Here is a 57671-nt window from a genome sequence, read left to right on the forward strand (position 1 = left end):
GGAGTCTCGCACTTCCGCTCCAATCAACCTTAAATAGTTTCGTTTTAAAAACAACAATCTTTACGAAAAGAGCCTATAACTAAAAATAAAAAGAGGCGAATCATCTACATACGGCAGATGATTTGCCTCCTTTTACTTAAATCGACTTTTTCAATCCCCTTTTTACCATTTGGGGATTATTGAGTTGGTTGCTTAGTTAATGATTCTAAAAGAATCAAACAATTTCATTTCCAAGCTTTAAAATTCGAACCACAATTAAAGCGATTCATGAATTTCCTTAATACCGGATAAACGAATGGTCAGAACCTTTTGCTGTTCAACTTTTAAAGACAGGGTTTGTTGATGTAAATCAAGGTTACAAATACGGCCCTTACATATTTGTAACGATTCATTCTGATAATAGGTAATGGTCATTAAGCAATTTTTTGATAATTCTTTTAAGAACATTTACTTCTCTCCTTTCTTACTAGTGGTTTATATGAAAAAATATACTAAAATGATTGACTAGGTATAAAAGACGACGAGAAGGGCATCCGCTTTAGGGTTTGGATTAAGTCTTTTTACTTTTTATATCAGAAATTAGGGAACGCTTACATCGATTTTTGAACAACTTCCATTTAAACAAATTTGGCTTGGATATACTAAGTCCACTCCTGTTTAATGGCATTCAATGTCCAATTGACTGTTTTTGTGAAACACCGGTTTCCATTGGACGTTTGCAACAGCTGCTGTAACATATGCTGCTACTCGGCGATTAAAAAGATCTGGAATCACATATTCCTCGTAAAGGTCCTGAAATTCAATCCAGCAATTGCATAAACTACAAGCTTCATATCCTCATTGATTGTTTTCCCATGAACGTCAAAGGTACCACCAAAATGCAAGGGAATGCGCGGACATTATTGATCTGATTTGGGAAACCCGAGTGTCCGGTTCCTGCTACAAGTGCTCCCGCTTTTGTTGCCTCTAAAGGCATTATTCCGGAACCGGATTGGCTATGGCAAAAATGAGTTATTTTAACAATATAGTATCGGCGCATTTGACTTAAAAAACTTAGTCTATCATCCGTTCACACTATTTTATTATAGTTTTTAACTTAATAATTTCATTAAGAGTGTTGCTAATATAACAGTGGCAGCACCGCCAAGTCTTGTTGAAACTTGTGCAAACGGCATTAATGACATACGGTTGGAAGCTGATAAAATGGCTACATCGCCTGTTCCTCCTAAACCGCTGTGACAGCCTGTTACAATCGCTGAATCAACTGGATACATATTCATAAATTTCCCAACAACATACCCAGTCCCTACCATCGTTATAACAACTACAGAACAAACTAAAACATAAGCTGGAGTTATAATTTTGACTACATCTTCTAATGGGATATAGAGCATACCTAACCCAACCATTAGAGGCCATGTTAAACTTGTGGAAATAAATTTGTATAAATGATAGGCGCCTTGTTCCATTTTTGCAGGCATCACTTTCAAACATTTGACAAGTGTTGCAGCTACAATCATGAGTACAGGACCTGGAATGCCAAGAAATTTATGCGCTAGGCTACCGAAGATGAAGAAACCGCAGGCAATCAATAATCCGGCACCCATTAGTGAAAAATCAACAGGTTTATTAATATTTGTTTCTTGGGTGATCCCGTCGCCACCTTTCGTTTTCACTAATACACCATTACCAGTAAGATCCGGTTTTTTCTCCCCTAAACGTTTCAGTAAACCGGCACAAATAATCGCTATGATATTTCCAATGACAGCTGCCGGAATCATTTGGGATACAAATGTTTCAGCAGATGCACCTAAAATTTGAGAATATGCCAGGGAAAGCGGTAAGATTCCTTCTCCAATTCCTCCGCCAATAATTGGTACGACAATAAAGAAGAATGTATGTTTTATATCGTATCCTAACAATGAACCTACTAAAACTCCCGCTGCAACAGAAGCAAGCGTTCCTACCACGAGTGGAACAAACATACGCGTAAATCCTTGTAATAATACTTGACGGTTCATACCAAGAATACTGCCTGCAACTAAACAAGAAATATAAAGGTAAAGGAAGTTAGATGTTTTCATCAAGGTTGTTACCGCTTCCATTGCAGCCGGATTAACCAAATTATAAAATACCATAATAGACGGGATTAAGAGCGCTAAAATCGCCGGACCACCAATATCTTTCACTATAGGAATTTTCAACCCTATATCCCCAAGTAAAATTCCCATAACCATGATAACGGCAAAACCACCAATCATGTCAGGCGGGAGCTGATTATATACTGATGCACCATAAATAATAAGCGCCAAGGCTATATAAAGAGGTAACGGAATAACGCCTACTTTCACCTCTTTAAGTTTGGATAAAAAGCTTTGGTTATCCCCTTTTTCTTCTATATAAGGAAGCGGTTTCATTTTCTTTGCTGATTTCATTTTTTAACCTCCTGTTATTTGACTCCTGTTATTTGACTCCTATTATTTGCTATACTTAATTTAAGTGATTTTCAAAAAACTTTATAGCTTATGTAACTTTTGTAAGCGTTTTTTAATTAAAAAAAGTAAGCAGAACCACTTACAATAGATGTTTACAAATTCAGCATTGTTGAGGAAACGGAAAAGAATTAGAAAAAAAAATTATGTTCCATTTAGCTTAACTTGAAAACGGGCAATTTATTGTAAATTGCCCATATTGGGTATAAATCAATCAATTTCAAGATGATGTATTAAGTTAAATGAGAATTCTTTAAATGAAAGTCTTACTAAAGTATTGACGTTTTCATCATCGTTAAGGGAACAAGTAAAGAAGACACGGGAGAAGTAACTCGACAAACTAACAGCATTCCTTCAAAATTCATTTAACCATAAGGATGAAATAGGGTTACCGGTTAATTGAATTTAAAGGGGGAGATAGCGAAGAATCCAGTCATTGGTCTGGATTTGGTAAAAGGTGAAAGTCAGGTTCAAGCATTCTTGGATAAAAAATAATAGAACGAAACTTTCCAAACATAGTTCAGTGGAAGGCATGCACTAATTTAGCATAGCATGAAATTTTTTAAGTTTTTCATCGAAAAACTATTAGCTGGTTTAGCTGTAAGAAAAACAACCTTCAAGAATTCTTCAAGCATGTTTTTGTAAGGAATGGAATAAATTCAGATGAAGACCAATTTGCCGAAGAGAGTGATATAAATGAAACCCATTACCTTTAAAGCATTTGCAATCACTAATGAAATTGATTTGAACAAAATCGCCATTCATTGCGGCATTCCTAAAAAATTCACCTGGGAAGAGCCTTTAATCCTCAAAGGTGATATTCTAAATTCCATCCTTAATAAAAAGATGAATGAATCGCAACAGGTGCTGGTTTTTTCCTTTGGCAGCATTGTCTTCATTAATTACTCACACGCTGATGAGATAAAAGAGTTTTCAACCTATATCCAATCGTTCGAGCCTGATATTGATCTCGTCCATGTAGATCGATATACGGACGATTACAGCCTTCACATTAGAGAAACTGAAAACATCAAGCTGACCGACGAATATGTAGCGGTGCCTAAATATGAATTTTTCTACCCTGAATTAATTTCCACTGTTCTCGCAAAATCGGTGGCACTCGAAAAAACTGAGGAACAGCTCGGAAAAATCCATGACAAGCTCGAAACCATGATAGACCGACTGGAAAAAGGCAAGCTAAGAATCGGCAACAAGGAACTAGCGAGGACGACGGCAAAAATCGTACGTCACGAGTATAATACCCTTGCGTATATCATGATTCTGGATAAACCTGATATTACATGGACAAGCAGCATTGCCGGCGAATTTTATGACAGGATGCTGAATTTTTTTGAATTGAATGATCGGTATAAAATCTTGAAAAGTAAAACAGAAATTTTATATAACATTATGGATGGGTTTTCTAACATCAGCCATTCGATAAGGGGGCTATTCGTTGAATGGATCATTGTAATTCTCATTGTCTTTGAGATTATCTTGACGATTTTAGAAATTGTAGGATGGATTCCATGAATCCTGATTTAAGTGGCATAGACACTTTGAAGAAGTAGGGAAACCAAATTTCCATAATAGATTTGGGGTATCCGAAAACAGGTATTATTTGTGACAAATAAGAACGAAATGAAAAACTACTTCAATAAGGGAGGTTGCTCCGTCAACCTGTTTCCTGCGGAACTAAAAAGCAGTAGACATTTTACATCCTCAATGTATTCATTACCGATACATCTTGACAGCTCATTTTTTTCATTTGTATATTCCTCAACCTTTAGCCCTTTTTAAGCCATTAAAAATCCCCTTAAGATACCATTGTATCTTAAAGGGAAACTATTAATAGAAAATCCAAGCAGTCTTAATTCTCTCGTTTTATCTTAGTCCATATTGTTTTGTACTTGCCCAAAACTTTCGAACTTCTGTTCAAAATAACTTGAAGTAAGATCAGAAATATGAACGCCAGTATTTTTTGTTGTATGTATAAAGAGACCATCCCCTAGATAAATACCTACGTGGGTTATCTCTTTACTTAAATCTGACTCTTTAAAAAATACTAAGTCCCCTGCCTTTGGATGTTTGAGTTTCCGCAGCAAGGAATAGTAGTCCGCTGCCGAACTTCGTTTAATGGAAATTCCCTGCTCCTTCATGACCCAATAGATAAATCCGCTGCAATCCATTCCAATAATAGGGTCATATTCTCCAAAAACATAAGGAAATCCACGTAGAGTATATGCATACTTTATGACATCAAGAGCTTTATCATAGGAAGCCTCTTGATTTGCATAAAATGGATACAAGGGACTGCTGTATATTTGAAGATACTGCCCCTGCATCAAACTATCAGTTGGTAAACCGTTACGCTTTTTGATTGTTTCCACAGATACACCGTAATTTTCCGAAATGCTTTTAAGGGTTTCATTATTTTTAACGACATGCTCTCCCTTAGGTGTAAACGTTTTAAACTCGGCTTGGAATTGTGCAAAATATTCTTCTGTGATAGATCTCACCTGAACTGTCTCTGCTCCATATCCAGAATTAACAAACTGATCCCCCCCCAGATAGATCCCAGCCGTCACGATTTTTGAGCTTTCCTTTTCCAGAAAAAATATAACATCTCCAGCCTTAGGAGTATCTGTAACCATACCTTGCTTATAATAGCCTTCAACTGACAAACGGTCGATGGGCACCTGTTGTCGGGAGAGTACCCAATAAATCAATCCGCTAGAATCGAACCCATTTATCGGTGTCTCTTCTTCAGCCGCTTTTTTAAATCCTATAAAAGTTTTTGCATAATTCCCAATTTGTTTCCCTCTCTCTGTCCATTGATAGATGGAAGGAGTATAAACCGTCTGAATGATTAACTTCTGGCCCACATATAACGTACCATCCGGTAAACCATTCGTCTTCATTAATTGCTCTGCCGATATATCATAATTCGCTGCAATCGATTCTACCGATTCCTGAGAGGATACAATGTGCACTTGCTCTGCCGCTTCAACTTTTAAGCCAGGTAAAATGGTAAAACTAACCATCCCCAGCAATAAAAGCAACATACTACCTAATAATTTTTTCCCCATTTTAATCCCTTCCTCATAACCAAAAATATCTTTTAAAAATAGAGTCATACACTCATGCAGATTTTCTTCCTTCTTAATGAAATTATAAAATTCTGCAATAATAAATATTCCCTGTACTACTTTAACACAAAAATACTATTAATTGGATTACTTTCCACTTTTTCTTATTGAGCAAATCCGCATTGATTTCCCCTCTAATTTGAATGCATGATTATTGCAGGAATTATACATTTCAAAAGGCCGCCAAATACTTTGTTAAATAATTTATCGTTCAATGAACTATATATGGCATCTAGGGCGGTGATATCGGGCGATTTCTAAAAGAAGTATTTCAGGGTCCCGCAATCCAAATACTTGCTATGATTAGAGTGAAAACTATTCTTATGATCATTGAAATCATTAAAAATTTCATTTAGTAACAATGAAATGAAAATAAACAATCAAATCTGAAAAAATGATTGTTCGACCTAACAAAAAATTATAGTATATACATAATTTATCTATCCGACCATATATTCTGTCTTGACATTCAAAAGGCCGCCAATTGGCGGCCTTCTTATGGGCGCTAACGTACCCATTACTTTAAATGCAATCCTTTACAAACTTTTTAAATTAGACTGTTTTTATTGTTTTGTCATCACTTATGAAACCTATGAAATTGGTAATTAGAATATACCAGGCATGCCTTCCATATGTAGCAGGGAATAGATGTGCGATTATATAAACAAAAATCCAAAATATGGAACCTATAGGATAACTGTCAAAAGGTTAGCGTTTCGACCATTTAACCACTTTTTTGTCAGGAGAAAGACTAGGATTGTACCCAAAATGAATTAAATTCAACAACAATAGCTACTTTACAGTACCAATATTTCATCCCGTCAGTCTACTAATCCTATATTCATACACATAAGTTCGAGTGGAACAAAATCATAAAAGCATACCTGTTACTTTAAGAACAAAATTTATTTATTAGGCACTAATAATACTGTTTTTTTAAAGTAAATAAACAAATTAAATATACTTAACCCTAAAATTATAAGAAACATATAAAAGGAAATAACGTCTCCTTCTAAATTTAATTCATCAGCTATGTATCCCATAATAATAAGATTAATACTTGAAACAATTATTGACATTATTGAAATGATACTAACAGTGAATCCATTAACAAGGTTACTTCGTTTCTTAGCCAATAAAATAATGGAAATTATAAATAAACTAATTATTAAAGTAATAAAAACTAATCTTAAAAAATCGTAAATTTCCAACCCTTCCATAGTTACCCTCCCTATTATTCTATTCCTGCTTATATTACCACGAAAAACCATTTTTCCAGAAATGGAAACGGCTTAATTGTTCTGTATAGTGGATAAGGTTTTACGACTGATTATAGTAATTTAAATCTTTCCAACCTTCAAAAGTAGTTCTGAATTTTCTTGATAAATCATTATCTTTACTAAGAAGGAGAATTGCTGAAGAGTCCCACAAAACCAATTCAACTTTTGCCTTAGGATGTTGGATATTTGGAGTTTCCCCACCAAAGGTTTGGATTGCCGTCTGCATATGGTTCTACTTTAATGTCATCTAAATCAATTTTCTCCTTTTTATCAAATGCCGAAAATACACCCCAAATAAAATAAAAATCTTTATTATTAGCAAGTTTCTTTAGATTTTCACCTGTAATCCAGAAGTTATTATGAAGGTCGTCAAAAATCCGATAATCTTCAAAGTAATCAAGGCAATTTTCTTGGTATGACCAATCTAAATCTGTAAGTAGCCAATTATAATCTTTTTCGAGTCCGTTGAACGAGTTTAATATTTCTTTTAACTCCAAGAACCCTTCTAAAATGGTATTCATTTCTTATACCTCACAACTAATTCCCCTTATTTTATCACTTCTTTTTAAACTTCCACTTTAGTTCCATAAAAAGAGGTGACCTTCACAGCACTTTAATGAACTATTTCACTCGTTCAATCAACAAGATACTCAAATTGTGTTGGGTTTAATCCTAAATCATTTAATCACCAATTGCTATTAACTTTTCAGTAACACTTCGTTGTTATTCATATTATATCAGCATACAACTAAACTGCCCCAAGAGCGGCCGTAGCACCCTCTGTTATATGAAATAAGTATTCAATTATAAAAAAACAGTTTGATTACTTTTGTGCTCCTTTCATTCAATAAAAGCGCTTGATTATGGAGGTTTTTTCCACACCACAGTGTTGCTTAATACCCTCCTATAAACTAAACCGCTTGCTTATATTTATTTAATTTGCTAATATAACTGACGAACGTTCGTTAAACTAGAGGTGATATTATTGAAAAGCGATGAAATTAAGGAAGCAGCTTTAAAATATTTTACGATCCATGGTTATGAAGGAGCATCCCTATCTCTAATAGCTGAAGAAGTCGGCATGAAAAAGCAATCCATTTACGCCCATTTTAAAGGCAAGGATGATCTTTTTCTGAAAGTTTTACGTGATGCGAAAGAGGCGGAGCTATCTTCAAAACTCCAATATTTCAGTAAAGTTGATTCAAAAAATCCAGAAAAAGATTTATACGGATTTCTACAATTGATCATCGATCTCTTTCAAAAAAATGAGCATTTAAAGTTTTGGCTGCGTATGTCCTTTTTTCCGCCAGCCCATCTTGAAAAAGCAATCGGACAGGAAGTCATGGATATCGAGGAAAAGGTGCAGGCGATATTGGAAAGAAAATTTCAGGATTGGATCAATGCTAAATTAATCGTCGAAGAAGCAGCAATTACGCCGACCTTTGCTTTCTTAGGAGTAGTGGATTCCATTATGCTGGAGCTTGTATACGGCAATGATGAGAAACGGCTGAACGATAAATTAGCATCCTCTTGGAAAGTATTTTGGAGAGGTATTTCACAAAAATGATTCACATAGAAAGAGGTGTTAATACATGAATAAACCAATTAATGAACAAAAGGCGATATTAATTATTCTTCTAAGCAATATATTCATTGCCTTTCTAGGAATTGGACTCATCATCCCCGTAATGCCATCGTTTATGAATATCATGCATTTATCAGGAAGTACGATGGGCTATCTTGTTGCCGTATTTGCAGTATCACAACTTGTTATGTCACCATTCGCAGGTCGTTGGGTCGACCGTTACGGCAGAAAGAAAATCATCATTATCGGCTTATTCCTTTTTGGTGTTTCAGAACTTATCTTTGGTATTGGCACGAACGTATCCGTGTTATATATATCAAGGATCCTAGGGGGAATTAGTGCCGCCTTTATTATGCCAGGTGTTACTGCATATGTTGCAGATATTACATCAGTTCAGGAACGGCCAAAAGCAATGGGGTATATTTCGGCCGCCATTAGCTTGGGCTTTATTATAGGACCTGGTATCGGTGGTTTTATTGCGGAATATGGTATACGTTTGCCATTCTTTCTTGCGGCAGCCATTGCTTTTTTAGCATGCCTTGCATCAATATTTATTTTAAAAGAACCGCTAACAAAGGAACAGCTTGCAGAAGTTTCTGCTAATACAAAAGAAACAAACTTTATAGACGATTTAAAAAGATCACTTAACCCGCTTTACTTTATTGCGTTTATCATCGTATTTGTACTCGCTTTTGGTTTATCAGCATATGAAACTGTTTTCAGCCTATTTTCTGATCATAAATTTGGCTTCACGCCGAAGGATATTGCAACTATCATTACAATTAGCTCAATCTTCGGAGTTGTTGTGCAAGTATTCATGTTTGGAAAACTGGTAGATATCCTTGGTGAAAAGAAGCTGATTCAATTATGTTTAGTCATCGGGGCAATATTCGCGGTGGCTTCCACATTGATATCTAGCTTTTTGGCAGTACTGGTGGTAACTAGCTTCATCTTTCTTGCATTTGACTTACTTCGTCCGGCATTGACGACATTTTTATCAAAAGCCGCCGGGAAAGAGCAAGGGTTTGTTGCTGGAATGAACTCAACCTATACGAGCTTAGGGAATATCTTCGGACCAGCAATGGGAGGAATACTATTTGACGTAAACATCCACTATCCTTATCTTTTTGCTGCTGTCATTATGGTCATTGGCCTAGGTATTACAGTCATTTGGAAAGAAAACCGATTAGCAGATAGTTTAGCTTAATAACGAGGCGCCATTTGAATAATAAAGGCCAAGATTGCCCTAATATGATTTTTCAAAGTACATTTCGAGCTGGAAACTCTTAAACTTGTATTATACTTTGCCTTTAAACAAAGATCCCCTGTCCATTTTGGGCAAGGGGTCTTTATGCGTCAAGGGGTTAGAAGCTTTTACTCGATGCGGACTTTTAGGCCCTTATATCATGATATTCATGAGCCAGTGCGCTAGGGATATCGGTTTTTTTATTGAAAGTGTCTTAGCCTGGGCTATATGTCAAAATGTTTACGGTAGCACAGTTCCAAACGCTTATCGCATTGATTAATAGGTTTAAAGAACTTGCCCGCAAAAGCTCGTCTATTATTTTTTCCCTGAGTGCTCATCGTTTCACGGGTGCAGCACTTGTACCTTATCGCCTATTTCAATGGACAGCAAATCCTCACCTACTACAACTGTTCCTTCATATGTTTCTTTTGTTCTTCCGGGCAAATTAGCTTTTCTTCTGTTAATCCACCTAATAATACAATATGTGAATACACAGCATGCTTTGGTTGTATTTGGCTAAAGACTTTACCTGCTTCCTCGGGTGTAGTGTGAAGGTCAAGAATATTGGATATTGATTCTGATTCATTATCAGGTCTTGCGGCTGCAACCTCATGAATGACTACGTCAGCACCTTTAGCAAATTGAATTAGATTTTCATTATAACGGGTGTCACCTGAGATAACTACTGAATGTCCTTTGTAATTAACCCGATAACCGAAAGCAGGTTCAATTGATTTATGGTCAACCTTGAAAGCTATTACCTCTATTCCCTTTTGTTGATACACAACGCCTTCCTTGATATCATGTGCTATAATACTTGCTCCTTTAACGTTTCCATTTCCAGAGTCTTCCCTTGCATCCAAATCGGCTTTATAAGCTTTATTCATATGTAACATCATTTTCTTTGTTCCCTTAGGTCCCCAAATGTTAAAGGCTAGCTCTCTTTTCCCACCTGTTGGCAAAGAACCTGTAAGCCATATGTCTGGGATGCCAACCGTATGATCCGAATGCAAGTGTGAAAGGAATAACTTGTCAATACTGCCTGGTAACATATTCGCTTTATATAATTGCAAAGCAGTTCCACGTCCTGCATCAAAGAGGAGTTTTTCATTATCAACTTCCACAAGGGTAGCGGGACCGGACCGGGATGTACTTAAAATAGGAGAACCTGTTCCTAATAGAGTTACTTTAAAATCCGATTGCATTCCAGCAGATTGGCCAAAAGAAGGAAGTAATAATGATAATGATAGTATGATTGAAACTACCAACAAAAAACAAATAGAGGTATTCCTTATTCTTTTCTTCATAGCAAAATCCTCCTTAAAATATTTGACTTTACTCTAGGGAATCTGTCCCAGCCTCCTTCCGAGTGTTTGTTTTGAATAGAAAACGATGTTTCGGTATTATTTTCCACAAATAAGTACTACAGTATTTTCAATATTCAATCAACTACACCTAAAGCAATTTAGGATTTACAATTTGAATGCTGTTTCAACCTTTCATCAAGAACAACAAGATAGCGGAAGATTATTAATTACAGGTCCCAGTTCGTGATTGAAATTTAAAATAATCCATAAAAAATATTGGATTTTATTTTGGATCAATTGTTCATACTAAAATAAAAAATACATGTTAAAGAAGGAGTTTATATGCCAAATCAAAAAAATAATGACCATAATCCAGTCCTACATAAAAGCCGGGACAGTCGATTAAATACAGAAGATGATCCTTTCGGCATACTTAAACAAGAAATGGAAGTGGATACAGATGTCAATGAAGATCCAAATCGGGAAAAATTATTAGATGAATCAGTTGTTTCTTTTCTAAAATCGAAAGAAGGACAGGAATATTAGAGAAGGAATTGTGCTCGCTAATGGGATGTTTTTATAGCCAACTAATCCACCATTTTCAACTATCCTCCGATTAAATGATTCAGAAAAAGCTAGAAGACAAAGACAGAGTCATTTCTTACCAAAGGAAGTCAGATCATTTCAATTTTCCAAGGTGCCACTCATGAACTTTTGGGTGGCCCTTTTTGTATTGTTATCTAAAATGTTGGTTAGATTAACTACTTTAATTTTTAATGTTTTCTTATTCGTAAGATTTCAAATATGTACAGAGTACAAGGTTTCTTGAACAAAAGAGCACTGTGACCCATCAGGTTAGCATAACTGGCCTCCACCCCTTGGATAGGCATGACGAAGGAATGAGAGGGCAATTGACCCACGGGGGGGAAAGCCTCCACGGACGGTGTGGAGATGTACATTGCATGGTAAAATGTGGAGTGGTGCTGACTCCTATGCCTTCATGAAGCCAAAATGATCTGACCTCATTTCAATTACCCGGAAATCCAATTACAAGGGTTATGAAATCCTGCGAATAAGTGAGCATTCGAGAGATATTCGTATCAAACTGATGGAGTTCAATAAGATAAATGGTATTTCCCATTCTTTCACCGCCCATTGATATTAATAAAAAGTCCTCCCCTTCACCTCAGTTAAACTTTTTGTAACCGACAATCGATGTATCTTCTAATAATTCTGGAACTGGATTAGCTGGCTATTGCAAGACAAATTATTATAGCTCATGGCGGAGATCTTCACATAGATAGTAAACCTCAACTAGGAACCCAGTGTAGTATTATATTTCATTCGAACTAGAAAAAAGAAATTAACGAATTATTGTATAAGTGATTTAACGAATAAAAGCTGATATTTCCTTAGTGTAGGGAAAATCGGCTTTCTTTATTTCGAAATTTGCTTAGCGTATGTTTTTCGTTTTTTTTGGTAGGACCCTTGGCGGTACCCATATAGAGTAGTTTTATATAACTCTTTGGTTATGGTGAAATACTTTAAAAAACACTTTTGAAAATAAGAGAATTTACCTCCTGATAAATTAACGATATAGTAAAATATATCCTTGCATGGAAATAATATACACTGTAGGCTAGAGGAGAATCATCCTTTGACACATTTCGTATAAACGGCTGGGGAGCGAAGCCGGAAGGAGGGAATATTAATAAAAGTGGAATTCAGCCATTCGTATACAAGCCGGTATCGGATATTCCGTCAAGATTTTACGCAGGGGCTGTCAACTTCCACTTTTTCCGGCCAAAGTATCTAAATTTCAATAATATGGGAGTGGAGAAATTGCGAATAAAACTTTGTCTTTCCGTAATAATATGTTGTCTTTTCGTTGCCATGGGATTTACACCAGTATCGAAGGCCGAGACGAATGCAGAAAAGGATTATACGATTAAATCGTTCCATTATTTAAATGTAGATGGAAAAGATGTGGATTCCCAGGCCAAAGTGAGTAACATATCTAACAAAGAAATAAAAGTAACAATGGTTCTTCCTAAACAGAATAACGAGGGCGATTGGTTGGCATATGGATTTACGAGCAGGGAAACTTTGCTGGCATTTATCGAAAAAGATAAACAGAGACTTCAAAACAAAGTCACTACCATGGGCAGCGGTTCTTGTTGTACCGATTTCTATGAGTATAAAAATAAAGGTGGGAATTATATTTATTGGAGAGACGGTTTTACAAACTTGTCTTCCAGCTGGAATGACAGAATTTCCTCCTTAAGTACGGCGTCACCTTCTTCAAGCTATTCGACGACGCTGTGGGAGCATACTTCATCTCAAGGGTATGGCAGAGGAGTTTCCTTTAGACACTCCGATTGGTATGGTAAAACTGCTAATATGGCTTCGGATTGGGACAATAAGGCTTCGGCGATCGAAATCAAATAACGGGAGATCGCCAATGACCAGGTGAAGGATTTTTAAAATCACTATTCTCTCATTGATTTCGAAGAAATGGGAAAATAGTGATATTTTTTAAAAGTTTCGTCGCAACTGCCGACCGAGCACAAGCCGTAGTAAAGAAAAATTTTAAGGGATTTTTGACTGTAATTTTGTTTATTGTAGTGAACGTATGATTATGTAAAGAATCGCACGTTCAAAAGGCCGCCAATTGGCGGTCTTCTTATGACGCTAGTCGAGTAGAAGGGAACCTCACAGAACCGTGCTTGAGCTATTCACGCACACGGCTCCTCCTAGTTACCATTCACAAAATGTAGCTAATCTCTCAGATTCAGATTTTGCTAATTCTGCTATCCTTAGTCGTTTTTCCATTTATCCCTGCCTCTAAGTGTAGTAAATATTTCCCTAGTAAGGGCGATAACTGGTAACTAGCCTTTCCTCCATCGGCATTACCCAACTTCATTGGTACTACGCTGCTACCCAACTCCCTACACGGATCGGTAGGGTCTCCTGAGTTGCCGTATCATATCGATGTGTATAACGTGCCAAGGTCTCTGACCCCAGAGAGGTTTTATCCATCTTGCCCTTAACGAAGGATAAAATATAGCTTTCTGCTGTGCGTAAAGCATCAGCCCTCTCGATTTACTAATATTATGGAGCTCAATCCCTTCAACCATTTGGCTTTCGGCCCGCCACCTAACTGTCTACGCTTAAAGACTAACGTTACCTTTAGCCCTCCAAGACTCGCTACGAACGAATGGCTAGTTCTTACTCGACGGGAATCCACCCGCTATATGATACGACCTAGGCTCGGCCGCACAGGCACCCGTTAGTAAAAGAAGAACTATTTATTTACCAATTAGGTACTGCCCGGAATAAGACTTAGAATCAAAAAGGTCTATACCTAAAAAATCTTCACAATTAGTATCCGAAAAATGAAACACTATTGATTCAACATTAGGATGAGGAATTGACTTTCTTATTATTTATCATTCAGTCTAAAAGAATAATAAGTCTTTCCATCAGTAGTAACTTCCTAATGTGTACTTTATTAGCAATCAGTTCAATTTTCCTTGCCGTTTCTCCTTCAAACTCTATTCCAACAATCGGGACTTCTTCTCCAAAGTCTAACATTATATCACCGTTAATAATTTCTGTGTTTGGAACCTGAGCCATTTTTTTCATCTATTTCTCCTCCTATTCATAGGTTCTTCCTTATTTATTGTAGAATATTAACATTTCGATTTTCATCGAAATATGGATTAAATTAGGGGGAATTAAAGTGAACGCAAATCCAAATGTAGTAATGATTGATACTCTTGTGAGTGAAGCTTCTCGTGCAGCAATATTAACAGTCTTATTAGACGGTAGATTCCATCCTGCAAGCGAATTAGCATATATGGCAGGAATCAAACCACAGACGGCTAGTTTCCATTTGACAAAAATGGTCGATGCGAATGTAGTTACAGTTGAAAAACAGGGGAGACATCGATATTATGGACTTCGAAATCAAGAAGTTGCTCAAGTTATAGAGTCATTTTTATCAATAGCTCCACCAATTGAAATTAAATCATTAAAACAGGCTTCGGAAGAAAAAGAGATGCGTTTTGCAAGAACATGTTATGATCATCTTGCAGGGAATTTAGGAGTAAAATTAACAGATTATTTAATTAAAATAGGTGTTATTTATGAAGAAAAGGACGGGTTTACTGTTACTGAAAAAGGAGAGTCATTCTTTACAACTTTTCAAATTGATCTTGAAAGGGTTAAGAAAAAGCGTCGTTCATTTACACACAAATGTTTAGATTGGAGTGAAAGACGTCACCACCTTGCGGGAGCATTAGGAAATGCCCTTCTAGAAAGACTATTAGAATTAAATTGGGTTCAACGTTTACCTAAAACAAGAGCAATAAAAATCACTTCTGACGGGAAAAAAGGACTTAAAGAAACATTTTCTTTTGATATTACAAACAACTAAGTTTTGAATATAAAACAGCCGATTTAGCCTTAAAGGGGGAGTTAAAGTCGGCTATTTTGTGTTGAAATATGCTTAACGTGGTTTTTTTCCGAAATGCTGGCGATACCCCATCCCCTTAAGCTAACGCCAATGAGTACTTAAAGTAGATCTATTTCTACAAGATAATCGTTCATGCAATTAACTAAAGACATACAAAATAAGCCTCCGATAGGTCATTTTTTTGCGCTATGCTGCACTCTTGTGACACACGGTATACTGATAGACAACACCCAATATATCAAAGACTGTCTTTTTCTCATAACGGTGGGATTTTCGCCCATTTTTCTGTAGGAGGACAAACAGGCGAAGTAGAATCTTTGATGGCTCTTGTGTGCTTGTTTGTATCGCTTGAAACAGCAGTAAAAAATAGTCTTTGATGATATAAATAGCTTTATATTCACTCAATTCCTTCTTTTTCTTTTCAAGAAGTAACTGTCGCCTTTGAAACATGGTAGAAGAACAGAGGAGAATGCCAATGAGTTGGCCATATAAATGGCACTCAAGGCGTTCTTTTTTGATTGGTTTGCATTCATCGATTTCAAAGAATGACTTCCATGTTTAAACAAAATTTCGATTTGCCAACGCAGGGAATAGAGGGAATGAACATAGTCAGTGGGAACTTCTTCTGGTGATGTATTCGTTATGTAGACATTCATACCCATCAAGTGCTTACTTTTCTCCTTCATGACAATGCCTTTCTTCTCTTCTCGAATCGCTTGGTTTTTTAGGCGTGTTTGCGTTTGATCATCGGTTAAACGCAATCCGGCTTTTAAGTTTCGAAAATTGTCTTAGCAAATCAGGTGTTGATTTAAAATAAAGTTTGATTAAAGATCCTCCTTTACCCCTTAAAAAAACAGCAAATAAAAACCCGTTATTTTGAAAAAGGATTCAAAATAACGGGTTTCTATTGATTAAATATCAATTTTTTATAATAAAGTTAGTTCGTTAAGAAAAGCGATTCTTATTTCCAGAATCGCGCCCTTTTGTTTACATCTGTGATATACCGTTTAAGAATAAAGCGAAAACAAAGCTAATAAAAGTAAAACCAGCAAGCGGAACGGCAAAGGCTTTGTTGTTCTTAAACTCAAATATTGTAAATAAGGCACCTAAAGCACAAACAATAAACCATATTGGGATAAAAATTAAGTCTGCAACATTAACAGGAAGCAATGTATATAAACCTGTAATGTATAATATCCAATTGATAATTAATAGACCAAATATACAATAAGACCACTTATACGGAGGTGAACCTTTCCCATATTTTCTAACCATTAGTAACGGAAAAACGAAGATAATAACTAATATAGCTCCAAAAAGTCCAATTAAAATCGAAGTTAACCCCAAAGAACATACTCCTTTCGCATTTTGATGTATTTTTATCGTTCAACTAATATCCCCTTTTTTTTTAATGAAATAAAAAAAAAACCGATCACTCGGTGTATTAAATTTTTCTTTATAAAAAAGTTTGATTATCCATATGATGACTTATTGCACTAAGGCTTTCATTAGTTGAAAAAGACGATATAATAACTTTTAAAGTGTAGTGTAATATTTGTAAAAAGGAGGTTCATTCTCATGAATATTTTAATTTTGGGTGCATCTGGACGAGTTGGAGGTCAAATAGTTACTTATGCCCTTCATGATAGACACCATGTTACTGTATTAGTTCGAAATCCAGAGAAGCTTCAAATAAATTGTGAAAATTTAACTATTATCCAAGGTAATGTTTTAAATAAAGGTGATATCTCACATGCAATGCATGGGATTGATGTAGTTATTAGTGCGCTGAATACTGATGGGACAACCACTCTATCAGAAAGTATGCCACTAATTATCGAAGCAATGGAAGAAGAAGGAATACAACGAATTATCACTATAGGAACTGCAGGTATCCTGCAAAGCAGAACCACCCCAAATTCATTGCGTTATCAGTCAAGTGAATCAAAGCGTAAGTCTACCCGTGCAGCGGTAGAACATCATAAAGTTTACGATATGCTCAAACAGTCACCACTCGAATGGACTATTGTCTGTCCTACGTATTTGCCGGATGGGGAAAGTGTAGGTAAATATCGTGTAGAAGGTGATTTTTTGCCGGAGGACGGCGTAGAAATATCCGTGCCGGATACAGCAGAGTTTACATTTAGTCTAATAAAAAGTAGCGATTATATAAAATCACGTGTAGGTATCGCCTACTAATAATCTTCTTATGCTAAACACCATGAGTAATCAAAAAAGCCGATTAATGGAAAAACATGTTTTTAATTTTTGGCCAGCCAAAAAGCCCTTCAAAACCTTTTTGGAGGGCTTTTTCTCTGTTTTAATTAGGCCAAATCCTGGAACGTTTCTTTACTCCTTGAAAAAGCGTACATCCTATGTTTGATTCTACCGCATATATCTGCGCATTCACAATCCAGGCGAATGCCCTCCTCCTTCATTTTTAAATCCTCTTCCTTCAAGTATACAAATTTCTTTTGGTGAATTTCAATACAGATTCCCTTGAACGTTCAATTTCATTTTTATTTTCATTATAAAATTTTGAAACATACGCATAGAAAATAATGCTGACCGTTAGAAATTGTGCAAAAAGCGAACTTGTTGCAGCACTTCGGAACTTAGCCTCCGGTGCACGTACATGATTTAGGGACATATCAACTTTTTTAGTTAGTCCATTGTTCCCCAACCGCGATAAACCAATTGTTTTAATTCCATATGCTTTAGCAATATCAACGAGTTCCAGAATTTCTTCAGTTTCGCCACTATTGGATATACAGAAAAAAACGGTGTTCTTTGATGATGCAGCAAGCGCAGTGGCCGTAATATGCGGGTCTTGATTGGCACTTACAATCTTTCCTAACCGTAGCCATTTCTGTGTAATATCTTCAGCAACGAGCCATGAAGCTCCTAAACCATAGACATAAATTACATCTGCACCCCTCATGGTTTCAATGATATTGTCAAGAACGGCCTCATCCAAATAATGTGCCGTTTCTTGTATAGCTTGTACAGAGTTGGAGACTATTTTATTTTTAATGGACGCTATTGTTTCATTAGGCTCAATGTCATGGAAACCTTTTTTCTCCGGTTGGGAAATTAGGGATGATAGGGATACCTTCAGTTCCGAAAAACTGTTAACTTTTATAGAATGACAAAATCTCGTTACGGCCGAACTGCTGGCATTGGCATGGTCAGCTAATTCATGTATCGTCATTCTTATAATTTCCTGTGGATTTTCTAAGATATATTGTGCAATTTTCCTTTCTGATTTGGGCAACTGGTTCAATAAACTTTCAATTCTCAATATAATATTTTCGACGGGCATATGATTTACTCTCCTTGATCTTTACTTACTTTAAATGCTTCATTGCTATGTAGTAACAACCCAAGGTAGCAGATACGTCTTCTACAACAAATTTCACATTTGGGTTTTCAAGTTTAATATGATTGATGAAAGAGCTTTGCACCAATGGTATATTTGTCAATATGCTACCTTTTATTGCAATTGTAACATTCTCACTTAACTTTAACTTCTTGATAACCTTAAGCGTTTGTTTTGAAAGGTGGTACCCAGCCTGATTCAGAATATTTTGCGAGGAACCATCGCCCTCCTCCGCATGTTGGACAATTAGGGGAACAAACGCGGCAATCTCGGATTTCGTGGCAGAATAAATGAATTTCTTCAGTTCCATAACACTATGAATCCCAAGTTTTTTAAGTATTGTCTCGGTTAAAAGGCTATATTCATCTCCCTCATCCTCTTCTTTCGTCATTTTTATAAAAGCCTGCATGGCGATCCAATAGCCACTTCCTTCATCCCCAAGAATGTGTCCCCAGCCACCAGCCGATTTCTCGATACCTTTATGGATGCCGATACTTACAGATCCAGTTCCGGATATGGTCAAAATGCCATCATTTCCTTTTAGTAAAGCAGCATGAGCGATAATTCCATCATTTACAATCGTGAACGGGGCATTAAATGCCTTTCTTAATGCACTTTTTATGCCCTGCGGATTCACAACTCCTCCATACCCGGCTAATCCTAAGCAAATGTAATGGCAGCTACCATTATCAATAGGAGCTATGCTTTGTTCAATTGCTTGTATAATGTTAGCGATGGCTTGTTTTTCATTTATAAGCAGGTTTCCAAACCCAGCTTTGCCTTCACTTATTTTATTACCATCTAAATCATAAGCCGCTGCTTCAGTTTTAGTGCCCCCGCCGTCAACACCGATAATATAATTCATATCATTCTCCTATTCAGTAAAAAAGGAAGGAATATCACCGTTCCTTCCCTGATCATTTAATATTGAATTGGAATTTCCCCCATGGTTCCAAATGATCGAGGAGAAGAATTTCCTCTTCTGCTATTCGGCCCACTACATTTGTTTTTCCCGAATTCTTCATTTCCTTCAATGCAATCTGCAATTCCCCTTTATATTGTCCATAGAGCTCATTTTCAATTAAAATATCACCGCGTCTAATATCAGGCGTATATGTTGGTTTAAATTCCTCGCTCTTATATTTCACGCGTGATTGAGTCGAGCGAATAAGATAATCGGAAACATCTCCACGGTAAAAATGGAATTCTTCCAATACTATTTTTTTCTCTAAAGCTGTTATGGTTTTGTGAAGGTTAACATTAAATGTTAATAGACCTCTGTTTAACTGGCTAAGCTGTTTCAATTCATCTTCAGATGCGTAGGCATTCGCAATAATTACATCATCAATCAACCCTGTCGCATACAAGTGTTTCGCTTGAGTTGTAATGGGTAATTCCCGGTGCATTTCTAATGTACATAATCCTTCCATTATAGGCCAAGGTCCGTACGTTGCTGCATGGGAGCTTATGAAAGCTGCCGTGCGGATATTATGCTTTTTGAATGACTCACAGCATTTTATAAAATGAGGATAGCCCAATCCTGCATAGCGATGAGGATAGAAGTTATGCGATCCAACTAAATTCTCTTTATTTGGTTTGTAATCGATAATATTTTCTAAATATTTTGTTGCATTGCTCATGTTTATTTCAATTTTTAGATCATATGGATTATGTGTCATAATCGACTCTTCGTTACCTGTAAAACCTATGTCCAGCCTGATTCCATACGCACCTAATTCTGCAAAAAACGATAAGTCATCATAAGAAATGCCTAGTGAACCGAATACTCGGGGAGCAATATCGACCATCACTTCCATATTCAATTGATTGGCAAAACGAATCGTTTCTTTAAATTCTTTTAAAATCTTTTCTTTGTCACCTTCGACAGAAAGCAAGCAAGTAAAGATCTTTTTGAATCCATATTTGTGTGCAAGTGCAATGTATTCCATATCTTTTTCAACGGTTGAATGCTCTGGATAGATAGATATACCGAGTTTACCCATTATTTAATCACCTCTTTACTGTTGTGGGGCTAGCTTTTTTACAATGCGAATCATATGTTCAATTAGTTTTTGTTCACTCATTGCCGTCATCAAGTGATCCTGTGCATGAATCATTAATAAAGTTTTCTCACTTGGAACTCCATTCAATTCTGCTTGAATGAGCTTGGTTTGTGTCTTATGGGCCAAGTTCAATTCTTCCTGGCCCTGTTTAATTAGATCCTCTGCCTTTTCAAAATTAAATTCTTCCGCTTCTTTTAGTGCTTCGAATGCTAATCCTCTTGCATTTCCACTATGTGATATTATTTCAAAAATTTCCATTTCATTATTGTTCAATTCAGTTGACATATCACTACACTCCAATTTTATGTTAGATTATGAAGTTTCATTGGATTGCTGTAATCCAACGAAACTTGATGTCGATACTGCACTTTCACTGAAGAATCGCGGTAAGTATTCTCGATGCACTTTTAACAATTTTTGTAAAACGATTTCCGCCAGGTCATCACTTGGAATAAGCGGGTTAATCGTTAAAGCTAATAATGCTTTATCATAAGAACCTGTAACGGCTGCCTCTGCACCAATTCTTTCAAATGATTTGATTTGTTGGATCAAGCCATGCACTTGTACGGGTAATTTACCCATAGCCAAAGGAATTGGTCCATTTTTGGTGACAATGCAGCTTACTTCGACAGCTGAATCATAATCAATATCAGTAAGCGATCCTTTGTTTTGTACATTTAGCACTTGAATATCTTTTTTATCATTATAAATAGAAGAAATGACATTGCACGCTGCATCACTATAGTAAGCTCCACCGCGCTGCTCTAGTTGTGGAGGCTTGATGTCAAGGGTTTCATCCTTATATAGGTCAAACAAACCTACTTCTAATTCTTTCACAACTTCTGCTCGAGTTTCCCCAGATTTGAATGCTTCCAACTCTTCTTCTAAAATCGTTTTAGTTTTGTAATAATAACGATGGTACGGGCAAGGCACAACACCTAAAGATTTCAAAAACCTTCTGTTCCAAGCTAATGGGGCAATATTCTTCATCGTCAGCTGAATTTCAGGATTGCCCAGCATTTCAAGCACTTTATCTGTTACTTCTTGATCATCAACGAACACATGCATCCCGAATACCATATGGTTTAACCCTGCGAAATCTATGTGCACTCTTTTCATATCAACACCAAGCATGTTAGAAATAGACATATGCATATTAAATGGAACATTGCATACACCAATGACTTTTTTATGCTTGCTGTAGCGGAGAAGGGCTTCCGTTACCATCCCCGCTGGGTTTGTAAAATTAATTAACCATGCATCAGGGCAGAGCTCCTGCATTTCTTCTGCAATTTCCAGAAGAATGGGGATAGTTCGTAATGCCTTGGACAATCCTCCTGCACCATTTGTTTCCTGACCAATTAAGCCTAATTCCAACGGGATCCTCTCATCCTTGATTCGTGCATCAAGTAAACCCACCCTCATTTGCGTTGTGACAAAATCAGCATTTTGCAAGGCCTGACGGCGGTCTAACGTTAGATGTATTTCCATTGGAAGTCCTGCTTTTTCAACCATACGTTTTGCCAAGGTTCCTACAATCTCCAGTTTTTCTTTTCCTGCCTCAATATCCACTAACCATAGTTCCCTAATAGGCAACTCATCATATCGTTTAATAAATCCTTCTATTAATTCTGGTGTATAACTGGAGCCTCCGCCGATTGTGGCAATCTTCAACCCGTTTTTCATTTCCATTCCCCTAACACCTCATCGTAAGCTAATCTAATTTTTCATTCATTTATAGATGATTGCATAACAAACTAGTGCGCTTACCGCTAATAAAGACAAGAATAATAGTGATGCTTGTTTCTTGTTTTTAAACTTACCTTCAACAAAACAAACAACCATCGTCAATCCTGCGCTTATGGCAAAAGTATTTCCCAAGTATAGTGAGAATTGTTTATTTATCTCAAAGGCATCCATTAATCTGTTAAAAATAAAATTAAAAACAAGAATGAAGCTAAAAAATAGAAAGGCACTTTTGTAACTAAAAAAGTGGATTCTGGAAGTTGAATTCATGTCCTTTCCCCCCCTCAATTCATAAAAGGAGTTTGGAGCATTTAGTTCCAAACTCCCTTTTAGGCATTCCTTATAAAGCAATTTTTTTACTATCTGTTGTTTCTACCATGTTTTCCTGCGCTAAAAGCTTTTTATCGTACATCTTAAAGAATGGCAGATAAACAATAACGGAAATGGTTAAATTCACCATCACGAGAACGATGGCTCTCCAATCACCACCAGTTGAAAGGTAGGCGCCTATTGGAGCGGGCAATGTCCAGGGAACCATTACATATGTCGGGTTCACAAGTCCGATGGATGTTGCAATATATGCAAGTGTCGCACCAATTAGCGGTGTAATGATAAATGGAATAATCAGTACCGGGTTTAGTACAATTGGCATCCCAAAGATAACAGGTTCATTGATGTTAAAAATGCTTGGAACAATTGTTGCTTTCCCCATTGCTTTACTATAGGTAGACTTTGCCGTTAAGAGCATGGCTATTACTAAACCCAAAGTTGCACCAGACCCGCCAATCCAAATAAACCATTGGAAGAAAGTTTCAGGAGCGATGTGGGGAATTGCCTTTCCAGCTGCAACTGCCGCCGAGTTATTCCCCAAGTACACTTCCCATACCGGACGAGCTACGGCACCTACCACTGAAACGCCATGAATACCAAATGACCAGAAGAATGTAATCAAAAATACTGGAATTAATACACCTGGCAATGTGTCGCCTGCACTGATGAGTGGTGCAACCGCTTTATCAACGAGTGAATGTAAATCAACAGCAAAAACGACTGTAATTAAAGTCATAACAAGCAATACGATTGTAACTGGTATTAATGCTTCAAATGAACGGGCTACTGAAGTTGGAACAGAATCCGGCATTTTAATTGTGATATTTTTTGTCTTACAAAGACGTAAAATTTCGACTGCAAAAATGGATACAAGCATTCCTACAAAAAGACCATGGCCCCCGAGATTTGTCATTGGCAAAACAAACCCTACATCATCCATCATCTTTACACCAATTGTGAACAAGAAGGCTGCCAATGATAGTAAACCTCCAGATAGCGGATCAAGTTTATAGCTTTGAGATAAACTGTAGCCTATACCAAAAGTAATATATAACGTCATGATAAACATCGTTAATCGATATGGTATTAAAATTTCTGCTATATGTTTTGCAGACCATTCACCTAATGCAGTATCTGCTGCAACGGGCGGAAATGCAATGATCAAGAATAAACTGCCAAAAATGATGAATGGTAACGCAGAAACCACACCATCCCGAATTGCACGTAAATGTTTTTGCTCAGACAATTTAGCCATAGGTGTTGAAAGATTATTTTCTAAAAAAGCTACAAACTTGTCCATTCGTGTTTTCCCCTTTTACGTTTAGTGAAAAGAAATAGTAATTAGTTTATTATTTTGCTAGTTCCGTTACCAGTTTTAGTAGCTTAGGTCCGCCAAGAGGGCTGTAAGCTTGAGCTGGTATGGCTTCACATGGGACGCCCGCTTCATCTGCAGATGCCTTAAAGCCATCGAAACGATGTTTGACTTGCGGAGCTACCATTGCAACATCCCAGCCATTTCGTACTTCTGCATCAAATTCTTGAGTGCCGACTGCCAATACTTCTATAGTTACACCCTGTTTTTCCCCCTCCTTTTTTAAAGCGCTTACAACGATTGCACTAGACATTCCACCTGAACATACGAATAAAACCTTCATTCTTTGTTCCTCCAATTTTTTTTATTTTTTTTATTGGCTTTTTTCACATACTTTGTTGCTATTTACCAGGTAGTGAGTTGTGGTTGATTTCCCCTCCAGATGCTCGCTTTCCGCGGGGCGGGCGGTGAGCCTCCTCGGCGTAAACGCCTGTGGGGTCTCACCTGTCCCGCTGCTCCCGCAGGAGTCTCGCACTTCCGCTCCAATCAACCTTATATAGTTTCGTTTTAAAAACAACAATCTTTACGAAAAGAGCCTTTTTATTAAAGGCATTAAATCGTTTTTCTTATGAATCCTTGTGCCTTCACTAAACGATTTGAGGCTTCTTCATACGATACATTCGTTAAAATCATGACAATTGCAATTTTGGGCTGGGCATGTGCCTTTTCTAAAAATTCATCTGCAATTTCATAGCTACAGTCAGTAGCATCCATGATAATGCGTTTTGCGCGTTCAACTAGCTTTTCATTAGTTAACTGTAAATCTACCATTAAATTGCCATAAACTTTACCCACTCCAACCATTGAGGCGGTGGAAAGCATATTGCATACTAACTTTTGCGATGTTCCAGCTTTTAAACGTGTAGAACCCGTCAGGACTTCAGGCCCGTTTACAACTTCAATCGCAACTTTTGCAATCTTACCTATCTCAGAACCTTTGTTACAGCTTATCGACACAGTTCCTGCACCAACTTGATTAGCATATTCCAAGCCAGCAATAACATATGGAGTGCGTCCACTAGCCGCAATGCCCACTACGACGTCCCTGTTTGTTAATTCGATTTTCTTCAAATCTTCAGGACCTAATTCAAAACTGTCTTCAGCACCTTCAACTGCCTTAATGAAAGCCTTTTCCCCACCAGCTATAATACCCACTACTTCACTCGGATCGGTATTGAATGTCGGTGGACATTCTACTGCATCCAATAAACCGATGCGCCCGCTTGTTCCTGCACCCATGTAAATTAATCTGCCGTTTTTATTCATGGCTTCGACGATCATCTCCACGGCTTTAGAAATTTGCGGAAGTTCTTTTTTCACACAATGGGCAACTTTAATGTCTTCTTCGTTCATTACCTCTAAAAATTCAAGTGTTCCCATTTCATCCAAACTCATGGTCTTTTCATTACGGCGCTCTGTCGTTAAATGCTCTAGCATACATATCATCCTTTTTTATTTCAGTGGTGAAAGTGGTGAAACTTTTTTAGCTATAGAGAATATATCATTATTAAAAATTAATTTCAATATTTTGTATACATTTTTAAAAATTAATTTTAGAATAAACGTAAGATACATAAAATAATTTTAACTTTCTACTAAAAATGTAAACCGCTATTTTCATGAACCAAACCTATGATCCTTTTATTGATTAGACATTAATTCTATTCAGATAGGTGACAAATTCATATATTCATTATTTGTTAACGCTTACAAATAATTAAATATAAATATTAGTAATGAAATGAGGTTGTACTATTGATGAATGAAAGAATTACAAAGACAAGATTTGGTTCACTGGCGCTAGCCGCTTTGGTGGGAGGATCACTTCTCCTTCCATCCGATTTGATTGCACATGCAGAAACGGGGACTATCCCTCAGCAAACTACTTATGTAAAACAGGAACTGCGCGCAACTTGGATTGCAACTGTATTAAATATTGACTGGCCGTCCAAACCAGGTTTATCCATATCAGCACAGAAAGAAGAATTCATAAAATATTTGGATGAACAAAAAGCAATGGGGATGAATGCTATCGTTATGCAAATTAAACCAACTGCAGATGCTTTTTACCCTTCTGAATACGGTCTTTGGTCAAAATATTTAACAGGAGTCCAAGGAAAAGACCCTGGGTATGACCCTCTTGCATTCATGGTAGAGGCAGCACATGATCGTAATATGGAATTTCATGCCTGGTTTAATCCATATCGCATTACTATGCCTTTAGGTAAGACAGCTGAATTATCGGATATTGATAATCTTCCAGAATCTCATCCTGCTAGAAAGCACCCGAATTGGGTCATACCATATGGACAACAGTTGTACTTTGACCCAGGCATTCCTGGCGTACAACGGTTTGTGATCGATGGAATAATGGAAGTTGTTAAAAATTATGATATTGATGCAGTCCATATGGACGATTATTTCTATCCTTACAAGATTGCAGGAGTACCTTTCCCAGATGAAATTTCCTATCAAAAATATGGAGCAGATAGATTTACAAATGTGGAGGATTGGCGAAGGGATAATGTAAATAACCTTGTTAAGAGTATAAATGAAGAAATCAAGGCAGAAAAATCATATGTGAAGTTTGGTATAAGTCCATTTGGAGTTTGGCGCAACAAAGCAGTTGATCCCACAGGATCTGACACTGCCGCTGGACAAACGAATTACGATGATTTATATGCGGATACCAGAACGTGGATCAATAATGAATACATTGATTACATTGCCCCTCAATTATATTGGAATATAGGATTGCCAGTAGCTGACTACGCCAAACTTCTTGATTGGTGGACAAAAGAAGTCGAGGGTAAAAATGTTCAACTCTATATTGGACAAGGAGACTATAAAATTAATACAGAGTCCAATGGTGTCCAAAACTGGTTCAATCCTGAAGAAATGCCAAACCAGTTAAAACTGAATCGAACATATAAGGAATTTGATGGAAGCATGCATTTCAGTGCCAAAGATTTACGGAAAAACCCCCTTGGGATAAAGAATCGCTTAAGCGAGGATATTTATAAGCATCCCGCATTGGTTCCTGCAATGCCTTGGATTGATGATCATGCCCCAAAGGCTCCAAAGGTGAGCAAGGCAACACAAGCTGGAGATGGAATACAATTTGAAATTCACGATCACAAGCAATCAGATGCATCCTATTATGCCATTTATCGTTTTGATGGGAAGAAAAAAGGAAATATAGATGACTCAACGAACTTACTTGCCACAGTGCATAAAGAAAATAAACGTCAATTGTTTAATGACCCCAGTGTAGAAAAAGGAAAGACTTACACATATGTTGTGACTGCCTTAGACCGAACCCACAATGAAAGTAAACAAACTAAACAGATTAATATAAACGTAAAATAATCTTCAATAAATAGCTTTACGGTTCAAGTGGCGCATGTCCAGTGAACAATGGACGTAAGATATATATTAAACAATATGTTAGAAATGGTCTTATCTTAGTATCATATACTGTTCATGCTAAATCAGGATTATAAAAGAATCGAAGTAGGTGGAATGATGATGTACATAGTTGGATTAATGTCCGGAACATCATTGGATGGAATTGATGCCGCACTTGTTCGGGTGGATAATAGTGGACTCGAGACTGAACTGGAAGTGATTGAGTTCATGACATGCCCTTTTCCAAAAGATATTGAAAAAGAAATTATGCAGTCTTTATCTGCGGACACATCCAATGTGCAGTTAATATGCAGTTTGAATTTTAAATTAGGAAAATTATTTGCCAATGCGGTGAAGGAAGTTTGTCATAAAGCTAGATTTCCAATTGATAAACTGGATCTTATAGGATCCCATGGCCAAACGATTTACCACCAGCCTTTAAAAGAACAAAATTATATACCCTCCACTTTGCAAATTGGGGAAGCTGCAGTAATTGCTCACGATACAAACACTCTTGTCATATCCGATTTTCGTACGATGGACATGGCTGCTGGTGGACAAGGAGCCCCTCTTGTTCCTTTTACCGAATACATTCTATATAGAAGTGAAGGGAAGGGAAGATTACTTCAAAACATAGGGGGCATTGGAAATGTAACCGTCTTACCGAAGCAAGCTTCGCTTAATGACATGTATGCTTTTGATACAGGGCCTGGGAATATGATCATTGATGAAGTATGCCGCCAATTGTTCAATATAAACTATGATGAAGCTGGTGACATAGCTAAACAAGGAAAAATTAATGACGAACTTTTATCTTATTGTATCAGTCATCCTTATATTATGACCCCTCCGCCAAAATCAACTGGCAGGGAATTGTTTGGCAAGCAATATGTAGTAAAACTATTAAAGATGTTTGAATCACTTCCTAGTCAAGATATTTTAGCAACTGTAACGATGTTTACAGCAAAGTCCATTGTGGAGAACTATCGAAAATTCATCTTTCCAAAGACCAATATTGAAGAAGTGATTATTGGCGGCGGTGGCAGCTACAACAAAACGTTATTAAATATGATTCAATCACTTCTTGGAAATTATATACAAGTCCTGACTCAAGAAGAGTTGGGATACTCTTCTGAAGCGAAAGAAGCGGTGGCCTTCGCTTTACTTGCAAATGAGACTTTCCATGGTAATACAAGTAACGTTCCCAAGGCTACCGGAGCTGACTTCGATGTCATCCTTGGCAACATGACCTTCCCTCCTTCACATCGAATTGGTAAGGAAACATAGTATATAATAAGTTAGATAAAAGCCTCCCTTCCCCTTAAAAATGTCTTAGGCGGGTTTTTCATTTAATCGTCATAACTTTACTCGGTATGATAGCTATGGCCCCCCCGTCTAATGTTCTTAGGCATCACCTACTTCACTCAGACCGTAAGCCGATAAGTGGTGGGTAGTTCAACATACCAATGGTGTTTTATATGCTCAAATCCATTTTCTCAGTAATTATTAGCTTAAGAAACAACATCTTTACATTCCTTTTTAGGGCTATAAAAGTTTCTCGGCAGTATGAAAAAACCTAATCCGTATTTGGATTAGGTTTTTTTGTTTAATTAAAGAAAGCAGGTTGCTTCCTCTCTGATATATGATTAATTTGGGAACCAGCCGACCGGTTTTACATCGAGATTAATGTTGATTTGTTTAATTTCCTGGTATTCATCCAAGCCGTATTTTCCTAAACTGCGTCCGATTCCGCTCTGTTTGTAACCGCCCCATGGCGCCTCGACATATGTTGGATGATAATCATTTACCCAAGTGATGCCTGCCCGTACTTTCTTGATCACACGCAATCCTTTTGCGCCATCGTTAGTGAAGACGCCGCCTGCAAGGCCGTAGTCAGTATCATTTGCAAGTTTAATAGCTTCTTCTTCATCTTTAAACTTTTGGATGACAACGACTGGACCGAAGATTTCCTCTTGTACGATGCGCATGTCAGGTGTTACATCGGTGAAGACAGTCGGTGGAATGAAGTATCCTTTGTCAAGGCCTTCATCAACAAGACGGTAACCGCCTGCTGCTAGTGTCGCACCTTCCTGTTTGCCAATTTCAATATAGTTCAAAATGCTATTCATCTGCGCTTTACTGACAATTGCCCCCATGTTGCTGTCTTCTGCAAGGCCAGGCCCTACTTTGATTTTGTTTGCGCGTTCCACATACTGTTTGACATATTCATCATAAATACTTTCTTCAACTAGAATGCGGCTACCTGATGAACATACTTGGCCGGCACCGAAGAAGATGCCAAATAATCCGTAATCGACGGCTGTTTCTAAATCTGCATCTGCAAAAACGATGTTAGGTGATTTACCGCCAAGCTCAAGGGAAATTTTCTTTAAGTTGCCCGCGGCCGCTTTCATGATAGAGCGGCCAACATCCGTACTTCCCGTAAATGAAACAATGTCAACGTCCTTGCTTTCTGCAATTGTTTGACCGACAACAGTGCCGCGGCCCATCACCATATTAGCCACACCTTTAGGGATGCCTACTTCCTCTAGGATTTCAAATAATTTCATTGCTGTTACAGGTGTCAATTCAGCCGGTTTATAAACAATGGTGTTACCTGCCGCAAGTGCCGGTGCGATTTTCCAGACACTCATTAAAAGAGGGAAATTCCAAGGTACAATTAAACCGGCTACACCTACTGGCTCACGAACAACCATCGCCTGCACGGGAGCGGGAACTTGGTAAGTTTCACCTTCTGGATGAAGGATTAAGCCAGCGTAGTAACGGAAACACGCCGCGGCATCAGCAATATCGAAACCCGCCTCTGCTTTAAGTTTCCCGTTGTCCATTGTTTCAAGAATCGTTAACTCTTCCGCACGTTCATCAATTTTATCCGCAATTTTATATAGGTAGGAAGCACGCTCCTGTGCTGTTAAGCCTGACCAGATTCCACTTTCGAAAGCTGCTTTCGCAACTGAGATTGCATTTTCTGTATCTTCCTTTGTGGCACGCGGAGCCCTTGCAATGACTTCCTGTGTTGCAGGATTAATTACCTTGATTACTTCATTTGAAGATGCAGACTGCCATTTACCGTTGATGTAATTTTTCAGTTCTATAACTGCCGTTTCTAAAATTGTCATGTTTTATGCCTCCGGTTTTCATTTTTTTTATTTAAACTATACGGTATCTTTAAAGTTTTAAGACAAGTCTGCCGTCCTTCGCACGTGAGCAGCATGTCAAGATTGACTTGCGTGTTTGACGGTTTTCTTCGCTAAGGAAGTTATCCCGGTGTACCACTTCACCTTCTGCAACATCTACCTCACAACTTCCGCACCCGCCTACTTTACAAGAATAAGGTGCATCAATTCCTTCCCTTAAAAGCGCATCAAGCAGAGTTTCACCTTCATGAACGTGAATGGACCGATCGCTATCTGTAAGGTCGACAATGAAAGGATCTTGAGGCCCATCATTTTTTGTCCCAAATAATTCGAAGTGAATCGCATGTTCCGGATAACCATATGAACTGGCAGCTTTTCGATACTCTTGTACCATCTCGAGAGGTCCGCAAAAGTATACATGTGTGCCAATGCGATGATCCATCATCGTCTCAGGCATCATTCTGTGTTTGTCTTCTGCCTGCGAAAAATAAAAGGTACATTGATCAGGATATTTGGCTTTTAACAAATCATAAAAAGCACATAACTCCGGTGTGCGTGCTGCATAATGGAGTTCGAAGGTTTGCCCTTCGGCAGCCATGTCTTCCATCATTGCCAGAAATGGGGTGATGCCGATTCCAGCTGCATAAAAGGCATGATGCTTTGCTCGAAAGCTGAGAGGGAAGTTGTTTTTAGGGAAACTGACTTCCAGCCTGGAATCTAACTGTACATGATCATGCCAGAAAGCGGAACCTCCACGTGACGCCCCATCTCGCCGAATGGAAATGGCATATTTTATACGGTCCCTTGGGTTGCTGATAAGGGAGTATTCTCTCTCGAATATCGTATCCCCGGCCGGCATGAATGTGGTCAAATGCGAACCGCCTGTAAAAGCAGGCAATGGTTTTCCATCAACTGGTATCAACTCGAATTGTTTTACGAATGGATTTTCTTGAATGATCTTGTTTACTTTCATTTGAATATTTCCTACTACCCGCATGAAGATCAGCTCCCTACTTCTTCTTTTCCGATTAGGATGAATGGGTAACCAATATAACCTTCCCTTACTATAGAATAAAAAGGTCCTATTTCAAGACTTGCACTGCAATGGTCACATTCTGCAATCTTTGCTTCTTCTTCGACTTCCGACACTTCAAAACATTTCATGCAATATACGTACCGCCGTTTAGGCCCGATAATCACCGTCTGTATCTCAGCTTCAGATAGGCCAGCTTCCACCCCGAGCGAGAAGATCATTACGGCATTGTTCCATGCAGCCGCAATATAAAATTGGGTGCCCATCTTCTGTGCCAAGATGAATCTCTTAATCTCCTCTTTATCTTCCATTCTATTAATGGAAAGACATTCAACAGGCACTGTTCCTGCGATTTCAGAAGTGAAACGTTTCGCCTTTTCATATCCAGCTTGATCAGAAATGATGACAAACTTTCTTCGTTCATTCCGAGGGGTAAATTGATTTACGATCGTAATGGATTTATCAAACAATACTGGACTATTGTACATGCCCTATCCTCCTACTTTTTGTTTAGATTCGCTTTTTGTTTTTCATCAATACGCTTCAAATATTCGACCGATTGCGGAAGAAAAGGGGCAATTCCTTTATATTCAGCCATAGGTTCCGGAATATCCTGCAGTACGCTATATGTCAGATCAAACCACTCCTGGCGCAATGTCAAATCCTCCAGTGGCAGGAACTGTGTATTCAATACGAAAAGAATGGCGTTGCTTTGCGGCATGTTATAAAATTTTTGTTCTTCAACACGCAAACGTACTAGTTTACCTGCATTTTCCGGTGTTATCTCAGAACGTTGCGGTCCCCAGACATCCATCGTTTCATAGTTGACATCCCAACGGTCCGCCATCAGGTTCCAGTTGATGCGTGTCCATGGCTTTCCAGGCTCAATGGATAATAAAAACTTACGAACGCGATCTGCCAGTTCATCGCCTTTCCGCGATACAAATGGAACGGGTGCATGGATCTCATCAAAGGACATGCCTTTATTCCAGTTAGCTGAGAAGAGTGCGGCGTATGAAACTTGCCCCACTTCCAAATAGAAATTACTATCGCGATGAACCATTAAAACAAAATCATTGTGGAAATGGCGGCCTATATAATCCAGCGGCTCATTTGGAAGCGTGGTGGCATCGCCATAAACGAAAGAATCGGATTCCCCGAAAATGTGGTTCTTGAAAGTCCAGTTATCTCCATCTTTAATGACCTCGAAATGCTCCGGATAGCGATCAGTTGCCATATCGATGAGCATTTCCAACACTTCCCATTGCATTTCCATTGTGTGTGAAAAAGATTGAAACCTTATATGCGGCTGTTCTTGAAGGAGACGACGCTTCGTTTCCACTTGGAGTCTGTATTCTGGTGTAACTTCAATACAGTTAATGTTTGAGAGTCTTTTCAAATCGTTTGAATAACGATAGTTACCTGAAGTGAATGGAAATGGGAATGTATCTAAATCAGTTGTTTTGAAATCTAAACTTTGCGTAAACATTGAACAATCTCCTCTCGTTCCCTAGTTTTTTTAAAGTGAGTTTTTATCTATTTAGCTTCCTTTAATTCAACGGATGGACGCTCCATGTCAACTTCAAAACGGAAAATGTATTTAGATGAAACATAGTAGGTGACTAAAGCGACAAAGTATGTTGGAATTCCGGCAGCTGTATGAAGGAAAAAGTCACTTGCTTCAAAAGTCAATGGATTATAGAGTGCCCAGTAAACGATCGTTCCAATGACCACCGTGAGAACGGCCGACGGGTTAATGCCTTTCCAATAAGTATAAGAGCCTTGTGTGTCATACAAATCCCTTATTGAAATGCGTTGGCGCTTTACAAAAAAGTAATCTGCAATGACAATGCCGCCAAGAACAGCCATAATAAAGGAAATGACAGCAATGAATGAACCAAATGCATCGTAGAACGTCGAGCTTAGAAGTAAGAATATAGCCGGTACGGTTGTTCCCATCGCAACCTTCCATGACTTTTTCGGGAATACAGTTTTAAAGCTGACAGCTTGTGAGTACATAAGGAAAATGGCTGCACCAACATTCCCAACCGAAAGTAAAATCAAGCCAATGAATCCGCCCCAACTTCCTGCGATGGAAAACATCCAGTCAGAAGGATTAAGTGAACCAGCGACTAATGCAGCAAGGGCCCCAACTAAAGCAGCGATACATACGATGATTCCATAGCTGTAGAATCCTGCTTTATATGCTCCTCCTTCTGTTTTAGATAAACGGCTGTATTGCCCAAGGTATGGAAGCCATGAGAAGCCGAGACCGATATTTAATTCCAGGGCTGTCGCGAATGAACGAGAATTCGATTCAAATGGCTCGGAAGGAAGTATATGAGCAACGTTAGTGAAACCCTGGCCAAACAAGACTATTGCAAGAAGGCCAAACATGAGAACCATAAATACCGGAACGGCTACTGCGGTATATTTTTGAATCGCTATCGGTCCCCTCACCGTTACAAGGAATGCACAGATGAAGAGTAAAATCGAGAAAAACGGCGCTCCAGTTGCTTGGCTTGAGAAAATGGCGGGCATCCCCATCCAATTAGCAGCCTCTGCTAAAGCCTGGCCGGACATGAAAAGCGCAATGGAAATGTAGCCGAGAGTCAGAATAAGAAAAACAAAGAAAAAGATATTGGATCCTAGATACCCCAGTGAACTTCGAAATCCTACAAAAGTATCTATGCCATACCGCGCAAAATAAAGGGTAATGGGAACAATCAACAGCATAGGGAAGGCGTTACCGAATAAAATCGCTGCAAGTGACTGCTTCGCATCAAGCATTGTACCTGTGTATCCACCAGTTAACAGCCCAAAAGATGAGAGGCCAATAACAACCTGTACTAAAATTAAATCCCGAAGGTTAAAAATCCGATCACTTTTACTTGCCGGTAAAAAGCCAAAGGCCACATCCTTTGAAATGGAGGAATTCTCTTTACTCACTCGCTTCTCTCCCAACTATAAAATAATGATTGTATCGCTTGGAAACTAGACTGTATTTGTTTTGGGTGAGCTAAACAAAAAACTACTTTAGAAAAGTGTATAGACCAAGTAAGAGATGATTAAAATCATGAGAAAAATAGAACCTGTCGCATCCTTCCATTTCATTTTGTCGATTTTCACGGCATCTTCCTGTTCATACGCATTGATCCGCTCATTCAAATCTGAATATAGACTTTTAATAAAGGGATCTTCTGAATTGATATTCTGCTGAAACTGATTCTCTTTATTCAAAATTGCTTTTCCCTCCTTTGCATTAGTCCCTTCTCTTTACTTTATTGCAATAACCATGCCAACCAGAAACACTTTGCTAACAGGGGTTCCCAATAGGAAGAATATTCATTCTTGAAACTATTGAACAATTGTGAAATTTCTGTAATATAAAAACTAGGAAGTTAAATGAAAGGCAGGTAGACATAATGGATCACTTCACCTCTGCACTCTTGTCTATTTACGATCAGCTTATTGTGACAGATAAAAATGGCACAATACTGAAATCAACCGGAACAGGGAATTCCTTATTTCATACAGTCAAATCCGCTAATGTCGGCGGTTCCATCAAGGATGTTGAACAAGATTTATTTTCTACAAGCTTGGCAGAAGAGGTAATGGGCAAAAATGAAAAAAGATCTTTCATGCAGTCCTCATGGCAGGGTCCGGAGATGCTGATGACGGCATACCCGATTGAATCTGGCGAATGGGTCTGGGCCTACAAAGAAATTAAAGACTCTTATCCAGATGCATCAAGGACTCAATCGGGACCCTTCTTGGAATCGAAGAAGCCATCTTTTCCATTTGTGATCCGCAGTAAACCCATGCTTGAAGTTCTGCATAAAATGCAAATGGTTTGTGATGTCAGCGCAACTGTACTTTTATTGGGGGAATCCGGTGTAGGAAAGGAAATAGCCGCCAGGGCCATACATAATATGGGTAACAGAAGGGACTTTCCATTTATACCTGTCAATTGCGGGGCCATCCCGGAAAACTTGATTGAAAGCGAACTGTTTGGCTACGTAGAGGGGGCTTTTACCAGCGCCAGGAAAGACGGAGCCAAAGGAAAATTCACACTGGCCCATAAGGGTATCTTATTCTTGGATGAAGTGGGCGAGTTACCTCTTAACGTACAGGTAAAACTGCTTCGCGTCCTTCAGGAACGCGTTGTTACACCAATTGGAAGTACGACCTCACACCCTGTTGATATTCAAGTGATTGCCGCAACAAATAAATCGCTCGAAAAAATGGTGAAAAAAGGTGAATTTCGAGAAGACTTATATTATCGTCTTCATGTCGTACCTATCCACCTTCCGCCGCTTAGGAATCGTGTAGATGAAATACCTCATCTAGTTCAATTTTTTTTACAAAAGTACAATACACTGTACAAACGAAAGGTAGCTTTCGCCCCGGATGCAATCGACTTACTATGTATCTATCAATGGCCCGGTAACGTGCGCGAACTTGAAAATACAGTTGAGAGGCTTGTGGTTACAAGCGGAATGCCGGAAGTGGATGTTGCTTTGGTTAAAGAGGTCCTTCCTTTTAAAGGGCCCAAACCCACTTCAATACCTGTTATCGATTTTCTGATGCCATTGCAAGAAGCAGTCGACCTTGTGGAGGAACAATTGATCAACATGGCAATGGAACAATACAAATCATTAAAACTAGCTGCAAAGGTATTGGAAGTCAGTCAGCCGACGATGAGCAGGAAATATAAAAAATTACGAAATAAAATTGAAGAAGCAAGCTTTTCACCAGTGAATAAACGGGCCATTTTAGAAGAACAAATAAATCAACGGCTTCGTTCCGTTGCCGCTGTAACCGCAGCTATCATTCCAGCTGAAGAGGTTATCAGTCTACAAAAAAATATGAAACGGCAAACTTCCTATTCCCAGAAATTAAAACAAAAACTTACCATGATTCAAGAAAAGGAAGGCGTAATTGAATGGGTCTTTATATTTATCATGACGGAGGATGGACGTCTGATTCACCTCGTTGCAGACAAAGGCTTTGTCATTGAACCGGGGGAAGAATATATTGGTCCCCCGGAGATGGTTAATGTCGCTTACCAGGCTTTTAATGGTAAAGCGGGTGTTACTCCCATATACGAAGACAGATACGGTGAGTGGAAAACAAGCTTTGCGCCAATTATTGATGATGACGGCAATATCGTTGCTATTGTTGGATGTGATTACAGTAAAGCCTATTTCAATTCGGAAATGCAACGTCTCCGTAAGCAGCTTAATATACATGTTTGATTTCAGGATGCAGCCATACATTATCAAACCGGTTGGTGACTAGGATAAAAAAAAGAAAAGCTGATGTCATGAGCCGTCTTGAACGGGCTTTTGCAGTCAGCTTTTTCATACATGAATGTCATAAAGGATTTAAAATGGCATTAACGCCAGCCAATTTCTAGACCCAACTGATTTTTCCATATTGACCACGCTTATGTAGGGAATATTAAATCCTGTTCTTTCCAGGTAAGTCGTTAACACAGTACTTCAACGTTAAATCCTCCAGGCGCTTCTACATAGAAAGTATATCCGTGTAAGTGTTTTGGAGGTTTTACCATGAATCCATCATCTTTCAATCGCTGATTGATCCTGTTAACTTGTTCTTCATTTTCTTGTATGAATCCAACATGAAAGGTCTTGGGGTATTGTACATCGCTTCCTTTCATTAGTGTCAATATGGATCCATCATCATCTCTCATTGCGGCAAACCCATCTCCACGACTTCCTGCACATGTCAATCCAAAGTACCTTTCTAAAAACTCCCTTGATGCTGCAACATCATTAACTGTTAAATTTATGTGATTGATTTTCATTCTTTCCCCCCTACTTTATTATATTCTTTTCCGTCACGCAGTAAAAAAAGTTAATTTTCCACATGCTTCACTGCCCTTAGTAAGAAAAAGCTATCCTGCTTAAGTAAGAATCGCATTTCTTATATGACCGAAGTTGTTAAATAGCACCTTATACTTGTTACCCTATCTGCTGAAGCTTTTCAAGAAGGCTTCTTCACCTGCAAACATGTCCGTGTAGACAATCTTCTCCGGTACGATTATTTCTTGATAAACAGCTTTCCCCCAAGATTCTTGGCCATAAAATTCACCTTGTTTTTCATCTGTGCATCGCATGCAATAATGCCTTACGCCGTCAGGCTTAAAATTAAACTCCCGATTTTCCGTTTGCCACCCACTCGGTCCCCACCAGCTAGCCAATCGCTCAGAATTCGAAAACGCTTTAAAAACAAGGTCCCGCGGCCCGTCAAATATACCTTCCATGACGAGATCCCGCCCCTCTAAGCTCGTTGTGATGTTGTTAGTCACTTTGTTATCTGGCATTCCTCCTTCTGCTTTTTTATTAAGATATTCCTTCTACTTCGTCACAATGTAAGTATTTTCCTTCCGATTCAGTAATAATCATCCAAGTGACCGCAACTAAAAAATAAAAAGGTCAACCAGTAAAATAAACTGGCTAACCTTTTAATACGAACGGGCAATCTTATAGAACTTTATTACAATATTTTTTCATTTTCAAAGTTAGTGTTTGACTCTACTTTCTTAGCCAATTTAAATTTATAGAATAATATACAGGCTACCAAAAATCCTATTCCATAAATCAGTCCAACTCGTTGAGTAGGATCAAAGGCAAGGAATACTAGAATCAGCAAGCAAAAGCCTAGACAAAATAATGGGACAAATGGATAAAAAGGCACTTTGTATTGTAATTCTTCCATTTTCCCACCTGCTTTTATAAATTTCCTTCGAAACATGTATTGCGATAAAGCAATTCCCATCCATGAGATTGTGACGGATATCCCCGCGATTGACATGAGTATCACGAACACGGTATCAGCAGCAATGAAACTGGTTAATAACGATAGAAGTGAAAAAGAAATGGTAAATAGAAGGGCATTCAATGGCACTTTCCTATTGGACAAAACACCAAATATCTTAGGTGCCATTCCATCATGGGCCATCGACCAAAGCAAGCGTGTAGATGCATAAAGACATGAATTCCCCACAGAAAGAATAGCCGTTAAAATAATGAAATTCATGATGCCTGCTGCATAAGGAACCCCCGCTATCTTCATCAAAGTTACAAAGGGACTTTCCAATAAGCCTAATTCAGAAGAAGGGAATATGGCAGAAAGGATAATAATGGACGCAATGTAAAAAACAATGATTCTAAAAAGTACATTTCGAATGGCTTTAGGTATGTTCTCTTCAGGTTTTTCACTTTCCCCTGCTGCTATTCCTATCAGTTCAGAGCCTTGATAAGAAAAAATTACATTCATCATTGTCACAAAGATAATTGTAATGCCCCCTGCTGGGAAAAGACCAGAAGGAGCTAGATTCTCAAAGAATGGGGTTGGACGATCAGATAAAGAGACAAAACCAAAGATGCCAGCGATGCCAATCACGATAAACAAAATTACTGCAACGATTTTTATTCCGGCAAACCAATATTCCGCCTCTGCAAAACCTCTTGTCGTTAATGCATTCAATGTAAATAAAAGCACAATGAACACAGCACACCAAATCCAGGTGGGACTATGGGGGAACCATTGTTTCATCAATATTCCTGCTGCCGTAAACTCAACTCCTGCAGTTGCGGCTGAACCGACGAAATACATCCATCCTAGCGAAAAACCAGCGGAAGGCCCAATATATTCGGCAGCATATTTTTGGAATGAACCTGTTACCGGCATATGAACGGCTAGCTCGCCAAGACAGACCATCACCATATACAAAATAAGACCGCCGGCAAGATAACCAAGCAGGGCCCCTCCGGCCCCCGCTTGGTTAATTGTATATCCAGCATTTAAAAAAAGCCCTGTACCAATAACGCCGCCAAGCGAGAGCATAAATAAATGGCGTCTTTTCATTGAGCGTTGCAGCTGATCATTATTTTCCAGTCCATACCCCATAAAATCACGTCCTTATCTTATCTATTAGCCTAGTTCTTCTCGCAAACCATCTTAGAACCTCAATGAGAGACAACTAAGGCCGCCATCTTGTTTTTGAAATTCTGACATTTCCACTTCAATCACTGTGTATCCCAACTCTTCAATTTTTTTCTTTGTTCCTTCAAATCCTTTCGGGACAATAACGCAGTCGTTCATTCGGACGCAGTTACCCGAATATCCTTCTTCCTGTTTTACGGTTATTTGATTGAAGCCAGAAAAAGCCTCGTGATTAATGAATTCTCCAGCCACTAATAAATTATTGTCTCCAAGGTAATTGACACCCGTTTTTAAATGAAAGAATTCCTTAAGGGGAATGATGGACGTATCATAACCATACTTACCCATAATATCTTTGAATTGCAGAGCACCTGCTTCATTTGTTCTAGTTGATAGGCCAACATAGAAGTGATCTTCAACTTGCATGATATCTCCGCCATCTAACATACCTGGAGATTGAATATATTCGATTGTGTCATAAAAGTCCTTTAAAACTTCTTTCATTTCATCAATCTCACCATTCCGGCTTTCTGCACCAGGATTGGTTACAAGGGCACATTTTGGCGTCAACACGGCAGTATCTTCTACAAACGTAGAATCAGGGTATCTTTCATCCGTTTCGAGAACGGTTACTTTCACACCGCAGCGTTTTAATGCTTCTACATAAGCCTCGTGCTGTACAAGCGCTTTTTCATAATCCGGGTTTCCTAAATCCGATGTTGTTAAGCCATTTACAAAGCTTTTTCCAATCTTCCTTACAATCGCGTGTTTAAACATATATATTCCTCCTAAATAGGTAGCTTATCTTTTTAAAATGTGGGAAATTAATAGTTTCAACTCCCCTGCTTTAAATGAAATTTCTGTTCCCTTTTACTGTTCAATATTCCTGAAGCGTATCCCTTAAGAAATATAGGTATGAGAAGGAGAAGAGACAACCGAAAGCCTCTCTTAAACTATTACGGGTGTCTCTTATTTGCCCATGCTTTCTCAGTTATTTTGATGACTGCATAATTTATCCGCTATCCCTACAAAATATCTTACTCCATACTCTAAAGCCTTCTCATCGATTTTAAATTTAGGATGGTGTAAAGGATATGCTTTTCCAAACTCGTTATTATGGACGCCTATGAATTGCATGGAAGAGGGGACGATTTCGGAAAAAGCTGAAAAATCTTCTGTCCCAAACATAGGATCGTCAACATGGATGATATGATTTTTTTCAAACATACCTTCCATGACCGTTCTAGAAATATCAACAGCAGCTTTATCATTTACTACGGCTGGATATCCTAAATACCAAGTAATTTCACAATTTGCCCCATGCGCTTCTGAAATCCCCTTAACAATTTGCTCTAGATACTCCCTTGCTTTCACTCGGCTTTCAGAGTCTAAGGAACGAATGGTACCACCGATTTCTGCATATTCAGGAATGACATTGAGCGCACTTCCAGAATGGAACTGAGTGACTGAAATGACTGGTGTCCTAAGAGCTGAAATTTTTCTGGAAACGATATGTTGAATATTCGTCGTAATTTCTGCACCAATGATTAGCGGATCTACCGTTAATTCCGGAGTCGACGCATGACCGCCCTGACCAATGATTTTAATTTCAAAATCATCAGCTGCTGCACAGAATACCCCTTCCCTTATACATATTGTTCCTGTTCGTTCATAAGGAGTAACATGCAGTGCAAATGCATAATCTACTCCTTCCACAACCCCTTTTTTAACCAATTCCTGAGCTCCCCCTGGCAGAACCTCCTCGGCATGTTGGAAAATAAACCTGATTTCTCCACTAATCCCTTCTTTTTTTCCAGAAAGGACTTTTGCCGCACCTAATAACATCGCAGCATGTGCATCATGTCCGCACGCATGCATAATTCCAGGATTTTTTGATTTAAATTCAATTTCTGCTTCTTCTTCGATCGGAAGTGCATCAATATCCGCACGAAAGATGATCGTATTCGATTTTCCGGCAGATTTTTTAGCTCCTTTGAGAACCGCTAAAACGCTCGTTTCGGTTGGTCTTGTCACTTCTAATCCTGAAAAGGTTTTTAATTTCTTGTAGATGTATTCAGAAGTCTGGTGCTCCTGATATGAGAGCTCCGGATTTTCGTGAAAATGACGTCTCCATGAAATCACTTCACCCACAACTGTCTCCTGTTTTGACTTCATCATGATTGCCTCCTCCCTATTAATTTAGTGCCAATATTCAGACTTCTCGAACCTTTAAAAAGGGCCATACTGTATGCTTTGAGCAATGATCAAAAAGATAATCGCTACCGCAATCTGAATCAAAAGATAGGGCCTGCAGGTAAGATGTAGGTTAAAACTGTCACTATTACAATTACGATGAACATTAAGACAAAAGGATTTATCCCTTTTTCCGGTAACTCCGTTAGTTGGTTAAGTGGCTTTTTTTTTTGATTAAGCGGCTCGGAAGTGATTTGACCTTCAGGCTGGTTATTTTCATAATAGGCCCCCAGTTAAAGTTTAATACTTTATGAGCTGATATCTTCTGGTTTTTCCTGCAGAGGTGCAGGATCCCTTCTTTCACTTTTCAACCAAACACTTAAACATACTCTTTATTAACCTCTCCAGCATAACTGGCGTATGGACGAAGGCGCTATCGATGTGAAGGCGCTCAGTACGCTGGTGTGCATCCTTGCCGAACGGACCCACATTTAGTACAGGTGCCTGAAGTTTTTGCATATCAGCAAAAGGGATGCTGTAAGTATCGCCCCAGACTGGTGTATTTTTTTCAAAAGCCGTCCAGCCATCAGACTCATCACTATATTGAACATAGCTTAAATCGCAAAGGCCATTAAAATAATGAATTTGGCTGACTTCTTCATCAAGCATGCTGGCAGTTTCCTTCATTAATTTCACAGATTCCATAATGAGCGGATCAGCGGACGTATTTACGGCTGGATAATATGGCGGTGCGAACAGCAATACAATGGCGGGTGAAAGCTCCTGACATTGTATCATCAATTTTTCGGCGATCCGCACTGATTTTTCCCGCTCATCCAAATCCATGTTTTCTTTAACATCACTCTTTATTTGCTCAACAAAACTCACGCCAAATTTGCCCTTGGCATATGAAAGTAACTTTTCGTAGCGCAATACTTTCACTTCGCCCACACCTTCGATTTGTTCACGCAGACAAAGCTCTTTATAGGATTCATTGCATTTCATCGCTGCTTCGTTTGCAACTTGCTCGAATAGATCCATTACTTCTGCAGCTGTTCTTTTCATAATGAACACATTATAAAGCGCGGCTGCCCGATAAGGTGTCTGTGTTGAATATTGCAGTTTTAGATCTTTTTGCTGAAGCGATACGGGTAAAGGTGTTTCCTCGCCAAGATCACTTTCCAGAAAAAGAGTGTTCCACTCCATGAGCTGCGTGAGGAACGAGGCTATATAGTTAGCCGTCATGCCCTTTAATGGCTCACCCACATGAGTTTCTTTCCCATAAAAAAGGGCAGCCGGCATGATTTTCCCCAAAGTTCCGGAATAAATATAATGTCTATTATCACCCGGTTTCTGTGAAAAGGACGGTTCACTATTAAAAAACATTTTATAGGATAGATCATATTTATCACGTAAAGTCACAAGTTCTTTAACCGCAGCCCTCATTCCCGCAGAATTCACTTCCTCATCAGGGACCGTTAACAGCAGGAGATTGATCGGCCATTGTTCACTGCTTGCCTTTTCGATGATAGCCATATGAAGGGCAAGCCCCATTTTCATATCCATCGTTCCTCTACCAAACAGGTACTTTCCCGATTCAAGATCAATGCGCGCTTCTTCCGGTAGTTCATCTTTCCTGTCATGAAGTTTTTTCGTGAGCTCCTCCGGTTGAAAAGCGAGAGTCTCAAGATCACCATATTCTTCAGTATGAACCGTATCAAAGTGGCTAATTAATACAACGGTCTCCTTTGCTGCAGGATGTTTATAAAAGGCAGTGACAAAATTTCTCCCTAAATCAGCTTCATGAAGTGATAAGTGCTCCGGATTCCTTTTAAAATAATCAAGCTCCCTCAATTTATCTTGCAGCTTATACGGAAACATCCGTTCCCCTAATGTAAGAGTACGGCTCTCCCAGCTAACAAGTTCACATAACAAGGTACGGAGCGTTTCTGGAGTACCCCATAGTAATTGACTCATTCCAATCCCCCTTCAATATTTGTACGAACCACCGGACAGGTTAAACAGGTTGGACCGCCAGTGCCTTTGTAACTGATTTCTGTCCCTTTATATTCATAAACTGTCGCTCCTTCATCAAGAAGCTTTTGCTTTGTGTAAGCGTTACCAGAAGAAATCACACAAACCCGCGGAGCAATGGCAAGCACATTGCAGCCTAAGTTCACATACTCATCATCCGGCACTTCGATAAGCTGAATGCCTCGTTCAATAAGCAGTTTTCTGAAAAAGACTGGCATAAGCCGAGAATGAACTACCGCTAAATCATGGTCGATCATGCTGATGAAAGACATAAGGTGGAGACACTCTGCCTCACCTTGATCATGCGGAAGCTGAACTACGATGAATTCATCCACTAGATGAGTGGTCATTTCTTTTAATTGCCGAATGGCTTCAGCGTTTGTACGATAACCATGTCCGACAACAAGCGTCTTATCATCAAGCCAAATGATATCACCGCCATCCGCGACCGCTTCACCCGTTAAATACCCAATAATCGGGATGTTCTTTTCTAGACAATATTCCTTATATACATCAGCTTCAGGCTGCCTCAATTCTTTTCCGGACTTTAAAATAATCGCTCCTTGGCTTGTGAATTTGACCGGGTCATGGGCATATAAGGAGTCAATGCCGACTAGCGAAGATGCTGGCAAATAATCGATGTTTGGAACATATTTCTCCAAAATGGAAATAAAGTCACCATACTCTGTTAGGGCTTCGTTGAAATCTGGCTCTTCCGCAAAGTTGAAGTTCTGCCATGCTTGGCTTAAATGCTCTTGACTAATAAAAGCTTCTTTCGGATGTTTTACAATGACACGTTCCAATGGTTTGAACATAGACGAACAAAATGTCACTGCCTCCCCCTCCTTTTTCCGCCCATCGGAAAACGTTTCCGCTAATAGGAATTTTTTCTTTTATTATAAAATTAAATTTGGTATAATGTCAATATGTTTTAAATATTCAAATAAATCGAAGTTTTATTCAACTTGTAATGAAAGATAGGTGGTTTGTTTATGCAATCGATTGACCGTGCCATGAACGTTATAAAAGTGCTAGTTTCCAATTCATCGGAAAACTGGCTATCAATTACGGAACTTTCTCAAGAATGTGAGCTTCCTGTCAGTTCCATGCATCGATTATTAAAAGCAATGTCCAAGCATGGATTAATTCAACAGGATGGACAATCTAAACAATATGGTTTAGGGAATATTTGGCTCGAAAATGGTTTGCGTATGTATGACAAAATGGATTACATCAGTCAAATTAGGCCTGAACTAGAAAGGCTGATGAACAAAGTGGAGGAAAGCGTGTATCTTAGCCAGCCAATCGGTATGGAGTCACTCGTTATCGAACGAATCGACAGTGAAAAAAGCCAAATCCGGGTTTATGACCAGCTTGGCTCACGAGTACCTATGCATATTGGAGCTGCAAATAAAGTGATGCTCGCCTATATGCCATATAATCAAGCTAAAAAAATCGTAGATGCTCTTTTGCCTATTCAAGAAAGAGCATCTTTTTGGGATATATTGCAAGAGACTAAAAAGAAGGGATATGGAATCAGTCACAGCGAACGGACAGAAGGAACATGCTCTGTAGCCGTTCCGATACTGAACCATTTTGGGGAAGTGCACGGGGCAGTGAGCATTGGTTTTGTGAGCTTTAACCTGACAGAGGATAGACTTGAGTTCCTCATTGAGAATGTGATGGAAACTGGCAATCGGGTTTCGTCAAAATTGGGATATAGGGGTCAATGAATAAAGGTGCTGCGGAGGATAAACGGATAAGCGGAAAAAGAAGATGAATCATTTCATCTTCTTTTTCGTTTTAAATTAATCGCTGCCTGTCACGAATGAATCTTCTTTAAAATAGGCGAGGACCTCTCCAGCCACAACTGGTTCCCCCTCCATTACCTCCAATGACTCCACCTCTCCGCTGACACCAATATCAATGATTTCCACACCTCCATCTGCCTTCTTTATCTGAAATAACGGTTCCCATTCGTAGAATCTGGAATTTTTGGATATTGAAATTTTTTCAACCGAGCCATCACAAGGGCTAAGAATCACATCAACGTACATTTACATCATTCCTTCCTTCAGTATTCTTCAAAATGAAATGGAGATTGTAGAACTAACTTGAGAAAGTCTTGGAAGTCCGGTATATCTTCTTGTTCAATTCCAAGGGTCGGAGCCCAGTACTGATCTAAATTAATATCATTGGCACACAACAGGATCATTCTTCCGCTTTGAATGGAAGTCACCATTGCTTTACCTAAAAATTGGGCCGAATATACAATGGTCACATCATATCTATAATCTTGTGACAATAAGCAATAATGATGAATGGCTTGGTTTTCTTTATTTTCGGATAGAATATCAAAATTCAAAGGATAGCCTCCTTTCTTGTAAGCCCCAATTCCATTAGAACCTGACCCACCCCCGAAGCCGGGATGCTTCTGCTGTTTTGCGAATCCCTTCGATATATGCAGCTACTTTCATGTTCACGGAATATTTTTGGGAAGTATGATAGACATTCAAAAAGCTGGCTGTTATCTTTTCCTTCAATCGTTCATCCACAAGCTCTTCCGTCCAGTAATAACCTTGGTTGTTCTGGCACCATTCAAAATACGAGACTATCACCCCTCCTGAATTCGCCAAAATGTCCGGGACTAGCACTATGCCTTTTTCATCGAGAATCTTGATTGCTTCTTTTGTTGTCGGCCCATTTGCTGCTTCGATCACAATTTCACATTTTAATCGTTTTGCATTATCTTTATTTATCACCCCGCTAATAGCTGCGGGAATCAGCACATCACACTCTTTTTCCAATAATTCTTGATTGGATAATGTATCTTTGTATAAATTCGAAATGACCCCAAAAGAGTCCCTGTTCTCCAAAAGGTAAGCAACGTCTAAGCCATTCGGGTCATATAAACCTCCAAGCTCATCTGCTATACCGACAACCTTAGCCCCCATTTCATATAAATACATAGCTAAATGACTGCCGACATTCCCGAAACCCTGAATGATTACCCGCATGCCTTCAATCGGAATCCCCTTTAAATCACTTATCATTTGAAGTGTATATAATACTCCCTTGGAAGTAGCCTTTTCCCTGCCCTTCGATCCACCTAATGTGAGTGGTTTCCCTGTAATAAAGCCGGGTGAATCGAATTCCCTGATGTGATCGTATTCATCTAGCATCCAGGCCATGATTTGAGAATTCGTATACATATCCGGAGCCGGAATATCCTTTGTAGGCCCCACTATTTGACTGACCGCCCTGACATACCCTCGGCTTAATCGTTCTAGCTCTGATGAACTCATCTGTCTGGGATCACACACAATGCCACCCTTTGCCCCTCCATATGGGAGATCCGTTATTCCGCATTTCAAACTCATCCAACCCGCCAATGCCTTAACTTCTTCAGGAGTGACATCCGGGTGAAAACGAATCCCCCCTTTCGTTGGACCGGCAGCATCATTATGTTGGGCCCGATATCCTTGAAACATCCTTGTCTCCCCAGTATCCATTTGAATAGGAATACAGACTTCCAGAAAACGCATTGGTGCTTTTAAAAAATCAAAAACCAGATCTGGATAGTCCAAAACTTGAATGGCTTCTTTTAAAATATCCTGGAATTCTTGCAGTGGATTATCCAATTGACGTTTTTCAATCATCTTAATTTCCCCTGTCATTTTGCACCTCACTTTTATTCTTATAACTTTATTAAGCAATTTTCATGCCAGCTTTGAGGATATAGTGTGTATAGCAATAGACCGCCATTTGCAATCATCAACACCACACATTCAATCATTAAGCATATGTATTAATTCATAAGCAATTCAGGTTTGCATATGTAAAAAATGATGATTAAATACCTAAAGGAATTTCATTAAATGGAAAAACTTCCTTTTGAGCTTTTTTTGTTTCTCATGTTAAAAACTGATCCCAAAATACTCTATCATTATCTATACCTCATTCCTGATGATCACAATTTAAGAAAAATCCATACACGTCGATTTCTCCTTATTCCAACAAAACCCAAAAGAGCACCCGATAAATGTAAAAACATTCATTGGGTGCTCTTTTTTTGCTTATCCTGATAAAGAGTCGTTGATTTTTATGTAGCAGATGCCAGGCGATGGTACCGACTAATCAAAAGGCAGTCAGTCAGGAACCGACTGTTAAACTTAAAAGATAAATACTCAAAATATATTATATTGAAACTTCTATTTTTCAGCCAACAGGTTTAACTCATCTACAAACCTTTTTGTGATAATTTCAGGGCGAGTAATGGCCGTTCCTACCACGACAGCAAAAGCACCACTTTCAATAGCTTTTCTAGCATGATCTTTAGTATGAATATGCCCTTCAGCGATGATGGGGATTTTTAAGGCAGAAGAGAGTTTTCGAATAAGGTCATAATCAACCTCCTTCACGTATTTTGTTTCCTCTGTATACCCACACAATGTGGTTGCTACTATATCAGCACCGAATTTTTCTGCGATTAGTCCCTCTTCAAAAGTCGCACAATCTGCCATCACTAAAATATTTGGATGCTCACTATGGATTTTTCCTATGATACTTTCTAGCGTTTCTCCATGAGGGCGCTTTCGTTGAGTCCCATCTAAAGCTACTATAGACGCTCCAGCCTCAATGATGCTTGTTGCACTTTCATAGGTAGGAGTAATATAAACTTCACATTCTTCTATCCATTGTTTGTGAATACCTAATACAGGCAATTTTGTTACCTTTTTTATTGCTTTAATATTTTCAGGCCCGGTAGCCCTAATACCAACGGCGCCTCCTTTTTCTGCAGCCTTGCTTAATGCGCCCATGATATCCGCCCCGTACATCGGCCATCCCATTCTAGCCTGGCACGACACTATCAATCCATTCTTAATGGCTTCCAATACGTTTTTTTCATCCATAATTACCACCTAAAGAATTCCTAAGAATTTACCAGCTAATCCTATAATAAAGGAAAGTAAGATTAACCAGTAGATAGCCTTTTGATATTTAAACAATGCCCATAAGAAACCAAGTGTTAAGAGGAGGGGCAAAAGCCCAGGTAAGATTGAATCAAGAAGTTCTTGCAAATTTATTTCTTTGCCTCCAAAGTTCCATTTAGCAGCCACGCTTACTTTAACAAAATTAACTACCATAGATCCTGTTACCATTAATCCTACGATGGTAGCTCCCTGAACAAACTTATTTAGAATATCAGAGTCTTTCATTTTTAGAATTAGGCTTATCCCAAACTGGTACCCATAGACAATGCCGTAGTAACGAGAGAAAATATTTAGCAAGACGTTTGGTACGATAAATATAATGGGTCCAAGTAAATTTCCATCCAACGCCAAACCAGCGCCGATTGCTGCAAAAATAGTCATAAAAGTTGCTTTAAAAACAGAATCACCAATTCCAGAGAGTGGTCCCATCAATGCGGCTTTCGTAGAAGAAATTGTTTCTGAGGTGATAGGGTTTCCTAGCGCACGTTGTTCTTCGAGTGCAAGAGCAACACCTATGATGGCATTAGAAGTATAGGGATGGCAGTTAAAAAACTCATTATGACGAACAACTGATTCTTTTAAATCCTGATTATTTGGATAGAGTTTTTTGAGTGCCGGCAATATCGCATAGCAGAATCCTAAACTGCCATAACGCTCATAATTTATAGACGTCATACTGAAGAAAGAACGTAAGAATGTTTTTATTAAATCTTTCCTTGTCAGGATCGTCGTTTTAGCTTCACTCTGTCGGGAGGAATGACGGGAAATTTCACTATCATTTCCTTTCGTTCCCACTGCTGAAATGCTAATCGCGATTCCAAGACCCAACAAGGCTATTGAAAGTACATTCTGTTCCAAGTAGACTGCCAGAACAAATCCAATTAGGAAAAATGACCAAAACTTCTTGAGGTTCATCATTTTTAGGAGCATGGCCATCCCTATTGCAGGTAGAATTCCTGCAGTAAGCTTTAATCCTTCCATAAACCAAGAAGGCATTAAGTCTACAAGATTATTTACAAATCCACTACCAAAATAAATGGCTAAAAAAGTGGGAATGAACATAACTGTAAAAAAAACGATTATTCCAGAAAGGTGTAGCCGTTCTGCCCTTTTTAGATTAAGTTCCTGTAAAGCATTGTCTGCCCGATGCACTAGATAAATATTAAAATTCCAAGCTAGCATGATTAAAAGTTGCGCTAAAATACCGATTGGTAATGCCAGTGCAATTCCAACTTCAGGCTTACCCCCAGCGCTAATCGCAAATATAGTCCCTATTAGACCAGCAATTTGTGCATTAGGAGGAACACTGCCTCCAATCGGTAACACACCCATAAACATCAATTCCACACTGGCCCCTACAATTAATCCGGTTTGTAGGTCTCCCATTATTAGCCCCAATAATGGCCCAGCAAAAATGGGACGGCTAATCATCCAATATCCATACCCATAATTTTCGGTCATGAGAACTGCAACAAAACCACTTAACAAAATCGCTGATATTAATTCAATTTCCACTTTTCCTCCTCCTTTTAACTTTGACTACCTTTTCGACTTCTAAATCTTGGTAAATAAATTAATAGATTTATCATTAGGCGAGGTCCTGATTTCACAAGGGATTCCGTGATCTCTAATCTTGAGAAAAACAGCTTTATCTTCTTCATCCATAAAGACGGTTTTACTAATTTCCTGTTTTCCTTCTTTATAGTACATGCCACCTACATTTATTGAAGGTAGAATGATCCCTTTTTCAATGAGAGATAAAAGGACTCGAGGGCTTTTTACTACGATAAATGTTTTTTCCAGATTTGACTGCTCATCTAAATATTCCACTGCATCTTCGACAGATAGGATAGCATGTCTTTTTCCTGAAGGGACTGCCATGCTAAGTAACAAAAGTTGTGTTGGGTCGTTTGCGACGCCATCATCAATTACAATAAATTCTGTGACTTGATAAGCAACACTCCATGAATAAGCAACTTGCCCATGTATAAGGCGTTCATCGATACGGGTTACAACGATGCTCATTACAATTCCTCCTTAATATTTATGGGGTTAACTGTAGAGTTTATATAGCAAATACTCCGGGAAGTATTATCCAAAAGCTCTTTGGGACTTACAGGTGAAAGGCAAGATTCAATAACTAAACCTAAATGGAAACCAGCGATTACTTGTACCCGGCTATTTTTCAACACTTGAAGTGTAGCTGCATTGCATGGGGTTCCCCCCTTAATATCTGCCAGAATGATTATTTCTTTGTACCGATCCAACAATTGATTGACTGCTGCTTCTAGTTCTCTTGAAAATGAATCTAACGTTACTTGGTCACCCATACTCAATGCAAAGAGTTGCTGCTGTATCCCTGCTATAAGCTCTACACTTTCTTTCATAGTCGAAGCTAAATTCCCATGACTTACAAGTAAAATGGCCCGATTCAAACTATCCCCTCCTGATAACAGAATTTTTTGAATGTTTTCATAGACTTATCTTATTAAAAAAGAATTAATAAATCAAGGTTTAATTGAAAAAATAAGAAATAAAATTTCATAATTGGTATTTTTTTTTGCTAAATGTGCAAAAAACATTTCATTTATGATATATAATGAAACAATAAGAAGTTTTCATGCAGTTATTAAAATCTTTAATAAAGGGGACATACTATGAGCTCAACTTTATTACAAAAAATCAAAGAAAAAGCCGATTCCTTATCACGTGCTGAACGGCAAGTAGCCAAATATATATTGGATCATGCAGATTTGGTGCAAACTTACACGATTCAAGAAATATCAATCAACGCTAATGTTTCCCAAGCCAGTGTTGTCCGTTTTTGTAAAAGAATGGGTATAGAAAGTTTTAAAACCTTTCAACATACATTGGTGAAAGAAATGAGTTCAAATAATGCCAACATTAATGATCTTTCTTTATTACGGGAAAATGATACTCCATATCAGCTTTTCCAAAAAGTAACAATGAGCAATAAATTTGCTTTAGACTCTTTAGGACAAACTCTGAACAAAAAAGAGTTTGAAAAAGCAGTAGAATGCTTAAGCCAGGCAAAAAAAATTGCTTTTTTTGGTGTCGGGGGCTCCTCTACAGCTGCATTAGATGCCAGTAATAAATTTGCTAAACTTGGCGTTACTACAGGAATGAACACTGACTTTCATACAGTGATTTCCTATGTTTCCAATTTCACATCAGAAGATGCATTAGTCCTTTTTTCCACATCCGGAAAAACTAAAGATGTATTGGAGATGGCTTCATATGCAAAAAAGATAAACGTACCAGTATTGGCAATAACCGCTTATACAAAGTCTCCTTTATTGAAAATAGCTAGTATTCAACTTTGTTTTCCTGACATCGAACATGATCACCGAATCGGCAGTATAGCATCTAGAATCTTGCAACTTAACATGGTTGATGCTCTTTTCTTAAGTGTTTTTCATCGAATCGATAAACAAACCATAGATAATTATCAAAAAGCACGTGAAGAGATTCTTCGTCTTAGAAGATAGCCAGGACAAACTCATCCTTGTATTGCTAACTTTAGAACGTCATGTAAACAAGAATATTTAGTCGTCCGACATTATCCCTATCTATCACCCTACTAATATTTGGTGACCGCTTTGAACACTATTGCTGGTTGTTACTAGCCGCTGCAATCATGGTTAAAGAATACACTCTTCCAGACATATGAATTCATTCATAAGCATCCATTTGCATATGGAAAAAATAAATACAAATAGTAAAAAAACGCATCCTTTTTAGGATGCGTCAGTTTGTCGACAAAAGGGGTTCGGAATTAAAACATTCCGAACCCCTTTTGAAATTCCCTTTGAATTTTGCTCAATATTAAGGAATTGGGTCTCTACGGGCCCGCTATGTTAGGTCATTTTCTTTACATTCATGGCACCGAAAGTGAGTATCGCCTGCATTGACAATTTTTAAGTCCCCTTAAAGTAGTCCAACGCATGCCGTGCTTTTCTTTTGCATCTGCGAAAACACGCTCAATCGTTTCTTTACGTTTCGCATAGATAGGTTTTACATCTTGATGATGATGCAGATGATCTGCTTCTTCCATATAATCTTGCCAATATGACGTGTCACTACTTTTTGATGGTCGTTACTTTCGGTACACTTTGATAAAAATGGACATGTCACACAAATGTGTTTTGGTGATTTTTACTCGCGATGCCCTCTTTATTCGTCGTGGAGTATTTAAAAACCTCGCCCGATGGGCAAAGGTGTAACAATCAAAATGTTCATCGTAAACATAGTCATGTTTGCGGAAGAATCCTTCTTTTGTTCGAGGATGTATACGGTAAAGCCGATGTTATTTTATGACCAACGACTTCAAGAAGAAATAAATCAAGACCGTGAAAACCATAATAAAAAAACCTTTTCCACTGGATAAACTTAATAAGGAAGAATACCGATTGTATATTGAATGAATGTCAGTTTAAATAAAATAACTGGATCAATACTTGGGCGTCCTACCTCTGAATACATATCTTTCGCCATGTCATATAGGATTGAGAAGTCAATGGCGGCCTCCACTTTTCGGACCAAATGGTTCGGTGGCACCAGTTGATCTAACGTAATCATTTCAAGTTGATCTCGCTGAATAGAATCATGTTTAGAAAGCATCCTCATCACCTCAAGTTTTAATACTTCTATTTTAAAACAAAAATGACTCCAGGCAAAAGTGTTTATCTAAAAGGCAAGACAAAGTTGATTGGAGCGGGTGTTCGAGACTCCAGCGGGAAAAGCGCGTCTAGGGGAGACCCCGCAGGCGAAAGCCGAGGAGGCTCCCCGACCGCCCGCGGAAAGCGAGTGCCTGGAATGGAAATCAACGTCCAAATTGTACAAGCCATAAAAATAGACAAACTCGATTTTCATCGGGTTTGTCTACAGTCTGACGCATCCTTTTTAGGATGCGTTTTTCCCTGCGAGCCTCATAGTTGAATCTCTTCAACTTGATATTGAGGCGGGGCCGTTCGGAATGCCTTTGTGATATATAATAAATAACAAAAACCAATAATAAACCACCCTGACCCCATTATTAGTGAACTTGTCTCAAGATTGATCCAGAGAATGCCAATTGATATAGCTCCGATTAAAGGCATAATTAAGTAATTGATAAATCCCTTTATAGTACGATGCTTTTTTTCCCGGATGATAAAATGGCTGACCACTGACAGATTTACAAAGGTAAATGCCATTAATGCACCAAAGTTGATCAGTGATGCAGCTGTGACTAGATCAAAGAATAAAGCCGACAATGAAATGACTCCAACTATGAGAACATTAATGGCTGGCGTTTTCCACTTAGGGTGAATAAACCCAAACCATTTTTCCGGAAACACTTTATCACGACCCATGACATACAAAAGTCGTGAAACGCTGGCATGTGATGCTAGTCCTGATGCTAGCGTATTGACGATAGTCGTGCACAGAAAAATGGATTGGAATAGCTTTCCACCTACATAAAGGGCGATTTCCGGTAACGCAGCATCAGGTTCTTTAAAACGCGATATATCCGGAAAAAAGAGCTGAATAAAGAAAGAAGAGGTAATGAAGATGATTCCACCCCAAAGTGCAGTTAAAAATATCGCTTTTGGAATCGTTTTTTTCGGATTTGGCGTCTCCTCAGATAGTGTCGTTACCGCATCAAACCCCAAAAAGGAAAAACAAAGAATCGTGGCTCCGGTTATAATAGCCGAATAGTCCATTCCTTCATTTATGAAAGGCTTTATTGTAAACACTTCCCCTGTACCTTCTCCATTGTGCAAACCTTTGATAACAAGAATGATGAACACTGCCATGATGGCAATCTGAATTAAAACAAAAAGAGCATTAAAGTTTGCAAGTACATTAACGCTGCGGAGATTGAGAATGGTGACAATTGCTACGAATAATACTACCCATAGCCATGATGGAACTTCTGGAAATAAAGCAGTGAGATAAATTTTGGTCAACAATGCATTTACCATAGGTAAAAATAAATAGTCTAACAACGAAGACCAGCCTACCAGGAATCCTAAATGTCGGTTAATGGCCTTTTGAGTATAAGTATAGGCAGAACCTGCAGCGGGAAAAACCTTTACTAGTTTTCCATAGCTTGCAGCTGTAAAAAGCATCCCTACCAACGCGACGATATAAGCAGTCGGCACATGGCCCCCCGTAATCCCAGATACAATGCCAAATGTATCAAATACGACCATGGGTGTCATATAAGCTAACCCCATCATAACAATTTGCCATAATTTCAGCGTTCTTTTCAATGTTACCTCATTTTCCACCTATCATTCCTCCTTGAAACCGTTTTCAAATTGTAGGATCAATATTTTTTAAATTGATAAATTTCAATGCCTCCCTCTTTATAAAAATTTCAACTGTATACCTTAATGCAAGTTTTGTGCCATCTGATTTCGGTTTACTTCGATAAATGAATTACGCTAGAAATGTTTTTTATTCCTGCATTCTTACCAGCATTGGATTGATTTATAGGAATAAAAGTCGTTCAGCATCTTATAATTGGCGATTCAATTTCCCATAAATTATTCGCACTTGCATATTCCATTCAAATGATATCTGGTTAGAAGCCACAAAAAACCACTTACTGTGACTTGGCATGATAATTGCATAATTAATCATCCATAGGAATTCATTTATATGAGTTTCAAAACTATTATCGTTATAAGAAAATGGAGGAATAGAAAAATGAAATATCCTTTATCCCCTGATGTTAAACCAGAGTTTTGTACCACCGGTTCATTTATGCGCTTACCATCTTCAAGAGAAAATGCCAAATTGGCAGTGGTAGGTATGCCTTTTGATACAGCTGCTTCATTCAGGGTAGGAGCTCGGTTTGCTCCACAGGCAGTACGTCAGGCATCCATGACCTTGTTTCCTTACCATCCCATTCACAAGGTGTACCCGTTTGATGAATGTAATGCAATTGATATTGGGGATGTTTCGGTGATTCCCCATAATATACACCGAAGCTATGAATTAATTGAAGGGGCTCTGTCAGACTTGATGGAAACCGGGATCATTCCAATTGGCATCGGAGGGGATCATTCAGTAACCTTGGCTAATCTAAGGGCTGCCGCAAAAATACACGGTCCTGTTGCACTTCTCCATTTTGATTCACATACAGATACCTGGGATACTTATTACGATGAGAAATATTGGCATGGTTCCCCTTTTATCCGTGCATATGAGGAAGGGTTGCTCCAAACGGATAAAGTTTTCCAAATTGGAATCAGAGGTACCCTCAATCATCCAGGAGATATAGATTCCAGTACGGATCTAGGCTACAACGTGATAACTACACCCCAGCTCAAGGAAAGAGGAATCGAAGATGTCGTGAAGGAAGTCAAGAAAACCATTGGGGATACACCTTGTTTCTTGAGCTTTGATATTGATTTTGTTGATCCATCCTGTGCCCCTGGTACTGGCACCCTTGAAGTCGGCGGCCTAAATAGCTTTGAAACTCTAGAGATGATACGTTCTCTGAAAGGATTCAACTTTATTGGATTCGACCTGGTGGAAGTCCTCCCGCCATATGATCCAACACAAATCACATCACTATTGGCAGCCACCATCATCCATGACTTTGCCAGTTTAGTAGCCTTAAAAATAAAAGAAGAACAAAAAAAGGAGAATTCACCCCAAAGTAGTTTATAGGATGGTTATCTATAGGAGGGAAAGATCCAAGCTAAACAATAACAAAATGGGTCCCATATACAAAAGGCACCTGCTTTTAGTGAAAGCAGATGCCTTTTGTATATTTATATGCTATTTTCCCTGTAAATAATTTTATATCAACTGGTGAACAATTTAGTCTCCCGAATAAATCCTTGTTCACGCTTCTATCTGTGTTGGAAAATTTCGAACTTCATTCTGTTTCCGATTTATTAGGAATAGCAAAAAAGGGAATGAAAAAAACACATCCCATTAGAAAGAATGGGATGTGCCACCATATTATTCGTCTGATTCTCCACCGGAACGATTCGATTGTGTTGGTAGGGTGTCCCAAAAGCCTGCATCGACCGTTTCAATTGAATGATCGGCAATAGCTCTAACAGCTGCATCCAAAGTGGTGACTGTTTGCTTTATTAGATAGCCATTACTTTTTTGTCCAAGTGCAACTGTCTCGACATTGTGGTCAGACATCCCCCGCATCTCAAAGAGTAAAGTTGCAATATCATAACGAACAGCCGCACCATTACGACCTATATTTTCTCCTGAACCGCCATCATATTTACCAATATGGCCCCAACCAGTAGGTTCAATTGAGTTATATACAACAGCACCCAGCTTTTTTGAAGCTCCTAGCACTTCAGGCTTTACGTTTGCGTTTGTAGGATAAAGTATTGAACCTGAAACAAGTTCACCATCTGTTTCGCTTAGCGTCCCTTGATGATGTAAATCTATCATGTAATCTATATC

At 38.6% G+C, this 57671-nt stretch carries 53 protein-coding genes and 2 pseudogenes (1 of these 55 running past the window's edge); 13 read left to right on the forward strand and 42 right to left on the reverse strand.

Annotated elements, in window-relative coordinates:
- Positions 1-255: 255 nt before the first annotated feature.
- Both ACFX4L_RS14105 and ACFX4L_RS14110 read right to left on the reverse strand, forming a co-directional pair.
- The gene (locus ACFX4L_RS14105; protein ID WP_061463718.1) at positions 256-447 is read right to left on the reverse strand and encodes a YolD-like family protein; all 192 of its coding nucleotides are present in this window, start codon (positions 445-447) and stop codon (positions 256-258) included.
- A gap of 644 nt (positions 448-1091) precedes the next feature.
- On the reverse strand, positions 1092-2435 hold the full coding sequence (locus tag ACFX4L_RS14110) for a 2-hydroxycarboxylate transporter family protein (protein ID WP_377405480.1): 1344 nt from the start codon (positions 2433-2435) through the stop codon (positions 1092-1094).
- A gap of 753 nt (positions 2436-3188) precedes the next feature.
- Between ACFX4L_RS14110 and ACFX4L_RS14115 the strand changes: the two genes are divergently transcribed.
- The gene (locus tag ACFX4L_RS14115) at positions 3189-4025 is read left to right on the forward strand and encodes an RMD1 family protein (protein ID WP_284470408.1); all 837 of its coding nucleotides are present in this window, start codon (positions 3189-3191) and stop codon (positions 4023-4025) included.
- A 356-nt stretch (positions 4026-4381) separates the two neighbouring features.
- Here ACFX4L_RS14115 and ACFX4L_RS14120 read toward each other — a convergent pair whose 3' ends face one another.
- The 3 genes from ACFX4L_RS14120 to ACFX4L_RS14130 form a co-directional block, all read right to left on the reverse strand.
- Positions 4382-5581, reverse strand: a complete 1200-nt coding sequence (locus tag ACFX4L_RS14120) for a C40 family peptidase (protein WP_377405482.1) — start codon at positions 5579-5581, stop codon at positions 4382-4384.
- A gap of 965 nt (positions 5582-6546) precedes the next feature.
- On the reverse strand, positions 6547-6861 hold the full coding sequence (locus ACFX4L_RS14125) for a hypothetical protein (protein ID WP_377405484.1): 315 nt from the start codon (positions 6859-6861) through the stop codon (positions 6547-6549).
- A 230-nt stretch (positions 6862-7091) separates the two neighbouring features.
- Positions 7092-7442: a hypothetical protein gene (locus tag ACFX4L_RS14130; protein ID WP_377405486.1), complete on the reverse strand. Its 351-nt coding sequence runs from the start codon at positions 7440-7442 to the stop codon at positions 7092-7094.
- 455 nt (positions 7443-7897) lie between these two features.
- Between ACFX4L_RS14130 and ACFX4L_RS14135 the strand changes: the two genes are divergently transcribed.
- On the forward strand, positions 7898-8488 hold the full coding sequence (locus ACFX4L_RS14135; RefSeq protein WP_377405488.1) for a TetR/AcrR family transcriptional regulator: 591 nt from the start codon (positions 7898-7900) through the stop codon (positions 8486-8488).
- 25 nt (positions 8489-8513) lie between these two features.
- Complete coding sequence (locus ACFX4L_RS14140; protein ID WP_089363451.1) at positions 8514-9713, forward strand: MFS transporter; 1200 nt, start codon at positions 8514-8516, stop codon at positions 9711-9713.
- 440 nt (positions 9714-10153) lie between these two features.
- Here ACFX4L_RS14140 and ACFX4L_RS14145 read toward each other — a convergent pair whose 3' ends face one another.
- Positions 10154-11059 (reverse strand): MBL fold metallo-hydrolase, encoded by a 906-nt coding sequence (locus ACFX4L_RS14145; RefSeq protein WP_377405490.1) that lies wholly within the window; start codon positions 11057-11059, stop codon positions 10154-10156.
- Between the two features lie 342 nt (positions 11060-11401).
- Between ACFX4L_RS14145 and ACFX4L_RS14150 the strand changes: the two genes are divergently transcribed.
- Together ACFX4L_RS14150 and ACFX4L_RS14155 are read left to right on the forward strand one after the other, a co-directional pair.
- Positions 11402-11605: a hypothetical protein gene (locus ACFX4L_RS14150; protein WP_377382032.1), complete on the forward strand. Its 204-nt coding sequence runs from the start codon at positions 11402-11404 to the stop codon at positions 11603-11605.
- A gap of 1347 nt (positions 11606-12952) precedes the next feature.
- Positions 12953-13507 carry a hypothetical protein gene (locus tag ACFX4L_RS14155; RefSeq protein WP_061466121.1) on the forward strand — a complete coding sequence of 185 codons (555 nt, stop codon included), beginning with the start codon at positions 12953-12955 and terminating at the stop codon, positions 13505-13507.
- Between the two features lie 1005 nt (positions 13508-14512).
- On the opposite strand, the gene ACFX4L_RS14160 is transcribed toward ACFX4L_RS14155, so the two are convergent.
- On the reverse strand, positions 14513-14704 hold the full coding sequence (locus ACFX4L_RS14160; protein WP_377382035.1) for a hypothetical protein: 192 nt from the start codon (positions 14702-14704) through the stop codon (positions 14513-14515).
- A 97-nt stretch (positions 14705-14801) separates the two neighbouring features.
- Here ACFX4L_RS14160 and ACFX4L_RS14165 point away from each other — a divergent pair, with 97 nt between their 5' ends.
- Positions 14802-15497, forward strand: a complete 696-nt coding sequence (locus tag ACFX4L_RS14165; protein WP_377405492.1) for an ArsR/SmtB family transcription factor — start codon at positions 14802-14804, stop codon at positions 15495-15497.
- Positions 15498-15722: 225 nt separating this feature from the next.
- Here ACFX4L_RS14165 and ACFX4L_RS14170 read toward each other — a convergent pair.
- Both ACFX4L_RS14170 and ACFX4L_RS14175 read right to left on the reverse strand, forming a co-directional pair.
- A pseudogene (locus tag ACFX4L_RS14170) lies at positions 15723-16294 on the reverse strand (transposase); the annotation flags it as partial.
- 229 nt (positions 16295-16523) lie between these two features.
- Positions 16524-16883, reverse strand: coding sequence for a DUF1129 domain-containing protein (locus tag ACFX4L_RS14175; RefSeq protein ID WP_377382041.1), 360 nt, complete (start codon positions 16881-16883; stop codon positions 16524-16526).
- A gap of 231 nt (positions 16884-17114) precedes the next feature.
- Between ACFX4L_RS14175 and ACFX4L_RS14180 the strand changes: the two genes are divergently transcribed.
- Positions 17115-17735 (forward strand): NAD(P)-dependent oxidoreductase, encoded by a 621-nt coding sequence (locus ACFX4L_RS14180; RefSeq protein ID WP_377405494.1) that lies wholly within the window; start codon positions 17115-17117, stop codon positions 17733-17735.
- 125 nt (positions 17736-17860) lie between these two features.
- Here ACFX4L_RS14180 and ACFX4L_RS25405 read toward each other — a convergent pair whose 3' ends face one another.
- The 10 genes from ACFX4L_RS25405 to murQ form a co-directional block, all read right to left on the reverse strand.
- Positions 17861-17974 carry a hypothetical protein gene (locus ACFX4L_RS25405; RefSeq protein ID WP_483878235.1) on the reverse strand — a complete coding sequence of 38 codons (114 nt, stop codon included), beginning with the start codon at positions 17972-17974 and terminating at the stop codon, positions 17861-17863.
- Positions 17975-17991: 17 nt separating this feature from the next.
- Entirely contained in the window at positions 17992-18858 is an 867-nt protein-coding gene (locus ACFX4L_RS14185; protein WP_377405496.1) for a MurR/RpiR family transcriptional regulator, read from the reverse strand.
- Between the two features lie 25 nt (positions 18859-18883).
- A complete protein-coding gene (locus ACFX4L_RS14190; RefSeq protein WP_377382045.1) occupies positions 18884-19780 on the reverse strand; it encodes an N-acetylglucosamine kinase in 897 nt (298 codons plus the stop codon).
- A gap of 52 nt (positions 19781-19832) precedes the next feature.
- Positions 19833-20918, reverse strand: coding sequence for a DUF871 domain-containing protein (locus ACFX4L_RS14195; protein WP_377382048.1), 1086 nt, complete (start codon positions 20916-20918; stop codon positions 19833-19835).
- 15 nt (positions 20919-20933) lie between these two features.
- On the reverse strand, positions 20934-21263 hold the full coding sequence (locus ACFX4L_RS14200) for a PTS lactose/cellobiose transporter subunit IIA (RefSeq protein WP_089363461.1): 330 nt from the start codon (positions 21261-21263) through the stop codon (positions 20934-20936).
- Between the two features lie 27 nt (positions 21264-21290).
- Positions 21291-22670, reverse strand: coding sequence for a 6-phospho-beta-glucosidase (locus ACFX4L_RS14205; RefSeq protein WP_284470395.1), 1380 nt, complete (start codon positions 22668-22670; stop codon positions 21291-21293).
- Between the two features lie 39 nt (positions 22671-22709).
- Positions 22710-22994 carry a hypothetical protein gene (locus ACFX4L_RS14210; protein ID WP_289320175.1) on the reverse strand — a complete coding sequence of 95 codons (285 nt, stop codon included), beginning with the start codon at positions 22992-22994 and terminating at the stop codon, positions 22710-22712.
- 70 nt (positions 22995-23064) lie between these two features.
- A complete protein-coding gene (locus ACFX4L_RS14215; protein WP_377382054.1) occupies positions 23065-24354 on the reverse strand; it encodes a PTS sugar transporter subunit IIC in 1290 nt (429 codons plus the stop codon).
- Positions 24355-24403: 49 nt separating this feature from the next.
- Entirely contained in the window at positions 24404-24709 is a 306-nt protein-coding gene (locus ACFX4L_RS14220) for a PTS sugar transporter subunit IIB (protein ID WP_061463755.1), read from the reverse strand.
- A gap of 269 nt (positions 24710-24978) precedes the next feature.
- Complete coding sequence (gene murQ, locus ACFX4L_RS14225; protein WP_284470393.1) at positions 24979-25863, reverse strand: N-acetylmuramic acid 6-phosphate etherase; 885 nt, start codon at positions 25861-25863, stop codon at positions 24979-24981.
- A 321-nt stretch (positions 25864-26184) separates the two neighbouring features.
- On the opposite strand from murQ, the gene ACFX4L_RS14230 reads away from it, so the two are divergent.
- Both ACFX4L_RS14230 and anmK read left to right on the forward strand, forming a co-directional pair.
- A complete protein-coding gene (locus ACFX4L_RS14230) occupies positions 26185-27795 on the forward strand; it encodes a glycoside hydrolase family 10-like protein (protein ID WP_377382058.1) in 1611 nt (536 codons plus the stop codon).
- Between the two features lie 159 nt (positions 27796-27954).
- Positions 27955-29121 carry an anhydro-N-acetylmuramic acid kinase AnmK gene (anmK, locus tag ACFX4L_RS14235; RefSeq protein WP_289337404.1) on the forward strand — a complete coding sequence of 389 codons (1167 nt, stop codon included), beginning with the start codon at positions 27955-27957 and terminating at the stop codon, positions 29119-29121.
- A gap of 359 nt (positions 29122-29480) precedes the next feature.
- On the opposite strand, the gene ACFX4L_RS14240 is transcribed toward anmK, so the two are convergent.
- The 6 genes from ACFX4L_RS14240 to ACFX4L_RS14265 form a co-directional block, all read right to left on the reverse strand.
- Positions 29481-30974 carry an aldehyde dehydrogenase family protein gene (locus tag ACFX4L_RS14240; protein ID WP_377382061.1) on the reverse strand — a complete coding sequence of 498 codons (1494 nt, stop codon included), beginning with the start codon at positions 30972-30974 and terminating at the stop codon, positions 29481-29483.
- Between the two features lie 49 nt (positions 30975-31023).
- Positions 31024-31989, reverse strand: coding sequence for a PDR/VanB family oxidoreductase (locus ACFX4L_RS14245; protein WP_377382064.1), 966 nt, complete (start codon positions 31987-31989; stop codon positions 31024-31026).
- Positions 31990-31994: 5 nt separating this feature from the next.
- Entirely contained in the window at positions 31995-32513 is a 519-nt protein-coding gene (locus ACFX4L_RS14250) for a hypothetical protein (protein WP_377382067.1), read from the reverse strand.
- 11 nt (positions 32514-32524) lie between these two features.
- A complete protein-coding gene (locus tag ACFX4L_RS14255; protein WP_377405498.1) occupies positions 32525-33514 on the reverse strand; it encodes a heme-dependent oxidative N-demethylase family protein in 990 nt (329 codons plus the stop codon).
- A gap of 47 nt (positions 33515-33561) precedes the next feature.
- The gene (locus ACFX4L_RS14260) at positions 33562-34974 is read right to left on the reverse strand and encodes a purine-cytosine permease family protein (RefSeq protein WP_377405500.1); all 1413 of its coding nucleotides are present in this window, start codon (positions 34972-34974) and stop codon (positions 33562-33564) included.
- 87 nt (positions 34975-35061) lie between these two features.
- Positions 35062-35265 (reverse strand): hypothetical protein, encoded by a 204-nt coding sequence (locus ACFX4L_RS14265; RefSeq protein WP_284470386.1) that lies wholly within the window; start codon positions 35263-35265, stop codon positions 35062-35064.
- A 185-nt stretch (positions 35266-35450) separates the two neighbouring features.
- Here ACFX4L_RS14265 and ACFX4L_RS14270 point away from each other — a divergent pair, with 185 nt between their 5' ends.
- A complete protein-coding gene (locus ACFX4L_RS14270; RefSeq protein ID WP_377405502.1) occupies positions 35451-37283 on the forward strand; it encodes a sigma 54-interacting transcriptional regulator in 1833 nt (610 codons plus the stop codon).
- A gap of 233 nt (positions 37284-37516) precedes the next feature.
- Here the strand turns inward: ACFX4L_RS14270 and ACFX4L_RS14275 are convergent, their stop codons facing one another.
- From ACFX4L_RS14275 to ACFX4L_RS14305, 7 genes are all read right to left on the reverse strand, one after another.
- Entirely contained in the window at positions 37517-37855 is a 339-nt protein-coding gene (locus ACFX4L_RS14275; protein ID WP_061463771.1) for a VOC family protein, read from the reverse strand.
- A 162-nt stretch (positions 37856-38017) separates the two neighbouring features.
- Entirely contained in the window at positions 38018-38374 is a 357-nt protein-coding gene (locus tag ACFX4L_RS14280) for an SRPBCC family protein (RefSeq protein WP_377382077.1), read from the reverse strand.
- Between the two features lie 173 nt (positions 38375-38547).
- On the reverse strand, positions 38548-39963 hold the full coding sequence (locus tag ACFX4L_RS14285; protein ID WP_284470383.1) for an amino acid permease: 1416 nt from the start codon (positions 39961-39963) through the stop codon (positions 38548-38550).
- A 51-nt stretch (positions 39964-40014) separates the two neighbouring features.
- Entirely contained in the window at positions 40015-40776 is a 762-nt protein-coding gene (locus ACFX4L_RS14290; RefSeq protein WP_377382082.1) for a dimethylarginine dimethylaminohydrolase family protein, read from the reverse strand.
- A 210-nt stretch (positions 40777-40986) separates the two neighbouring features.
- Complete coding sequence (locus ACFX4L_RS14295; RefSeq protein ID WP_377382085.1) at positions 40987-42177, reverse strand: amidohydrolase; 1191 nt, start codon at positions 42175-42177, stop codon at positions 40987-40989.
- 375 nt (positions 42178-42552) lie between these two features.
- Entirely contained in the window at positions 42553-44169 is a 1617-nt protein-coding gene (locus tag ACFX4L_RS14300; RefSeq protein ID WP_377382091.1) for a M20/M25/M40 family metallo-hydrolase, read from the reverse strand.
- Positions 44166-45041 carry a dimethylarginine dimethylaminohydrolase family protein gene (locus tag ACFX4L_RS14305; protein ID WP_284472037.1) on the reverse strand — a complete coding sequence of 292 codons (876 nt, stop codon included), beginning with the start codon at positions 45039-45041 and terminating at the stop codon, positions 44166-44168. The genes ACFX4L_RS14300 and ACFX4L_RS14305 overlap by 4 nt, the downstream gene beginning before the upstream one ends.
- Before the next feature lie 177 nt (positions 45042-45218).
- Here ACFX4L_RS14305 and ACFX4L_RS14310 point away from each other — a divergent pair, with 177 nt between their 5' ends.
- Positions 45219-45959 (forward strand): IclR family transcriptional regulator, encoded by a 741-nt coding sequence (locus tag ACFX4L_RS14310; protein ID WP_377382094.1) that lies wholly within the window; start codon positions 45219-45221, stop codon positions 45957-45959.
- Between the two features lie 75 nt (positions 45960-46034).
- On the opposite strand, the gene ACFX4L_RS14315 is transcribed toward ACFX4L_RS14310, so the two are convergent.
- The 7 genes from ACFX4L_RS14315 to ACFX4L_RS14345 all read right to left on the reverse strand — a co-directional run bounded on the left by ACFX4L_RS14315 (position 46035) and on the right by ACFX4L_RS14345 (position 51655).
- Positions 46035-46283 (reverse strand): biotin/lipoyl attachment domain-containing protein, encoded by a 249-nt coding sequence (locus ACFX4L_RS14315; protein ID WP_089363481.1) that lies wholly within the window; start codon positions 46281-46283, stop codon positions 46035-46037.
- A 17-nt stretch (positions 46284-46300) separates the two neighbouring features.
- Complete coding sequence (locus tag ACFX4L_RS14320; RefSeq protein WP_061463788.1) at positions 46301-46591, reverse strand: SAV0927 family protein; 291 nt, start codon at positions 46589-46591, stop codon at positions 46301-46303.
- 34 nt (positions 46592-46625) lie between these two features.
- On the reverse strand, positions 46626-47885 hold the full coding sequence (locus ACFX4L_RS14325) for a Glu/Leu/Phe/Val family dehydrogenase (protein WP_284470378.1): 1260 nt from the start codon (positions 47883-47885) through the stop codon (positions 46626-46628).
- 552 nt (positions 47886-48437) lie between these two features.
- Entirely contained in the window at positions 48438-49139 is a 702-nt protein-coding gene (locus tag ACFX4L_RS14330; RefSeq protein WP_377382099.1) for an N-acetylmannosamine-6-phosphate 2-epimerase, read from the reverse strand.
- A gap of 9 nt (positions 49140-49148) precedes the next feature.
- Positions 49149-50735 carry a PTS system mannose/fructose/sorbose family transporter subunit IID gene (locus ACFX4L_RS14335; RefSeq protein ID WP_284470376.1) on the reverse strand — a complete coding sequence of 529 codons (1587 nt, stop codon included), beginning with the start codon at positions 50733-50735 and terminating at the stop codon, positions 49149-49151.
- Between the two features lie 39 nt (positions 50736-50774).
- Positions 50775-51245 carry a PTS sugar transporter subunit IIB gene (locus ACFX4L_RS14340; protein WP_377382103.1) on the reverse strand — a complete coding sequence of 157 codons (471 nt, stop codon included), beginning with the start codon at positions 51243-51245 and terminating at the stop codon, positions 50775-50777.
- Positions 51245-51655: a PTS sugar transporter subunit IIA gene (locus tag ACFX4L_RS14345; protein ID WP_377382106.1), complete on the reverse strand. Its 411-nt coding sequence runs from the start codon at positions 51653-51655 to the stop codon at positions 51245-51247. The genes ACFX4L_RS14340 and ACFX4L_RS14345 overlap by 1 nt, the downstream gene beginning before the upstream one ends.
- 222 nt (positions 51656-51877) lie before the next feature.
- On the opposite strand from ACFX4L_RS14345, the gene ACFX4L_RS14350 reads away from it, so the two are divergent.
- Entirely contained in the window at positions 51878-52729 is an 852-nt protein-coding gene (locus ACFX4L_RS14350) for a MurR/RpiR family transcriptional regulator (RefSeq protein ID WP_061463794.1), read from the forward strand.
- A gap of 369 nt (positions 52730-53098) precedes the next feature.
- On the opposite strand, the pseudogene ACFX4L_RS14355 reads toward ACFX4L_RS14350, so the two are convergent.
- Together ACFX4L_RS14355 and ACFX4L_RS14360 are read right to left on the reverse strand one after the other, a co-directional pair.
- Positions 53099-53861: pseudogene (locus ACFX4L_RS14355) on the reverse strand (transposase).
- A 308-nt stretch (positions 53862-54169) separates the two neighbouring features.
- Positions 54170-55516, reverse strand: coding sequence for an APC family permease (locus ACFX4L_RS14360; protein WP_377405504.1), 1347 nt, complete (start codon positions 55514-55516; stop codon positions 54170-54172).
- A 421-nt stretch (positions 55517-55937) separates the two neighbouring features.
- On the opposite strand from ACFX4L_RS14360, the gene speB reads away from it, so the two are divergent.
- On the forward strand, positions 55938-56906 hold the full coding sequence (gene speB / locus ACFX4L_RS14365) for an agmatinase (RefSeq protein ID WP_377405506.1): 969 nt from the start codon (positions 55938-55940) through the stop codon (positions 56904-56906).
- A 297-nt stretch (positions 56907-57203) separates the two neighbouring features.
- Here the strand turns inward: speB and ACFX4L_RS14370 are convergent, their stop codons facing one another.
- Positions 57204-57671, reverse strand: partial view of a M14 family zinc carboxypeptidase gene (locus tag ACFX4L_RS14370; protein ID WP_377405508.1) — the 3' portion only. The gene runs 597 nt beyond the window's last position; the window shows 468 of its 1065 coding nt (coding positions 598-1065); its start codon lies off the right edge, out of view; the stop codon is at positions 57204-57206.

It is taken from the genome of Peribacillus sp. YIM B13482 (assembly GCF_042787975.1).
In the GTDB taxonomy this organism is placed as follows: domain Bacteria; phylum Bacillota; class Bacilli; order Bacillales; family DSM-1321; genus Peribacillus; species Peribacillus simplex_A.

Coding starts and splice junctions, on each gene's coding strand:
- ACFX4L_RS14255 (WP_377405498.1), bottom strand. CDS start 33,514: ATGTTTACGCAAAGTTTAGATTTCAAAACAACTGATTTAGATACATTC.
- ACFX4L_RS14120 (WP_377405482.1), bottom strand. CDS start 5,581: ATGGGGAAAAAATTATTAGGTAGTATGTTGCTTTTATTGCTGGGGATG.
- ACFX4L_RS14300 (WP_377382091.1), bottom strand. CDS start 44,169: ATGAGTCAATTACTATGGGGTACTCCAGAAACGCTCCGTACCTTGTTA.
- ACFX4L_RS14125 (WP_377405484.1), bottom strand. CDS start 6,861: ATGGAAGGGTTGGAAATTTACGATTTTTTAAGATTAGTTTTTATTACT.
- speB (WP_377405506.1), top strand. CDS start 55,938: ATGAAATATCCTTTATCCCCTGATGTTAAACCAGAGTTTTGTACCACC.
- ACFX4L_RS14150 (WP_377382032.1), top strand. CDS start 11,402: ATGCCAAATCAAAAAAATAATGACCATAATCCAGTCCTACATAAAAGC.
- ACFX4L_RS14155 (WP_061466121.1), top strand. CDS start 12,953: ATGGGATTTACACCAGTATCGAAGGCCGAGACGAATGCAGAAAAGGAT.
- ACFX4L_RS14205 (WP_284470395.1), bottom strand. CDS start 22,670: ATGGAAATGAAAAACGGGTTGAAGATTGCCACAATCGGCGGAGGCTCC.
- ACFX4L_RS14105 (WP_061463718.1), bottom strand. CDS start 447: ATGTTCTTAAAAGAATTATCAAAAAATTGCTTAATGACCATTACCTAT.
- ACFX4L_RS14245 (WP_377382064.1), bottom strand. CDS start 31,989: ATGCGGGTAGTAGGAAATATTCAAATGAAAGTAAACAAGATCATTCAA.
- ACFX4L_RS14200 (WP_089363461.1), bottom strand. CDS start 21,263: ATGTCAACTGAATTGAACAATAATGAAATGGAAATTTTTGAAATAATA.
- ACFX4L_RS14195 (WP_377382048.1), bottom strand. CDS start 20,918: ATGGGTAAACTCGGTATATCTATCTATCCAGAGCATTCAACCGTTGAA.
- murQ (WP_284470393.1), bottom strand. CDS start 25,863: ATGCTAGAGCATTTAACGACAGAGCGCCGTAATGAAAAGACCATGAGT.
- ACFX4L_RS14215 (WP_377382054.1), bottom strand. CDS start 24,354: ATGGACAAGTTTGTAGCTTTTTTAGAAAATAATCTTTCAACACCTATG.
- ACFX4L_RS14110 (WP_377405480.1), bottom strand. CDS start 2,435: ATGAAATCAGCAAAGAAAATGAAACCGCTTCCTTATATAGAAGAAAAA.
- ACFX4L_RS14115 (WP_284470408.1), top strand. CDS start 3,189: ATGAAACCCATTACCTTTAAAGCATTTGCAATCACTAATGAAATTGAT.
- ACFX4L_RS14285 (WP_284470383.1), bottom strand. CDS start 39,963: ATGGGGTATGGACTGGAAAATAATGATCAGCTGCAACGCTCAATGAAA.
- ACFX4L_RS14250 (WP_377382067.1), bottom strand. CDS start 32,513: ATGTACAATAGTCCAGTATTGTTTGATAAATCCATTACGATCGTAAAT.
- ACFX4L_RS14310 (WP_377382094.1), top strand. CDS start 45,219: ATGCAATCGATTGACCGTGCCATGAACGTTATAAAAGTGCTAGTTTCC.
- ACFX4L_RS14220 (WP_061463755.1), bottom strand. CDS start 24,709: ATGAAGGTTTTATTCGTATGTTCAGGTGGAATGTCTAGTGCAATCGTT.
- ACFX4L_RS14305 (WP_284472037.1), bottom strand. CDS start 45,041: ATGTTCAAACCATTGGAACGTGTCATTGTAAAACATCCGAAAGAAGCT.
- ACFX4L_RS14330 (WP_377382099.1), bottom strand. CDS start 49,139: ATGGATGAAAAAAACGTATTGGAAGCCATTAAGAATGGATTGATAGTG.
- ACFX4L_RS14240 (WP_377382061.1), bottom strand. CDS start 30,974: ATGACAATTTTAGAAACGGCAGTTATAGAACTGAAAAATTACATCAAC.
- ACFX4L_RS14160 (WP_377382035.1), bottom strand. CDS start 14,704: ATGAAAAAAATGGCTCAGGTTCCAAACACAGAAATTATTAACGGTGAT.
- ACFX4L_RS14280 (WP_377382077.1), bottom strand. CDS start 38,374: ATGCCAGATAACAAAGTGACTAACAACATCACAACGAGCTTAGAGGGG.
- ACFX4L_RS14350 (WP_061463794.1), top strand. CDS start 51,878: ATGAGCTCAACTTTATTACAAAAAATCAAAGAAAAAGCCGATTCCTTA.
- ACFX4L_RS25405 (WP_483878235.1), bottom strand. CDS start 17,974: ATGAAGGAGGAGGGCATTCGCCTGGATTGTGAATGCGCAGATATATGC.
- ACFX4L_RS14210 (WP_289320175.1), bottom strand. CDS start 22,994: ATGAATTCAACTTCCAGAATCCACTTTTTTAGTTACAAAAGTGCCTTT.
- ACFX4L_RS14180 (WP_377405494.1), top strand. CDS start 17,115: ATGAATATTTTAATTTTGGGTGCATCTGGACGAGTTGGAGGTCAAATA.
- ACFX4L_RS14190 (WP_377382045.1), bottom strand. CDS start 19,780: ATGAATTATATTATCGGTGTTGACGGCGGGGGCACTAAAACTGAAGCA.
- ACFX4L_RS14275 (WP_061463771.1), bottom strand. CDS start 37,855: ATGAAAATCAATCACATAAATTTAACAGTTAATGATGTTGCAGCATCA.
- ACFX4L_RS14230 (WP_377382058.1), top strand. CDS start 26,185: ATGAATGAAAGAATTACAAAGACAAGATTTGGTTCACTGGCGCTAGCC.
- anmK (WP_289337404.1), top strand. CDS start 27,955: ATGTACATAGTTGGATTAATGTCCGGAACATCATTGGATGGAATTGAT.
- ACFX4L_RS14290 (WP_377382082.1), bottom strand. CDS start 40,776: ATGTTTAAACACGCGATTGTAAGGAAGATTGGAAAAAGCTTTGTAAAT.
- ACFX4L_RS14130 (WP_377405486.1), bottom strand. CDS start 7,442: ATGAATACCATTTTAGAAGGGTTCTTGGAGTTAAAAGAAATATTAAAC.
- ACFX4L_RS14185 (WP_377405496.1), bottom strand. CDS start 18,858: ATGCCCGTCGAAAATATTATATTGAGAATTGAAAGTTTATTGAACCAG.
- ACFX4L_RS14270 (WP_377405502.1), top strand. CDS start 35,451: ATGGATCACTTCACCTCTGCACTCTTGTCTATTTACGATCAGCTTATT.
- ACFX4L_RS14325 (WP_284470378.1), bottom strand. CDS start 47,885: ATGATTGAAAAACGTCAATTGGATAATCCACTGCAAGAATTCCAGGAT.
- ACFX4L_RS14140 (WP_089363451.1), top strand. CDS start 8,514: ATGAATAAACCAATTAATGAACAAAAGGCGATATTAATTATTCTTCTA.
- ACFX4L_RS14145 (WP_377405490.1), bottom strand. CDS start 11,059: ATGAAGAAAAGAATAAGGAATACCTCTATTTGTTTTTTGTTGGTAGTT.
- ACFX4L_RS14315 (WP_089363481.1), bottom strand. CDS start 46,283: ATGTACGTTGATGTGATTCTTAGCCCTTGTGATGGCTCGGTTGAAAAA.
- ACFX4L_RS14340 (WP_377382103.1), bottom strand. CDS start 51,245: ATGAGCATCGTTGTAACCCGTATCGATGAACGCCTTATACATGGGCAA.
- ACFX4L_RS14295 (WP_377382085.1), bottom strand. CDS start 42,177: ATGATGAAGTCAAAACAGGAGACAGTTGTGGGTGAAGTGATTTCATGG.